This is a genomic window from Neorhizobium sp. R1-B (genome assembly GCF_004368875.1).
GTDB classification, from domain to species: domain Bacteria; phylum Pseudomonadota; class Alphaproteobacteria; order Rhizobiales; family Rhizobiaceae; genus Neorhizobium; species Neorhizobium huautlense.
This window is the reverse complement of sequence record NZ_SOEM01000001.1, coordinates 340,517-396,827: the sequence shown is the minus strand read 5'-3', so window position 1 is coordinate 396,827 and position 56,311 is coordinate 340,517. Positions and strand designations below refer to the sequence as shown.

Annotated in this window: 53 protein-coding genes, 2 tRNA genes and 1 riboswitch (1 of these 56 only partly in view); of the genes, 28 read left to right on the top strand and 27 right to left on the bottom strand. The window is 61.1% G+C overall.

The window, feature by feature from the left end; all coding sequences use genetic code 11:
• Positions 1-566, top strand: partial view of a GH25 family lysozyme gene (locus EDE05_RS01845; protein ID WP_245422747.1) — the 3' portion only. The gene continues 235 nt to the left of window position 1, outside the view; 566 of the gene's 801 nt are visible here — the last part of the coding sequence; its start codon lies off the left edge, out of view; it ends in the stop codon at positions 564-566.
• 20 nt (positions 567-586) lie between these two features.
• On the opposite strand, the gene EDE05_RS01840 is transcribed toward EDE05_RS01845, so the two are convergent.
• Together EDE05_RS01840 and EDE05_RS01835 are read right to left on the bottom strand one after the other, a co-directional pair.
• A tRNA-Thr gene (locus tag EDE05_RS01840) sits at positions 587-662 on the bottom strand.
• 124 nt (positions 663-786) lie between these two features.
• The gene (locus tag EDE05_RS01835) at positions 787-1,743 is read right to left on the bottom strand and encodes a nitronate monooxygenase family protein (RefSeq protein WP_134099612.1); all 957 of its coding nucleotides are present in this window, start codon (positions 1,741-1,743) and stop codon (positions 787-789) included.
• Positions 1,744-1,983: 240 nt separating this feature from the next.
• On the opposite strand from EDE05_RS01835, the gene EDE05_RS01830 reads away from it, so the two are divergent.
• Complete coding sequence (locus tag EDE05_RS01830; protein WP_134099609.1) at positions 1,984-3,267, top strand: hypothetical protein; 1,284 nt, start codon at positions 1,984-1,986, stop codon at positions 3,265-3,267.
• Positions 3,268-3,270: 3 nt separating this feature from the next.
• Here EDE05_RS01830 and ppk2 read toward each other — a convergent pair whose 3' ends face one another.
• Positions 3,271-4,152, bottom strand: coding sequence for a polyphosphate kinase 2 (gene ppk2, locus EDE05_RS01825; RefSeq protein WP_134099606.1), 882 nt, complete (start codon positions 4,150-4,152; stop codon positions 3,271-3,273).
• A 165-nt stretch (positions 4,153-4,317) separates the two neighbouring features.
• On the opposite strand from ppk2, the gene phoR reads away from it, so the two are divergent.
• The 7 genes from phoR to phoB all read left to right on the top strand — a co-directional run bounded on the left by phoR (position 4,318) and on the right by phoB (position 12,108).
• Entirely contained in the window at positions 4,318-5,595 is a 1,278-nt protein-coding gene (phoR, locus tag EDE05_RS01820) for a phosphate regulon sensor histidine kinase PhoR (RefSeq protein ID WP_245422733.1), read from the top strand.
• A 194-nt stretch (positions 5,596-5,789) separates the two neighbouring features.
• Complete coding sequence (locus EDE05_RS01815) at positions 5,790-6,824, top strand: substrate-binding domain-containing protein (protein WP_105370531.1); 1,035 nt, start codon at positions 5,790-5,792, stop codon at positions 6,822-6,824.
• 183 nt (positions 6,825-7,007) lie between these two features.
• Positions 7,008-8,492: a phosphate ABC transporter permease subunit PstC gene (gene pstC / locus EDE05_RS01810; protein WP_105370532.1), complete on the top strand. Its 1,485-nt coding sequence runs from the start codon at positions 7,008-7,010 to the stop codon at positions 8,490-8,492.
• Positions 8,489-9,808, top strand: a complete 1,320-nt coding sequence (gene pstA, locus EDE05_RS01805) for a phosphate ABC transporter permease PstA (protein ID WP_105370533.1) — start codon at positions 8,489-8,491, stop codon at positions 9,806-9,808. Before pstC ends, pstA begins: the two co-directional genes overlap by 4 nt.
• A gap of 15 nt (positions 9,809-9,823) precedes the next feature.
• Positions 9,824-10,639, top strand: a complete 816-nt coding sequence (pstB, locus tag EDE05_RS01800) for a phosphate ABC transporter ATP-binding protein PstB (protein ID WP_105370534.1) — start codon at positions 9,824-9,826, stop codon at positions 10,637-10,639.
• 45 nt (positions 10,640-10,684) lie between these two features.
• A complete protein-coding gene (gene phoU, locus EDE05_RS01795; protein ID WP_105370535.1) occupies positions 10,685-11,398 on the top strand; it encodes a phosphate signaling complex protein PhoU in 714 nt (237 codons plus the stop codon).
• A 26-nt stretch (positions 11,399-11,424) separates the two neighbouring features.
• Positions 11,425-12,108, top strand: a complete 684-nt coding sequence (gene phoB, locus EDE05_RS01790; RefSeq protein WP_105370536.1) for a phosphate regulon transcriptional regulator PhoB — start codon at positions 11,425-11,427, stop codon at positions 12,106-12,108.
• A gap of 26 nt (positions 12,109-12,134) precedes the next feature.
• Here phoB and EDE05_RS01785 read toward each other — a convergent pair whose 3' ends face one another.
• The 3 genes from EDE05_RS01785 to EDE05_RS01775 all read right to left on the bottom strand — a co-directional run bounded on the left by EDE05_RS01785 (position 12,135) and on the right by EDE05_RS01775 (position 14,113).
• Positions 12,135-12,791 carry a DUF6766 family protein gene (locus EDE05_RS01785; RefSeq protein WP_132408892.1) on the bottom strand — a complete coding sequence of 219 codons (657 nt, stop codon included), beginning with the start codon at positions 12,789-12,791 and terminating at the stop codon, positions 12,135-12,137.
• Positions 12,792-12,935: 144 nt separating this feature from the next.
• On the bottom strand, positions 12,936-13,373 hold the full coding sequence (locus tag EDE05_RS01780; protein WP_105370537.1) for a PACE efflux transporter: 438 nt from the start codon (positions 13,371-13,373) through the stop codon (positions 12,936-12,938).
• A gap of 206 nt (positions 13,374-13,579) precedes the next feature.
• A complete protein-coding gene (locus tag EDE05_RS01775) occupies positions 13,580-14,113 on the bottom strand; it encodes a GcrA family cell cycle regulator (protein WP_112797390.1) in 534 nt (177 codons plus the stop codon).
• 404 nt (positions 14,114-14,517) lie between these two features.
• On the opposite strand from EDE05_RS01775, the gene EDE05_RS01770 reads away from it, so the two are divergent.
• From EDE05_RS01770 to EDE05_RS01760, 3 genes are all read left to right on the top strand, one after another.
• Positions 14,518-15,714 carry an aspartate aminotransferase family protein gene (locus EDE05_RS01770; protein WP_112797388.1) on the top strand — a complete coding sequence of 399 codons (1,197 nt, stop codon included), beginning with the start codon at positions 14,518-14,520 and terminating at the stop codon, positions 15,712-15,714.
• A gap of 50 nt (positions 15,715-15,764) precedes the next feature.
• Positions 15,765-16,682 carry an ornithine carbamoyltransferase gene (gene argF / locus EDE05_RS01765; RefSeq protein WP_105370540.1) on the top strand — a complete coding sequence of 306 codons (918 nt, stop codon included), beginning with the start codon at positions 15,765-15,767 and terminating at the stop codon, positions 16,680-16,682.
• 188 nt (positions 16,683-16,870) lie between these two features.
• Positions 16,871-17,857, top strand: a complete 987-nt coding sequence (locus EDE05_RS01760; RefSeq protein WP_105370541.1) for an Hsp33 family molecular chaperone — start codon at positions 16,871-16,873, stop codon at positions 17,855-17,857.
• A 70-nt stretch (positions 17,858-17,927) separates the two neighbouring features.
• On the opposite strand, the gene EDE05_RS01755 is transcribed toward EDE05_RS01760, so the two are convergent.
• The 3 genes from EDE05_RS01755 to EDE05_RS01745 form a co-directional block, all read right to left on the bottom strand.
• A complete protein-coding gene (locus EDE05_RS01755; RefSeq protein ID WP_134099603.1) occupies positions 17,928-19,760 on the bottom strand; it encodes a methyl-accepting chemotaxis protein in 1,833 nt (610 codons plus the stop codon).
• 185 nt (positions 19,761-19,945) lie between these two features.
• Positions 19,946-20,338 (bottom strand): Co2+/Mg2+ efflux protein ApaG, encoded by a 393-nt coding sequence (gene apaG, locus EDE05_RS01750; protein ID WP_105370543.1) that lies wholly within the window; start codon positions 20,336-20,338, stop codon positions 19,946-19,948.
• Positions 20,339-20,495: 157 nt separating this feature from the next.
• Positions 20,496-21,680 (bottom strand): O-succinylhomoserine sulfhydrylase, encoded by a 1,185-nt coding sequence (locus EDE05_RS01745; RefSeq protein ID WP_105370544.1) that lies wholly within the window; start codon positions 21,678-21,680, stop codon positions 20,496-20,498.
• 43 nt (positions 21,681-21,723) lie between these two features.
• Positions 21,724-21,802: riboswitch (SAM riboswitch) on the bottom strand.
• 74 nt (positions 21,803-21,876) lie between these two features.
• On the opposite strand from EDE05_RS01745, the gene EDE05_RS01740 reads away from it, so the two are divergent.
• Complete coding sequence (locus tag EDE05_RS01740; RefSeq protein WP_165924083.1) at positions 21,877-22,971, top strand: 2'-deoxycytidine 5'-triphosphate deaminase; 1,095 nt, start codon at positions 21,877-21,879, stop codon at positions 22,969-22,971.
• A gap of 110 nt (positions 22,972-23,081) precedes the next feature.
• Positions 23,082-23,155 (top strand) — tRNA-Gly (locus EDE05_RS01735).
• 14 nt (positions 23,156-23,169) lie between these two features.
• Here the strand turns inward: EDE05_RS01735 and EDE05_RS01730 are convergent.
• The 4 genes from EDE05_RS01730 to EDE05_RS27110 all read right to left on the bottom strand — a co-directional run bounded on the left by EDE05_RS01730 (position 23,170) and on the right by EDE05_RS27110 (position 26,405).
• Complete coding sequence (locus tag EDE05_RS01730; RefSeq protein WP_105370545.1) at positions 23,170-23,439, bottom strand: hypothetical protein; 270 nt, start codon at positions 23,437-23,439, stop codon at positions 23,170-23,172.
• A 67-nt stretch (positions 23,440-23,506) separates the two neighbouring features.
• Positions 23,507-24,376: a glycosyltransferase family 2 protein gene (locus EDE05_RS01725; RefSeq protein ID WP_132408375.1), complete on the bottom strand. Its 870-nt coding sequence runs from the start codon at positions 24,374-24,376 to the stop codon at positions 23,507-23,509.
• A 103-nt stretch (positions 24,377-24,479) separates the two neighbouring features.
• The gene (locus EDE05_RS01720) at positions 24,480-26,147 is read right to left on the bottom strand and encodes a glycosyltransferase family 2 protein (RefSeq protein WP_245519840.1); all 1,668 of its coding nucleotides are present in this window, start codon (positions 26,145-26,147) and stop codon (positions 24,480-24,482) included.
• Positions 26,148-26,174: 27 nt separating this feature from the next.
• On the bottom strand, positions 26,175-26,405 hold the full coding sequence (locus tag EDE05_RS27110; RefSeq protein WP_132408433.1) for a hypothetical protein: 231 nt from the start codon (positions 26,403-26,405) through the stop codon (positions 26,175-26,177).
• Positions 26,406-26,465: 60 nt separating this feature from the next.
• Here EDE05_RS27110 and EDE05_RS01715 point away from each other — a divergent pair, with 60 nt between their 5' ends.
• Positions 26,466-27,350: a transporter substrate-binding domain-containing protein gene (locus tag EDE05_RS01715; RefSeq protein WP_132408435.1), complete on the top strand. Its 885-nt coding sequence runs from the start codon at positions 26,466-26,468 to the stop codon at positions 27,348-27,350.
• Between the two features lie 30 nt (positions 27,351-27,380).
• On the opposite strand, the gene EDE05_RS01710 is transcribed toward EDE05_RS01715, so the two are convergent.
• The 3 genes from EDE05_RS01710 to EDE05_RS01700 all read right to left on the bottom strand — a co-directional run bounded on the left by EDE05_RS01710 (position 27,381) and on the right by EDE05_RS01700 (position 29,376).
• Positions 27,381-28,046, bottom strand: a complete 666-nt coding sequence (locus EDE05_RS01710; RefSeq protein ID WP_105370548.1) for a helix-turn-helix transcriptional regulator — start codon at positions 28,044-28,046, stop codon at positions 27,381-27,383.
• A 187-nt stretch (positions 28,047-28,233) separates the two neighbouring features.
• Complete coding sequence (locus EDE05_RS01705) at positions 28,234-28,881, bottom strand: response regulator transcription factor (RefSeq protein ID WP_132408437.1); 648 nt, start codon at positions 28,879-28,881, stop codon at positions 28,234-28,236.
• 87 nt (positions 28,882-28,968) lie between these two features.
• Positions 28,969-29,376 carry a hypothetical protein gene (locus EDE05_RS01700; RefSeq protein ID WP_105370550.1) on the bottom strand — a complete coding sequence of 136 codons (408 nt, stop codon included), beginning with the start codon at positions 29,374-29,376 and terminating at the stop codon, positions 28,969-28,971.
• A gap of 76 nt (positions 29,377-29,452) precedes the next feature.
• On the opposite strand from EDE05_RS01700, the gene EDE05_RS01695 reads away from it, so the two are divergent.
• On the top strand, positions 29,453-29,803 hold the full coding sequence (locus EDE05_RS01695) for a DUF952 domain-containing protein (protein WP_207914798.1): 351 nt from the start codon (positions 29,453-29,455) through the stop codon (positions 29,801-29,803).
• Entirely contained in the window at positions 29,800-30,891 is a 1,092-nt protein-coding gene (locus EDE05_RS01690) for a quinone-dependent dihydroorotate dehydrogenase (protein ID WP_134099600.1), read from the top strand. The genes EDE05_RS01695 and EDE05_RS01690 overlap by 4 nt, the downstream gene beginning before the upstream one ends.
• On the opposite strand, the gene EDE05_RS01685 is transcribed toward EDE05_RS01690, so the two are convergent.
• Genes EDE05_RS01685 through EDE05_RS01675 form a run of 3 tightly spaced genes read right to left on the bottom strand, consistent with a single transcriptional unit; the run spans position 30,867 to position 32,976 of the window.
• Entirely contained in the window at positions 30,867-32,219 is a 1,353-nt protein-coding gene (locus tag EDE05_RS01685; RefSeq protein ID WP_105370552.1) for an MATE family efflux transporter, read from the bottom strand. The two genes, EDE05_RS01690 and EDE05_RS01685, sit on opposite strands and share 25 nt — an antisense overlap.
• Positions 32,220-32,222: 3 nt before the next feature.
• On the bottom strand, positions 32,223-32,708 hold the full coding sequence (locus EDE05_RS01680; RefSeq protein ID WP_112797363.1) for a CAP domain-containing protein: 486 nt from the start codon (positions 32,706-32,708) through the stop codon (positions 32,223-32,225).
• 1 nt (position 32,709) lies between these two features.
• Positions 32,710-32,976, bottom strand: coding sequence for a DUF6460 domain-containing protein (locus EDE05_RS01675; RefSeq protein ID WP_105370554.1), 267 nt, complete (start codon positions 32,974-32,976; stop codon positions 32,710-32,712).
• A gap of 133 nt (positions 32,977-33,109) precedes the next feature.
• Here EDE05_RS01675 and EDE05_RS01670 point away from each other — a divergent pair, with 133 nt between their 5' ends.
• The 3 genes from EDE05_RS01670 to EDE05_RS01660 all read left to right on the top strand — a co-directional run bounded on the left by EDE05_RS01670 (position 33,110) and on the right by EDE05_RS01660 (position 35,440).
• Positions 33,110-34,039, top strand: a complete 930-nt coding sequence (locus tag EDE05_RS01670; protein WP_132408443.1) for a methyltransferase domain-containing protein — start codon at positions 33,110-33,112, stop codon at positions 34,037-34,039.
• A gap of 103 nt (positions 34,040-34,142) precedes the next feature.
• Complete coding sequence (locus tag EDE05_RS01665) at positions 34,143-34,796, top strand: YitT family protein (protein WP_245505051.1); 654 nt, start codon at positions 34,143-34,145, stop codon at positions 34,794-34,796.
• Positions 34,796-35,440, top strand: coding sequence for a YitT family protein (locus EDE05_RS01660; RefSeq protein ID WP_134099597.1), 645 nt, complete (start codon positions 34,796-34,798; stop codon positions 35,438-35,440). The genes EDE05_RS01665 and EDE05_RS01660 overlap by 1 nt, the downstream gene beginning before the upstream one ends.
• A gap of 10 nt (positions 35,441-35,450) precedes the next feature.
• Here EDE05_RS01660 and EDE05_RS01655 read toward each other — a convergent pair whose 3' ends face one another.
• Together EDE05_RS01655 and EDE05_RS01650 are read right to left on the bottom strand one after the other, a co-directional pair.
• Positions 35,451-35,912, bottom strand: a complete 462-nt coding sequence (locus EDE05_RS01655; protein WP_132408449.1) for a carboxymuconolactone decarboxylase family protein — start codon at positions 35,910-35,912, stop codon at positions 35,451-35,453.
• 27 nt (positions 35,913-35,939) lie between these two features.
• Positions 35,940-36,440, bottom strand: a complete 501-nt coding sequence (locus EDE05_RS01650) for an Rrf2 family transcriptional regulator (RefSeq protein ID WP_132408451.1) — start codon at positions 36,438-36,440, stop codon at positions 35,940-35,942.
• 93 nt (positions 36,441-36,533) lie between these two features.
• On the opposite strand from EDE05_RS01650, the gene EDE05_RS01645 reads away from it, so the two are divergent.
• The gene (locus EDE05_RS01645) at positions 36,534-39,056 is read left to right on the top strand and encodes a ligase-associated DNA damage response DEXH box helicase (protein ID WP_134099594.1); all 2,523 of its coding nucleotides are present in this window, start codon (positions 36,534-36,536) and stop codon (positions 39,054-39,056) included.
• Between the two features lie 68 nt (positions 39,057-39,124).
• A complete protein-coding gene (gene pdeM / locus EDE05_RS01640) occupies positions 39,125-39,820 on the top strand; it encodes a ligase-associated DNA damage response endonuclease PdeM (protein ID WP_245505052.1) in 696 nt (231 codons plus the stop codon).
• Here pdeM and EDE05_RS01635 read toward each other — a convergent pair whose 3' ends face one another.
• From EDE05_RS01635 to EDE05_RS01625, 3 genes are all read right to left on the bottom strand, one after another.
• Positions 39,821-40,258: a universal stress protein gene (locus EDE05_RS01635; protein ID WP_105370559.1), complete on the bottom strand. Its 438-nt coding sequence runs from the start codon at positions 40,256-40,258 to the stop codon at positions 39,821-39,823.
• Between the two features lie 45 nt (positions 40,259-40,303).
• Positions 40,304-41,290, bottom strand: coding sequence for an alpha/beta fold hydrolase (locus tag EDE05_RS01630; RefSeq protein ID WP_132408455.1), 987 nt, complete (start codon positions 41,288-41,290; stop codon positions 40,304-40,306).
• A gap of 143 nt (positions 41,291-41,433) precedes the next feature.
• Positions 41,434-41,994, bottom strand: coding sequence for a dihydrofolate reductase family protein (locus EDE05_RS01625; RefSeq protein ID WP_132408457.1), 561 nt, complete (start codon positions 41,992-41,994; stop codon positions 41,434-41,436).
• Positions 41,995-42,087: 93 nt separating this feature from the next.
• On the opposite strand from EDE05_RS01625, the gene EDE05_RS01620 reads away from it, so the two are divergent.
• The gene (locus EDE05_RS01620) at positions 42,088-42,603 is read left to right on the top strand and encodes a helix-turn-helix domain-containing protein (protein WP_132408459.1); all 516 of its coding nucleotides are present in this window, start codon (positions 42,088-42,090) and stop codon (positions 42,601-42,603) included.
• Here the strand turns inward: EDE05_RS01620 and EDE05_RS01615 are convergent, their stop codons facing one another.
• The 3 genes from EDE05_RS01615 to EDE05_RS01605 form a co-directional block, all read right to left on the bottom strand.
• Entirely contained in the window at positions 42,604-43,407 is an 804-nt protein-coding gene (locus EDE05_RS01615; protein WP_105370563.1) for a TIGR02186 family protein, read from the bottom strand.
• Positions 43,407-44,333: a sulfite exporter TauE/SafE family protein gene (locus EDE05_RS01610; RefSeq protein WP_105370564.1), complete on the bottom strand. Its 927-nt coding sequence runs from the start codon at positions 44,331-44,333 to the stop codon at positions 43,407-43,409. The genes EDE05_RS01615 and EDE05_RS01610 overlap by 1 nt, the downstream gene beginning before the upstream one ends.
• Before the next feature lie 251 nt (positions 44,334-44,584).
• Complete coding sequence (locus EDE05_RS01605; RefSeq protein ID WP_132408461.1) at positions 44,585-48,445, bottom strand: SEL1-like repeat protein; 3,861 nt, start codon at positions 48,443-48,445, stop codon at positions 44,585-44,587.
• A gap of 476 nt (positions 48,446-48,921) precedes the next feature.
• Between EDE05_RS01605 and EDE05_RS01600 the strand changes: the two genes are divergently transcribed.
• From EDE05_RS01600 to EDE05_RS01580, 5 genes are all read left to right on the top strand, one after another.
• Complete coding sequence (locus tag EDE05_RS01600; RefSeq protein WP_132408463.1) at positions 48,922-50,715, top strand: acyl-CoA dehydrogenase C-terminal domain-containing protein; 1,794 nt, start codon at positions 48,922-48,924, stop codon at positions 50,713-50,715.
• Between the two features lie 197 nt (positions 50,716-50,912).
• A complete protein-coding gene (locus EDE05_RS01595; protein WP_112797329.1) occupies positions 50,913-52,121 on the top strand; it encodes an acetyl-CoA C-acetyltransferase in 1,209 nt (402 codons plus the stop codon).
• A gap of 175 nt (positions 52,122-52,296) precedes the next feature.
• Positions 52,297-54,513 (top strand): 3-hydroxyacyl-CoA dehydrogenase NAD-binding domain-containing protein, encoded by a 2,217-nt coding sequence (locus EDE05_RS01590; protein ID WP_134099591.1) that lies wholly within the window; start codon positions 52,297-52,299, stop codon positions 54,511-54,513.
• 79 nt (positions 54,514-54,592) lie between these two features.
• Positions 54,593-54,889, top strand: a complete 297-nt coding sequence (locus EDE05_RS01585; protein WP_132408467.1) for a hypothetical protein — start codon at positions 54,593-54,595, stop codon at positions 54,887-54,889.
• 116 nt (positions 54,890-55,005) lie between these two features.
• A complete protein-coding gene (locus EDE05_RS01580) occupies positions 55,006-56,310 on the top strand; it encodes a mechanosensitive ion channel domain-containing protein (RefSeq protein ID WP_112797322.1) in 1,305 nt (434 codons plus the stop codon).
• Position 56,311 lies beyond the last annotated feature (1 nt).

Here is a 56,311-nt window from a genome sequence, read left to right as displayed (position 1 = left end):
TCGCCCGCGGCGCCGGCCTCCTCTGGGGCGCCTATCATCTTGCGCGGCCGGGAAATCCGATCGACCAGGCAAATCACTTTCTGGATTATGCGGAGCCGGACGACAAGGATCTCATGGTTCTCGATCTTGAGGACCTGGACGACAAGTTCATGTCGCTCGAAGATGCCGAAATTTTTGCGCGGCATCTGAAGGCGAGAACCGGCCGCTACCCCATTCTCTATACGAACCACAGCGTCGCCCGATACATCGCGGCCCGGCGCAACGACTACAAGCTGTTGTCCCGGCTTCCGATCTGGTACGCCCGCTACAAGCCGGATGTTGCCCAGGTGTTTCCGATGGGAAGCTGGTCGAACTACTTTCTCTGGCAGTTTTCTTCTTCCTCGAACTGCTCGAAGCGGCATTGCCCGTACCGCGTCCCCGGAACCTCCACGGACATCGACGTCAATGTCGCCGGTATGGGTCTCGATGATCTGAAACGTGTCTGGGCAAAAGGCGAGCTTCTGCCGTCCAATACGCCTGATCCGGCGCTGATCGCAGAAGCGGACTTGCCCTACCGTCCATTCTGAACCGTCACATGGTGTGAAAATGGTGCCGCTTACGTGACTCGAACACGTGACCCCATCATTACGAATGATGTGCTCTACCGACTGAGCTAAAGCGGCACGGGCAGCGGACGGCTCGGCCGGGCTGCGAGTGATGCGGCTGATACAGGCAATGACCTGCAATTTCAAGCCGTGATTTGACCCGGTCTGCGATTTTCCTGTCGGCTGCGGCCGGAACCCGCGCTCAAAGCGCGAGCCGCTTCCGTGCCGCCTCGTATTCCCTCTCGAGCCGCCCGACAAGCTCGGCGACGGGAACCACTGCTTTCACCGCGCCCACGCCTTGTCCGGCACCCCAGATTTCCTTCCAGGCCTTCGGGCCGCTCACCGCCTGGTCGAAATCCATCTTGGTGGGGTCGGCGACCGGCAGAGCGTCGGGATCCATGCCCATCGCCTTGATCGAGCCTTTCAGATAGTTGCCGTGAACGCCGGTGAAGTAGTTGGAATAGACGATGTCGGCGGCGTTCGAATCGGCAATCATCTGCTTGTAGGCGTCGACCGCGCGGGCCTCCCGGGTGGCGATGAAGGGCGAACCGATATAGGCCATGTCGGCGCCCATTGCCTGTGCCGCGAGAATGCCGCCGCCCGTCGCGATCGCTCCGGCCAGCAACAAAGGCCCGTCGAACCATTCACGGATTTCCTGGACGAGCGCAAAGGGCGAAAGCGTTCCGGCATGGCCTCCGGCGCCTGCGGCAACGGCGATCAATCCATCTGCGCCTTTACGGATTGCCGAATTGGCGTGCCGGTTGTTGATGATGTCATGCAGCACGATGCCGCCGTAGGAATGCACCGCCGCATTGACCTCGGGTACAGCGCCAAGCGACGAGATGACGATCGGTACCTTGTATTTTACGCACATCATCAGGTCGTGTTCCAACCGCTTGTTGGACGTGTGCACGATCTGGTTTACGGCGAAGGGCGCAGAAGGCTTTTCAGGATTGGCGGCATCGTAGGCGGCGAGATCCTCGGTGATCATCGCGAGCCATTCGTCGAGCTGGCTTTCCGGCCGCGCATTGAGCGCCGGAAAGGCGCCGATGACACCTGCCTTGCATTGCGCCAGCGTCAGTTCCGGATGAGAGATGATGAAAAGTGGTGACGCGATCACGGGCAGGCGCAGCCTGTCCCTGAGGATTGCTGGAAGCATGCGGAAAAGAACCTCCCGATTGACGTTTACGCAAACGTAAGTCTGTCTAGCAGATCGGGTCGCGCAGGAAAAGCCGGTGGAAAAATTTCGGAACATTTGTCGCTCATTTCTTCCGGGAGCGCATGAGACATAACCTGACCTTATTTTTCAGCAGTGTGCGGCGCTTGCAGTTCCGCGTGAGAGAGGTTACCGAAACGTAAACTCCCGCGTATTGGGGAATGAGTAGAAGAAGGACCGGCAGTGAGCGGTTTGGAAACGGCCATCAGGAACGCGCTGGATCGCTCCAACAGAGCGGACCGGGAAACCAGGGTTCGAATTTATCAGTCGGCGCGGCAGGCGCTTGATGCCGGCCTTCGCAAGCAGGGCGTGACCGATCGGCTGATCATCATGCAGCAGCATGAGCTGCTGGAAGACAAGATCCATCAGATCGAGACGGAGGAAGTGCGTCGGCTGACCGAGGCAGCGCCACCGCCCGAGATCGAACTCGAGACCGAGCTTCCCTATATCCCCGCCTCCGAGCCGGTTGCGCCGCCCGTGGTTGTCGCAGCTCAGCAGCGGGCAGAGCTCGGGCCGGACGTGACGCTCGGTGGCGAAACGCGCTCTGCCGCATTCTCAACGCCCCACGCCGCTCACCACGTTGCCCCCGTCACCTCCGAGGCCTCGCCCGTGGCGCCGGTTGCCGCACCCGTTACGACATCCGCGCCGGAGACTTTCGTGGCGCGCGAAGGTGATCTTGGCCGGATTGCCGTCGATCGTGATGAACGCATTGAAGCTGGACCGCCGGTCAAGGAGTCGAAGCCGGGAAAAGCCGGGAAAAGCCGGCCCGAACCCTCCGGCACAGGGCTGGACGTGCCGCCGGAGCGGGCCGCCAAACCGCGCAAGCGCCGCGGTTTCCTGTCGCATCTTCTTACGTGGTTGATCACCCTCGGCGTTGTCGGTGGCGCCTGCTGGTGGTTCTACCAATCCGGAATGGTCCAGTCGTTCATCGAGGAGGCAATGAAGGTTGCCGATCAGTCTCTGAGCCGTCAGCAGACAGGGCAGGAGGCAGGAGGTTTCGATCCGCGCAACGGGTTTTCCGACGATTGGGTGGAAATTTTCGTTCCTTCCGACATCGCGAAGCTGAAGCCCGCCGGTCAGGCGCGCGTCGAAGCCGTGGCCGGAGCGGAGGGACAGGCGGTCCGTATCCTCTCGACGACCACTGGCGAGGGAGGCGACGTCTCAATCGAAGTGCCGGCCGAAGTGCTTCGCGAAATGGCCGGCAAAAGCTCGACCGTGGCGCTGACGTTGCAATCTGCGCAGGATCGCTCCGTGCAGCTGTCGGTACGTTGCGACTTCGGAAGCCTCGGCAACTGCAGCCGTCATCGCTTCACTGCCACCCAGGAAAAGCTGGAGGCGCTTTTCCGCGTCACATTCGAGCGCTCGTTGGCCCCGAACGCTCCCGGTCGCCTGGTCATCAATACCGGTCTCGACGGGCCTGATCTGCCGGTACTGCTTTATTCGGTCCGCATCCTGCCGGGACAATAGTTCTTATTTCAGGAATTTCGGCCCCTGGCCGAGAATCTTGTGGTCGATCTCACCAATGGCGCTCTTGTCCTTGCCCTCGTAATCGAGCGCCAGCAGCATGTGGCGAATGACATTGAGCCGGGCGCGGCGCTTGTCGTTGGCCAGCAGGATCGTCCAGGGCGTCTCCTGCGTGTGGGTCTTTTCGAGCATGATGTCACGCTTTTTGGTATAGTCGTGCCACTTGTCGAGCGCGGCGATGTCCATCGGCGAGAGCTTCCAGATCTTCAATGGATCGTGCCGGCGGTCGTGGAAGCGCTTGAGCTGCATCTCGCGGCCGATATCCAGCCAGAATTTGAAGAAGATGATGCCCTCGTCGTGGATCGTATCTTCGAACCGCGGCACTGCCTTTAGGAAATCCTCGTATTGTTGGGGCGTGCAGAAGCCCATAACCGGTTCCACTCCGGCCCGGTTGTACCAGGACCGGTCGAAGAGGACGATTTCTCCCGCCGTCGGAAAATGTGCGACGTAGCGCTGGAAATACCACTGCCCGGCCTCTGTCTCCGTCGGTTTATTTAGAGCAACGACGCGGGCCGAGCGCGGATTGAGATAGGCATGGATCGAAAAGATGGTGCCGCCTTTGCCGGCGGCGTCCCGCCCTTCGAACAATGCCATTAGCCGCTTTCCGGTGGCCTTCAGCCAGAACTGCACTTTCACGAGCTCGATCTGCAGTTGTTCAAGCTGCTTTTCGTATTTGTCCTTGTCCATCTTGTCGTCATAGGGATAGCCGCCCGAGGCTAGCGACACGTCCTCGATCCAGTCCGGCAGAACGGGATCATCTATGTCGAACCGTCTGAGCTTGCCGTCGATTTCCAGATTGACTGCCCGGTTCCCCGTCGGATCCGCCATGGTTTATCCCTCCGATGTGCTGGTTTCCCCATATGTAGAGCAGCTTCAATGTTCGGGCACCATCGGGCGGCCATCGTTTTTTGCGCCGACCGCTGCGGGCGATGTATATCTGTCATGCAAGGGGTATATGTGCGCGTGTTCAATATCAAAACAGCGAGTCGGATCGTGGAGTCGGCACAGACGAAATGGTGGGACAGGTTTGGTGAGTTCGCGGCGCGGGCACGCCGGGAACGTCCCCTGCTGCTGCTCCTGACGCTGGTCGCCGCGCTTGCCCTCGTTGCCGGAATGCAGTGGCCGGGCGTGCTTGCCGGCTGGTTGTTGCTGTTGCTGGTGGTGGTGGCCCGCAAGCCGGCCGAGGCTCCGGCAGCAGAGCGGCAGATGGTGATTGAGGTGGAACCGGCCTTCGATCCGATGCCGCAGGTGGCCGCAACCTTGGCCGCGTTGGACACGCCGGCATTGGTGCTCGGCCAGGATGCCATCATTCTTTTTCAGAACAAGGCGGCAGAAAAGGCTCTCGGAGCGCTGCCCGCCGGTTCGCATCTTTCCGCGAGACTCCGCTCGCCTGGTATTCTCGACATGGTGCGCGAAACGATCGCCACCGATGAGCCGAACCAGATCGAACATTCCGAACGGCTGCCGTCCGAGCGTGTTTACACATTGCGTATCGCTCCGATCGATTTTGGCCGGGTAGGCGATCAGCCTGATCAGGCGCCGCAGAAACTCTACCTCCTGTCGTTCAAGGACATCTCGGAATTGCGCCGGATCGACCGAATGCGCTCGGACTTCGTGGCAAATGCCAGCCATGAGCTGCGCACCCCGCTTGCTTCGCTGCGTGGCTTCATCGAAACCCTGCAGGGGCCGGCGCGATCCGACCCTGCCGCCCAGGAACGCTTCCTTGCGATCATGTTCGACCAGGCCACGCGCATGAGCCGCCTGATCGATGATCTCATGTCGCTTTCGCGCCTTGAGCTCAAATCACACATCGCACCGGATCAGACGGTCGATCTGAAGCCGCTGATCGGTCATGTCCGAGACGCACTCCTGCCTCTTGCCGAAGATCTTGGCGTGGAGATCCGCACTCATCTGCCGGAGGGCAAGGTCGAAGTGCTGGGCGACCGGGACGAACTTGTGCAGGTTTTTGAAAACCTGATCGAGAACGCCTGCAAATACGGGCAGGAGGGCGAGGTTGTCGATGTCTATGTCCGGAACGATCCCACGGAGCCCGTCGAGGTAAGCGTCGTTGACCGCGGGCCGGGCATCCCCGCCGAGCATGTCCCGCGTTTGACAGAGCGGTTTTATCGGGTCAGCGTGGCAGACAGCCGCTCCAAGAAAGGCACCGGTCTGGGGCTTGCGATCGTCAAACACATCCTCACCCGCCACCGCGCCCGGCTGATTGTGAAGTCCGAGGTTGGCAAGGGAAGCGAGTTCACCGTCAGGTTTTGACATAAAACCAGTCGCATCCAGGATACGAACGAGATTCATCGTTTAATTTCAGTTATTTAATATGTCATAAATGTTTCACCGAACTGACATAAAAGAGACGGGCAATAGCCGTTAAGACAAGCGGGCTGAACGCCGGCGAGAGCGAGAGCCGGTGACCTCCGTATTCACACAAGCCCCATAATGGGAGATTCCTCATGAACATCATGAAACTTTCTGCGGCAGCCCTGGTGGCCTCTGTTGCGTTTGCCGGCGCTGCCGCCGCACGCGACCAGGTTCAGGTTGCTGGCTCCTCGACCGTTCTTCCCTACGCAAAGATCGTCGCTGAAACCTTTGGTGAAACCTTCCCGGACTTCAAGACGCCGATCGTCGAGTCGGGCGGTTCGGGCGCCGGTCTGAAGGAATTCTGCAAGGGCGTCGGCGAGGCTACGATCGACATCGCTAATTCCTCGCGCCCGATCAACAAGAGCGAGATCGAGGCCTGCAAGGCAGCCGGTGTCGCAGATGTCCAGGAAATCCGCATCGGTTATGACGGCATCGTCTTCGCCGTCGATTCCAGCAACGGCGACGTGAAGGTCGAGCCAAAGGACCTTTACAAGGCACTTGCCGCAGAGGTCGTCGTAGACGGCAAGCTCGTTGCCAACCCTTATAAGAACTGGTCCGAAATCAACCCGACCCTGCCGAAGGGCCCGATCGCCGCCTATATCCCGGGCACGAAGCACGGTACCCGCGAAGTCTTCGAAGAAAAGATCATGGCGCACGGCTGCAAGGACGCTGGCGCTCAGGACGTCATCAAGGCCGCCATCACCGATGCCAAGCAGGCAACTGCGAAGTGCGTTGCAGTCCGCAAGGATGGCGTGGCTGTTGACATCGACGGCGACTACACCGAAACCCTGGCCCGTATCTCCGCCAACAAGACTGGCCTCGGCGTTTTTGGTCTCGCTTTCTACGAAAACAACGCCGACAAGCTAAAGGTCGCGACCGTCAATGGCATCGTTCCGTCCACGGAAACAATCTCTTCGGGCAAGTATCCGGTCTCCCGCCCGCTGTTCTTCTACGTCAAGAAGGCGCATCTCGGCGTTATCCCGGGCCTGAAGGAATATGTGGAATACTTCATCTCCGACGACATGGTCGGTCCTGAAGGCCCGCTGGCCGAATACGGTCTCGTAGCTGCTCCGGACGATCAGCGCGAACAGGTCCGCAAGGACTTTGCCGCCGGCAAGACGATGTAATACCAAAGGCCGGCGCCGCTTCGCGGTGCCGGCCACTTTTCTGTCGGAGGTTGGGTGCCCGGCCGGCAAGTGAGTTTGTTGCTGAGATTGTTGCGCTTGCGCGACCGCGAATGCGATCGGCTCCGATGAACGGAGCTGGGCGGTGATGGATTGCCGCCGAAGGCGGTACGCCGGGGGATTTTGATGAGTACATCATTGATATTGTTGATTGTGGCGATAGTCGGCCTCGCCGGTTACGGGATCGGCGCACGGCGTTCGCTGGCCATCGCCGGAGGGCTTTCTTCGAAGCTTCATTCGAGGCCCGGTTATTATGGGTCTTTCGTGGCCGTATGTGCCATCGTTCCAGCCGTTTTTATCCTTTTTGTCTGGCTGGTTGCCAGCCCGGCCGTTATCAGTTCCTCGATACGCGGGTCCTTTCCCGAAGAGGTGAAGGCGCAATCCGAAGCAGAGCAGGGACTGGCATTCGGAATGATCACGTCGATCGCCCGCGGTATGAACGTCCTGAGCCTGGAGGAGATCGACCGGATCGGCAGCAATCCTGTCGAGCTTCGCTCGGCACTCGGCGCCAAGGGTGTTCCGCTTGCTGGCGATCCGCAGCCCTATATGATCGAGGCCGCCGGAAACCTGAACACCATGACCTATGCCAGCCGGCTGGCGATGACTGCCGTCGTGGTGGTGTTTTCCGTGCTTGGTGCAGGTCTCGCCTATCGCAGGATCGCGCCGCGTTTCCGTGCCCGCAACCGGGTGGAAAAGGTGATCCTTGTCAGTCTGGTCGTTGCATCCTCCATCGCGATCCTGACAACCGTAGGTATCGTTTTGTCCATGCTGACGGAAGCGACGCGCTTCTTTACGCATGTACCGGCGTGGGAGTTCTTCTTCGGCACCGTCTGGGATCCGCGTTTCGCGGCGGCCGGCTCCGGGGGTTCGGAGGGCCAGTTCGGGCTGATCCCGCTCCTGCTCGGCACCCTCTATATCGGCTTCGTTGCTATGCTTTTTGCCGTGCCGATCGGTCTCTTCTCTGCGATCTACATGGCTGAATATGCGTCGCCGCACGTCCGGTCGACCGCCAAGCCGCTGCTGGAGGTCCTCGCCGGCATCCCGACCATCGTCTACGGCTTTTTTGCCCTGACGACGGTTGGCCCCTTTCTCAGGGACCTGTCCTCGCAGCTGAACGGGCTGGTAACCGGTGACTATTCGAACTTCATTCAGGCACAGAGCGTTCTGACCGCCGGCTTCGTCATGGGCATCATGCTGATCCCATACGTCTCGTCGCTGTCGGATGACATCATTACTGCCGTACCCCGCGCCCTGCGTGACGGGTCTCTCGGGCTCGGCGCCACCCGGTCGGAAACCATCAAACGTGTCATCCTGCCGGCGGCACTGCCCGGTATCGTCGGCGCATTGCTGATGACCGCCTCGCGTGCGGTCGGCGAAACCATGATCGTGGTTCTTGCCGCCGGCGTTGCCGCCCGCATCCAGCTCAATCCCTTCGAGCCGATGACGACGGTGACCGTCAAGATCGTAAACCAGTTGACGGGCGACCTCGAATTCACGTCGCCGCAGACGCTGGTGGCCTTCGCACTCGGTATCACGCTCTTTGCCATCACGCTTTGCCTCAACATCTATGCACTTTACATCGTGCGCAAATATCGGGAGCAGTACGAATGACCGATGTGGTTTCTCCCGTCTCAGGTATTCCCAAGACCAAGGCCGGTCGCAGGGATATCGGCATCAAGCGCCGCTACGCCGCCGAGCGTCGCTTCAGGGCCTATGGTGTCGCCGCTCTTTCCTTTGGCATCATCTTTCTGATGCTTCTCCTGTGGTCGGTGGTCTCAAAGGGCTACACTGCCTTCCAGCAGACGATGATCACCATACCGATCGAATTCTCCGAGCAGACCATCGACCCGCAGAACGAACGTGCCGCAAATCCCCAGAAGCTGATGACCGCGAACTATCCGGTCGTCGCCCGCAATGCACTTGCCAAGACGCTCGGCGTCAGCGTCGATGACCGTGTGAAGATCCGTGCTGTCGGGCAGTTGTTGTCTGACGGCGTGCGTACCCAGCTTCGCGACATGGTCGTCGCCAACCCGGCGATCATCGGAACAACTCAGAACGTCGCCTTGCTTGCTGCCGGTGATATTGATTCTGCCTTCAAGGGCCAGATCAATCTCTCCGTTGCCGAAGGGAACCGCAAGATTTCGGACCAGCAGGTGACCTGGATGAACCAGCTCGCAGAAAGCGGCGTGCTCGCCAAGCACTTCAATACGGGGATCTTCGTCAACGGCGCGTCAAGCCGGCCGGAAGCTGCAGGCGTCGGCGTCGCGCTGATAGGCTCGTTCTACATGATGCTGATCGTTCTGGTCCTGTCGCTGCCGATCGGTGTTGCTGCTTCGATATATCTTGAGGAATTTGCACCGAAGAACAAGTTCACGGACCTGATCGAGGTGAACATCAACAATCTCGCGGCGGTCCCCTCTATCGTTTACGGATTGCTGGGACTGGCTGTGTTTATCAACTTCATGGGCCTGCCCCGCTCCGCGTCTCTCGTCGGCGGCCTGGTGCTGACCCTCATGACCCTGCCGACGATCATTATCGCCACGCGAGCCGCTTTGAAGGCGGTGCCGCCGTCGATCCGGGCAGCCGCCCTTGGTCTCGGGGCGTCGAAGATGCAGACGATCTTCCACCACGTCCTCCCCCTCGCCATGCCTGGTATCCTGACCGGCACCATCATCGGACTTGCTCACGCACTCGGAGAGACGGCGCCGTTGCTCCTGATCGGCATGGTGGCATTCGTGGCCAACTATCCGGCGACGCCGCTCGATCCTTCAACGGCATTGCCGGTCCAGATCTACATGTGGGCGAATGAGGCCGAACGTGCGTTCGTCGAACGTACCTCTGGAGCGATCATCATTCTGCTCCTGTTCCTCATCGTAATGAATGTTGGCGCAATTCTCTTGCGGCGACGCTTTGAGCGGCGCTGGTAAAAGGAGTAGGACACGATGAACATGATGTCAGAAGCAGCAGTTGAAAAGGCGCTGGATCAGAAGATGAACGATTCTTCCTACAAGATGATCGGCAAGGACGTGTCGGTCTATTACGGCGAAAAGAGAGCGCTTTTCGACGTCAACCTGAACGTCCGGGAAAACACGGTGACTGCCCTCATCGGTCCTTCCGGTTGCGGCAAGTCCACTTTTCTGCGCTGCCTCAACCGCATGAACGATACGATCGAGAACTGCCGCGTCACGGGCAGGATCACACTCGATGCCGACGATATCTATGATCAGAATATCGATGTCGTTGAATTGCGCGCCCGCGTCGGCATGGTTTTCCAGAAGCCGAACCCATTTCCGAAGTCGATCTACGAAAACATTTCCTACGGCCCACGTATCCACGGTCTGGCCAGAAACAAGGCCGACATGGATCAGATCGTCGAAGCCAGCCTCCAGCGGGCCGGCCTCTGGACCGAGGTGAAGGATCGCCTGCACGAATCCGGCACCGGCCTCTCCGGTGGTCAGCAGCAGCGTCTCTGCATTGCCCGCGCGGTGGCAGTGTCGCCGGAAGTGATCCTGATGGATGAACCCTGCTCGGCGCTCGATCCTATTGCAACCGCCAAGGTCGAGGAGCTGATCCACGAACTCCGGGCCAACTATACGATCGTCATCGTGACGCATTCGATGCAGCAGGCGGCTCGCGTGTCGCAGCGCACTGCCATGTTCCATCTGGGTCAGCTTGTCGAAGAAAACGACACAGACAAGATGTTCACCAATCCGGACGACCAGCGCACTCAAGATTACATCATGGGCCGTTTCGGCTGATCTGCCGACTGCGCCGCCCGACAACCCAATATCGAGGACTAGACGATGGCATCGACCCATATCCTGTCGGCCTATGATGACGAACTGAAATATTTGAGCCGCCGTATCTCCGAGATGGGCGGTCTTGCTGAGCAGATGTGCGCGGATGCTGTGCGCGCCCTGGTGAATTCGGACTCGGCTTTGGCTCAGAAGGTCATATCGGATGATGTGATCCTCGATCATGCTGAGCGGGAGATTCAGGACAAAGCTATCGTCACGATCGCCAGACGCCAGCCCATGGCTGCCGATCTGCGCGAGATCGTCGGCACGCTGCGCATAGCAGCCGATCTCGAACGCGTCGGCGATCTGGGCAAGAACACCGCCAAGCGTGTCATCGCGGTGCAGGGCACGGGCGTGCCCCGCAAGCTTGCACGCGGCATCGAGCACCTTTCCGATCTGGCGCTGGTACAGCTCAAGGAAGTGCTGGACGTCTATGCCAGCCGCTCGGCGGAAAAGGCCGAAGCGATCCGTATCCGCGACGAAGAGATCGACGCGATGTACACCTCGCTGTTCCGGGAACTCCTCACCTATATGATGGAAGATCCGCGCAACATCACCACCTGCACGCATCTTCTCTTCTGCGCCAAGAACATCGAGCGCATCGGCGACCACGCCACCAACATCGCCGAGACGATCTACTACATGACGACGGGCGCCCAGCCGGAGGGCGAGCGCCCGAAGGACGATACATCGAATACGCTTGGCGCGATCACCGAATGACGGAATGCTGATGGAGCAGAGCTGAGATGCTGCCAAAAATTGCTGTGGTGGAAGACGAGGAAGCGCTGAGCGTGCTTCTTCGCTACAACCTGGAAGCTGAAGGGTATGAGGTCGAGACGATCCTGCGCGGCGACGAAGCTGAAATCAGGCTTCAGGAACGCACTCCGGATCTCCTGATCCTCGACTGGATGCTGCCGGGCGTCTCAGGCATCGAGCTTTGCCGCCGTTTGCGCATGCGCTCGGAGACCGAGCGCCTGCCGATCATCATGCTGACGGCCCGCGGCGAGGAAAGCGAACGCGTTCGCGGTCTCGCAACGGGTGCGGACGACTATGTGGTGAAGCCGTTTTCGACGCCGGAACTCATGGCGCGCGTCAGGGCCATGTTGCGGCGTGCCCGGCCGGAAGTCTTGTCCAGCGTGCTGCGTTGCGGCGATATCGAGCTCGATCGCGAGACCCATCGCGTGCATCGCAAGAGCCGCGAGGTTCGCCTGGGCCCGACCGAATTCCGCCTGCTGGAGTTCCTGATGGCCTCGCCAGGCCGGGTTTTTTCTCGCTCGCAGCTTCTCGACGGCGTCTGGGGTCATGATATCTATGTGGACGAACGCACGGTCGATGTGCATGTCGGTCGTCTGCGCAAGGCGCTCAACTTCTCCAACATGCAGGATGTCATCCGCACCGTTCGCGGCGCCGGTTATTCGATGGAGTCCTGACGGGCGGCGTTGCTGATCGGGCTTGTTTAACCGGTCTTGCTGATCGGGTCGGCCACGGCCTTGGATTCCGGTGACCCCTTGAAGCGCAGGAAGATCGACAGAACCACCAGCACCGCAGTCGAGAGGAATTCGGATTGCCAGTTCTGGAAGGATTCAAACCAGAATTGCGCGTCTCCCAGATATTGCCAGAAAGGCATTGTCGGCTGCCCGTGCATGGCGGCTTCCACATTGGCAGCCTCGAAGCTGTAGCGAAGATGCAGCACGAATGTGAGCAGGAACAGCAGGCCGAGCGCGATCCCGAGCGAATAGGAATAGAGGCCGCGAATGAAGGAGCCCGCCTTTACCGGCCATGGCGCCTCGGGATCGGGTAGATGCTTCCGCGGATCTTCATCCTGCGGGTTGGGTTGATCCGGATCCTTCGATTCCGCCGAGCCCTTTTGATAGAGCATCGCCGTCAGCATAACATAGGCGGACATCTGCAGAAATTCGCTCTCCCAGTTCTCGAAGATGGCGGAGAGAAAATGTCCAGAGGTGAGATAGTCGACAGCCGAGAGCGCGACCTGTCCGTGTTCGGCGAGTTCGTCGTTATGAACGCTCCACCCGGAAATAAACGTCCCGCCGATCGTGGCAAGCGCCGCCACCATCAGCACGATCGTCAGACCGTTAGCTCGCAGGAAAGACATGATCGAACCTTCAAACCGTGATCGGATATCCGCATCAACGGTTGATGACATAGAACGTTCCATGCCGGTTCTACGAGCAAAAACAGAACGTTGATCGGGGATCCTACGTGGGTTGGCCAAGGTGCCTAAGGCGTTGGGAGACCGTTATCCGGTGGTAGCTGCCTTGGACCATTCCGGCAGCGGAAACAGCCGGTCATAGGCCCAGTTGAAGACGAAGGCATAGATCACGTAGAAAACTGCGAAGGATATATCCATTGTCAGCGCCTGAATGAGACTCACGTCGAGATACCAGGCGATCAGCGGCAGCAATACGATAAGCAGGCCAAGCTCGAACAGGATCGCATGCGCTATCCGCACGACAGGGCTCTTTTGCGTGCTGCCGGTCAGCCGCCGCATCAGGTGGTCGAAACCGATATTGTAGAGGTAGTTCCATCCCGTTGCCAGCGTAGCTGAGCCAATCCCGACAATCCCGATATCTTCCACCGGCATGCCGAAAGCTATGGCGCCGAGCGGCGTGACAAGAGCGAGCCCGATCAGTTCGAAGCTGATTGCGTGGCGGATGCGGTCGCGTGTGGAACGCATGGTAACCTCCAGGGAGCCCTGAACCCAAGGTCCTTGTTCTTACCGGGTCGTCCCGATGTGATGCCCATGAGGGGGAGGTCGTCCTCGCGCACATCAAAATAGGCATCATCTAACGACGAGGCAAGCGCCGGAAGACATGGCTGCTATGCGGAATGAAGAAAGCGGGCAAAAGCCCGCTTCAATTCCCGTCTCGGAGCGTACCGGTCTTATGCCCGGGCAGCAGTCCTGCGGCGATCGTGTATCGGCTGATAGGCAAGCCGTGCGTGGTAGCTGCAATAGGGGGAGGAGTCCGGGGATTCGCAGCCGCAGAAATGGAAATCTTCCTTCAACGGGTCGCCGACCGGCCACTTGCAGGTGCGTTCCGTCAGCTCGGTCAATGCAAGGCGACGGGAGATAGGCACCACCACGTTGGAAGCCGGACGGTATTCCATCTCCTCGAAGGCTTCGACTTCGATCTCTTCCTTGACCACGGTCGCGCCGACGGCACGAGCGACTGTCCGGGTCGCGACGCGAGATGCATAATTCGGTGCCCGAGGCGCTGAAGTCGTCCGCTTGGCCGCCGCGCGGCCCGTAGCGACAGTGCCCCCAGCCTTTGCCCGGCCCGGCAGGCTGAGGCGGTGCACCTTTCCGATCACGGCATTACGGCTTACGCCTCCGAGTTGTGCGGCGATCTGGCTGGCGCTCAGACCTTCCGACCACAGTCTCTTGAGTTTCTCGACACGCTCGTCTGTCCAATTCATGCCCGTTCTCCGCCTTTGAACGTTGTCGGCATGCAGAATCCTTCCACCTTTGCCGCAGACATCATTCCGCAGCACCCACTACATATATGTTTGAGGTGACTAGTTCCGCCGCATGCAGTCTAGTAATTGATCTTTAACCTAGTGTGAGGCTGACTCCGTGGCAAGAGTCGCGGGATTCGCAGAGAATCGATTTCTTGGTTTTCCCCAACTTGCTGTCTGGAAGAGTCATTTTTGTCACATGGGCAGGCGTTGCCTGTTTTCGGTTGTAGTGCGGCAGAATGCCGAGCTTTGTTGACATCCGGGCCTTAAACATCGATAGTGCGGCTGGCCGCCCATTGGGCGGCATTTTTGATTTTTCAGGCTGGTTCGCTGGTCTTTAAGCTGCCTAGAGGAGTGATGTCGCCATGGCTGAAGCCACGCTTTTCGACACCTTTGCCCGGGCCCCGTTGCGTTTTGAGCGTGGCGAGGGTGTATGGCTCGTGACGGAAGGCGGCGAGCGATATCTCGACTTCGGCGCCGGCGTTGCCGTCAATTCGCTGGGACATGCTCATCCGCATCTCGTCGAGGCGTTGAAGGCGCAGGCAGAGAAGGTGTGGCACACGTCGAACCTCTATGAAGTGCCCGGTCAGGAAACGCTGTCTCGCCGCCTGACCGACAATTCCTTCGCGGATAAGGTGTTCTTCACGAATTCCGGAGCCGAAGCGCTGGAATGCGCAATCAAGACGGCCCGCCGCTACCAATATGTGAAGGGCCATCCCGAGAGGTTCCATATCGTCACCTTCGAGGGCGCGTTCCACGGCCGCACGCTGGCGACCATCGCCGCTGGCGGACAGGCGAAATATCTTGAAGGCTTCGGTCCGAAGGTGGAAGGTTTCGACCAGGTTCCGTTTGGCGATCTCGACGCTTTGAACGCTGTAGTTGGCGAAAAGACAGCCGCGATCCTTATCGAACCCATCCAGGGCGAGGGCGGCATTCGTCCTGTACCCAAGGAGTTCCTGCAGGCGCTGCGCAAGATCTGCGACGACAACGGCCTTCTGCTTATTTTTGACGAGGTACAGTGCGGTGTGGCCCGTACCGGCAAGCTCTTTGCCTATGAATGGTCGGGCGTGGCGCCGGATATCATGGCGCTTGCCAAAGGTATCGGCGGCGGTTTCCCGGTCGGCGCTTGCCTGGCGACGGCCGAAGCGGCGTCCGGTATGACCGCCGGCACCCACGGCACGACCTATGGCGGCAATCCGCTTGCCATGGCCGTCGGCAACGCCGTGCTGGATGTCGTCCTGGCCGAGGGTTTCCTCGATCATGTTCGCGACGTTTCGCTCGTTTTCCGTCAGGGTCTGGCAAGCCTCAAGGATCGGTTCCCCGATATTATTGAGGAAATTCGCGGCGAGGGGCTGTTGCTTGGCATCAAGGCGAAAGTCCCCGCGGGTGATCTGGTCGGCGCGATGCGTGGCGAACGCCTGCTGGGCGTTCCGGCGGGCGACAATGTCGTGCGCCTGCTGCCACCTCTGACCGTTACTGCGGAGGAGGCCCGAGAAGGACTTGCTCGCATAGAGAAGGCGGCGGAAAAGCTTTCCGCGTCGTTGATGAAAAAATCGGCCTGAGAAGGTAGAAGGGGGCGCCGTTTCTGGTTCCCTCTCGACAGGGAACCAAAATGGCATCACCGAAGCATTTTCTTGATTTTTCCGCTGTTTCCGCTGCAGACCTGCGCGTGATCCTGGAAGACGCCAAGACCCGTAAGCAGGCGACCAAGGCCGGAACGGCAGCAAAACCCCTGGCCGGCAAGATGCTGGCGATGATCTTCGAGAAACCATCTACCCGCACTCGTGTCTCATTCGACGTCGGCATGCGCCAGCTTGGCGGGGAAACCCTTTTCCTGTCGGGTACGGAAATGCAGCTTGGCAGAGCTGAAACGATCGGCGATACCGCCAAGGTTCTTTCCCGTTATGTCGATGCAATCATGATCCGCACCACCGATCATTCGCGCCTGCTGGAGCTTGCCGAACACGCAACCGTACCGGTCATCAACGGCCTCACGGATGATACGCATCCCTGCCAGATCATGGCCGACCTGATGACGTTTGAAGAACATCGCGGCCCGGTCGCGGGGAAGACCTTTGCCTGGACCGGTGACGGCAACAATGTCCTCCATTCCTTTGTCGAGGGTGCCGCACGGTTCGGTTATCGCATGAACATGGCCGTTCCCATGGGGTCCGAACCGCACGACAAGTTTTTGAACTGGGCGCGCAATAACGGCGGCGAAATCATGCTGTGCCACGATGCCGAACGGGCGGTTGCGGGTGCCGATCTCGTCGTCACCGACACGTGGGTTTCCATGAACCAGGAGCATAAGGCGCGCGGTCATAACGTCTTCCAGCCTTTCCAGGTCAATGAGGAGCTGATGAAGCGGGCGGATAAGAACGCGCTCTTCATGCACTGCCTGCCCGCCCACCGCGGCGAGGAAGTCACCGATGAAGTCATCGACGGGCCGCAGTCGGTCGTCTTCGATGAGGCGGAAAATCGCCTGCACGCCCAGAAGTCCATCCTGGCCTGGTGTTTCGGCGCCGTCTGAATGCCGTTTCAGGCCAAATCTTGATTTTCAAAAGAGCCGGGCCCATCTACCGGCTATCATTTGCGCCGTGTTGTCAGAAACCGGTGTCTCAACACACTTCGTCGATGTCTTTTCCTCCGGCCTGAGGTTCCGCTCTGGCCGGCGCTTGTGTAAAAAGTTGTAAGGGCTCGGCGCGAAGGAGCGAAGTCATGGCGGAAGCGACTGTGAACCTCAACGATCTTCATTTTGCCGGAGACGACCGGGTCGTTCCTTTTCAGGTAGAAGGGCTGGATGTGCGCGGACGGGCCGTACAGCTCGGTCCGTTGCTGAACACCATCCTCGGTCGCCACGAATATCCGGGGCCGGTTGCCCGGCTGCTGGCGGAAGCCATCGTGCTGACCGCGCTGCTTGGTACGTCCTTGAAGTTTGATGGCAAGTTCACCGTTCAGACGAAAGGCGACGGTCCGGTCGATCTGTTGGTCGCGGACTTTTCGACGCCTGATAGCCTACGCGCTTACGCCCGTTACGACGAAGAAGCGCTGGCTGATGCGGTCAAGGACGGCCGCACCTCTCCGCCGGAGCTTCTGGGGCAGGGCGTGCTAGCCTTCACCATTGACCAGGGTCGCGGCATGCAGCCCTATCAAGGCATCGTGCCCCTCGACGGCTCTTCTCTCGAAGAGATCGCCGGCGTCTATTTCCGTCAGTCGGAGCAGATCCCGACAAAGGTGCGTCTCGGCGTAGCCGAGCTCTTCGACCGGGATGCGCAGGGCAAGCCGCGCCACAACTGGCGGGCGGGTGGCCTGGTTGCGCAATTTCTGCCCCAGGCTCCGGAGCGCATGCGGCAGCCTGACTTGCACGGCGGCGACGGCGACGAACGGGACACGGATGTGGTCGACGACGCCTGGAACGAAGCTCGTTCTCTGGTGGAGACGATCGATACGGACGAACTGACCGATCCGCAGGTTGCAATCGAACGACTGCTTTTCCGTCTTTTTCATGAGCGCGGCGTTCGTGTTTACGCACCGCAGACGGTTCATGATCGCTGCAGCTGTTCGCGAGACAAGATCAAAAGCGTTTTGAACGGCTTTACGGCAGAAGAGATTGAAGCAAGCCAGGAGGACGGCCATATCGCAGTCACCTGCGAATTCTGCTCGACCACCTATCACTACGAGGTGGCGGAATTCGCCGCGGCCTGAACGGGCCGCTCGGGATTGTCGAATACGGCGGCTCTGTTTTGAACAGAGCCGCCGTATCTTTTTCGAGCATTTAAGCCGCGCGGCGTGAGCCGGAGGCAGCCGATTGGCGGTAGGTCGCCGTCGCAGAGAGACGGAACTGGCGGAGCATCTCGGTCAGGCTCTGGGCCTCGCTTGCCAGTGCTGCGCTCGCCGCCGTCGACTCTTCAACCATCGCGGCGTTCTGCTGGGTGCCCTGATCCATTGTATTGACGGCGGTGTTGATCTCCTGCAGGCCGAGCGATTGCTCGCGCGATGCCTCGGCGATCGCCTGGACGTGACGATTGATCTCCTGGACTTCGCCAACGATCTTTTGAAGCGAAGTTCCGGTCTGCGCCACCAGATCCACGCCCGACTGCACGTGCTGGCTGGACGCCGTGATTAGCGTCTTGATTTCCTTGGCAGCATTCGCGGAACGCGAGGCAAGTTCGCGAACTTCCTGGGCAACGACTGCGAAACCCTTGCCGGCATCACCCGCGCGCGCTGCTTCCACCCCTGCGTTGAGCGCCAGGAGATTGGTCTGGAAGGCGATGTCGTCGATCACGCCGATGATGTTCGCGATCTCGTTGGATGAATTTTCGATATGCCTCATTGCGTCGATGGCGTCGTTGACCACCTTGCCGGAGACTTCTGCCCCGCCCTTCGTGCGCAGCACCAGCTGGCTTGCCTCCTCAGCACGCTTGGCCGCGTCCTTCACGGTGGTGGTGATCTGCTCCAGGGCAGCGGCAGTCTCCTCGACGGAGGCGGCCTGCTGTTCTGTACGTTTTGCCAGGTCATCGGCCGCGTTGAGCAGTTCGGTGGCGCCGGCGTTGATCGCGGAGGCATTGGTGCCGACGCTGTTCATCGCCTGGTTCAGCTTTTCGACGGAATTGTTGAAGTTGCGGCGGAGATTGTCCAGCTGACCCTGGAAAGGCGTCTCGATGCGGTAGGCGAGGTCGCCGTCCGACAGCCGGTTGAGCGCCGCGCCAAGTTCATCGACCGCATGTTGCACGGAAGCTGCTTCCTTTGCCCTCTCGGCGTCGCGCTGGAGCCGTTCCGCCTCGCTCAATTGGCGCGTGGAATCCGCCTCCTTGGCAAGTTTTATACGCTCTATGGCATTGTCGCGGAAGATGGCGACGGCAGCGGCCATCTGGCCGATTTCGTCGGCGCGGCCGATGCCTTCGATCTCGCCACTCGTCTGGCCGTCCGCCAGCGTCGTCATCCGCTCGCGAAGACGCGCCATGGGCGCGGTGATCCCTGCATGCGACACGTAGAAGGCAAGCGCGATGCTCGACACCACGCCGATGCCCAACCCGATGATGCTGGTGGTGATCGTCGAGTTGACCGAGGCTGACATCTCCTCGCCGCCCGACGCCAGCAAGTCCATCATCACCGTGTTGTTGGAGCCCGTCTCGGACGACATCTGCTTCAGGAGTTCGTCGTTCTTGATGAGGATCTCCTGAACCGCGGCCTTGTCGCCGGCGGCAGACAGTTCGATTGCCTTTTCGAAATTGGATTTCACCGCCCCGACGATCGTCAGGATCTTGGCCATCGCCTCCTTCCGGCTCGGCACCATTTCGCCGACCATCTGGAAGCGCTCCATGGCGGTCTTGAAGTCGCCGTTGAGCTTGTCCTTCATCGGCTGGTAATTCGGCGCTGTTGCCGGAAGCTCCATGAGGCGACCCGCCATGGAGACGGCGGTCCAGATCCCGGCTGCGGCGCGTGCTCCGAGCACGGCCGCCTTGCTCTCGTTGGTGATGAAGCCATGATAGGTGGCATTCGCCTGGCTGAACCGCAGCGAAACATAGCCGAGGCCTGAAAGAGAGATCAGACCGAGCAGGAGCAGTACGGACAGAATCTTTGCCTTGATTCCAATTCTTGCAAGCATGGAGGTTCCTTGTCGCCCGAGGTCGTCAGTGTCGACGGACCATAGGACAATGGTTGGGGAAGGGGTGTGGAAATGCCTCGGCAGGCTGGTGACGAACGCATCATGCGAGCGGTCGGGGCCGCTTCGTACATAGTGAATAAATTGTACAACGATTAAGATACGGCTAAATTCGCCTCAACGAAGTGCTAGTTCAGCACGCGCATGAGACCCGGAGAATCCAGCGAAAAGGCGGGGATCGTCACCTTGAAGGTCTCGCCCTGATCCGTCTGCATGTCATAATGGCCAAACATCATGCCCGAGGGCGTGTCGAGCGGGCAGCCGGATGAGTACTCATACGAGTCGCCGGGTTCCAGTCGCGGCTGCTCACCTACGACGCCAGGACCTTCCACCTCGTCCACAAGGCCGTTCTGGTCGGTAATGTGCCAATAGCGATGAACGAGCTGAACCGTCAACGCCGAATGGTTTTCAATGACAATGCGGTAGCCCCAGACATAGCGGCTCTCTTCCGGGTTGGATTGCTCCTCCAGATAGTAAGGTTCGACGGCAACTTCTATGTCTCGTGTACGGGCGCGATACATGCGGCACCTGAGAATGGTTACTTACTCGATATTGTACAGAGCTGCGGAAACGTCAAGAATTCTCGCGGTTTGAACAAGCGAGTGTGAGCGTTTCTTGAGGTTAGGGATAATTTAGTTGGTAAATCCGGCAAGACCGGATTTACCATAACCAGCCGCGTCAGGCAGAAATCTTGGCAAGCGCCTGCGCGAAGTCCTCGATCAGGTCGTCGGTGTCTTCGATGCCCGCGGAGAAGCGGACGGTGCCGGCCGAAATGCCAAGTTCGGCGCGCGCTTCATCCGTCAGGTTCTTGTGGGTCGTCGTGGCCGGATGGGTGATCAGGCTCTTGGAGTCGCCCAGGTTGTTGGAAATCCTGACGATATCAAGCGCATTCTGCAGCTTGAAGGCTGCTTCTTTACCGCCTTTCAGCTCGAAGCAGACCAGCGTCGAACCGCCCGTCATCTGCCGGGCGATGATATCGGCCTGCGGATGGTCCTTGCGGCCCGGATAGATGACCCGCGCGACCTGTTTCTGTTCGGCAAGGAAATCGGCGATCCTGGACGCGCTTTCCGTCTGCTGCTTGACGCGCAGCGGCAGCGTCTCGATGCCTTTCAGCAACGTCCAGGCATTGAAGGGCGACATCGCCGGGCCTGTGTGACGGAAATAGTCATGCAGGTTTTCGTCGATCCACGCCTTGTCGGAAAGCACGACGCCCCCAAGGCAGCGCCCCTGGCCGTCGATATGCTTGGTGGCAGAATAGACGACGATATGCGCGCCGAGCTCCAGCGGCTTCTGGAAGAGCGGGGTCGCAAACACGTTGTCGACGACGACCTTGGCGCCGATCTGGTCGGCGAGCCTGGCGACGCCGGCAATGTCGACCACTTCGAGCGTCGGATTGGTCGGGCTCTCCAGGAAGAATACCTTGGTCTTCGGCGTGATGGCCTTTTCCCAGTTTTCGAGGAAGCGGCCGTCGACCAGCGTGCATTCGATGTCGTATTTCGGAGCGAGCGTCTCGACCACCCAGCGGCAGGAGCCGAAGAGGGCGCGCGCCGCGACGATATGGTCACCGGCCTTCAGCTGGCAGAGGATCGCGGCAGTGACCGCAGCCATGCCGGAGGCGGTGGCTCGTGCGTCTTCGGCGCCTTCCAGCGCGCACATGCGCTTCTCGAACATGTCGTTGGTGGGGCTGCCGTAGCGCGCATAGATGAAACCGTCGGTTTCGCCTTTGAAGCGGGCTTCGGCCGCTTCCGAGGTATCATAGACGAAACCTTGGGTCAGGAAGATCGCTTCGGAGGTTTCGCCATATTGCGAACGCAACGTGCCGCCGTGTACGAGCTGAGTTGCCGGGCGCCATTTCTTGGTCATGCGTGTCCCCATTCAGAACAAAAAAACCGGTCGCATAAGCAGACCGGTTTCGCACCCGGTCTTTTTAGCCACTTATTTAACGTGGCTGCAAGCCGACCGGCCAAATCACCACGGGATAAGAGTGGCATAGCGCCGCGTCCCGCTTGCGTCAATGGCTCGCATTTGGTTTTGTCTCGACGAAAACTCTGAGAGAGACATGATGGCTCGCGAAACAGGAATTCTGGCGGACCGCGCAATAGCGGCGCTTTTCGACAGTGGACGGTTGATCTCCGAGCGCGAGCTTGATCGGGATCAGGTTCAGCCAGCGAGCCTTGATCTGCGTCTCGGCGCAAAGGCTTTCCGGGTCCGGGCAAGCTTCATGCCGGGACCGAACAGCCTGGTCTCCGACAAGCTCGATCGCCTCAAGCTGCACGTCATCGATCTCACCGAAGGCGCGGTGCTGGAAACAGGCTGCGTGTATATCGTGCCGCTGATGGAAAGGCTCGACCTGCCGGCCAATATGTCGGCCTCGGCAAATCCGAAAAGCTCGACCGGCCGCCTCGATATCTTCACGCGCGTGATCACCGACTACGCCCAGGAATTCGACAAGATCCCGGTCGGTTACTCCGGCCCCCTCTATCTGGAAATCTCGCCCCGAACGTTTCCGATCGTCGTTCGCCGCGGCTCGCGCCTGTCTCAGATCCGCTTCCGCGTGGGCAACGCTCTTTTGAGCGAGCCGGATTTGCTGCAGCTCCACAAGAACGAGATATTGGTGGCCGCGAGCAACCCGAATGTCTCCGGGGGTGGCATCGCTCTCTCGATCGATCTCTCCGGCGACAAGGAGGGCCTGATCGGTTATCGCGGCAAGCATCACACGGCTGTTGTCGACGTCGACAAGAAGGCCCAGCACGACATCTTCGATTTCTGGGAGCCGCTCTATAGCCGCGGCCGCAACGAGCTCATTCTCGATCCGGACGAATTCTACATCCTCGTCTCGCGTGAGGCGGTTCATGTGCCGCCGCTCTATGCGGCCGAGATGACGCCCTTCGACCCGCTGGTCGGCGAATTCCGGGTCCATTATGCAGGCTTTTTCGATCCCGGATTCGGCCATGAGGCGGCGGGTGGCCGAGGGAGCCGCGCAGTGCTCGAGGTCCGCAGCCACGAGGTGCCCTTCATCCTGGAGGACGGCCAGATCGTCGGACGGCTGGTCTATGAGCACATGCAGGAAAAGCCGGAAGGGCTTTACGGAGCTGGCATGGGGTCCAACTATCAGGCACAGGGCCTGAAACTCTCAAAGCATTTTCGCGTCTGAGCGGCGGGGCGCCGCTTGACAGCCGGCCTCATCTGTTGAAAGTCTCGGGTTGTCCTGTTACGCATGCTGCCGTCTGAAACCGGGTTTCGTTTTCGGACAGCATGCGAAAAGCGGGTGTAGCTCAATGGTAGAGCAGCAGCTTCCCAAGCTGAATACGAGGGTTCGATTCCCTTCACCCGCTCCAGTTTCTCAAATCCGTCAGATCAGCTTGCCCCAAGCCGGGTCCCATTCCAGGCCCTCTGCCAGTTCCACGTAGATCGGGTGCTGCTCCGGGCCGCGGCTTTTGTTTTCCGCCATACGGAAAGCCGCTTCCGGCTCCATTTCTTCGCCGGGGAAAACCATGTCGTCTTCTGAAGGTTCGGTCACCTTGCGGATGAAGCCGCGGACCTGATCCCCTGAATGGTAGAATTTGATGATCAGAGCGCCGGGAGCCGGGTCGGTTCCGTGATAGCGGTAATAGGTATGCATCTCTCGCCTCCATCGTCAGGTTCACCTATCTGACGTGCGGAGGCTCGAAATGTTCCTCATATTGGCTTCAGAAAAGCGACCTCAGCTTCTGCAGCACATGCCGGCGGATGCGATAGTTCGTCTTCCCGCGCGCATCTCGCCAGGCCATCTTGAATATCTTCCGGCGCGTGTTCCAGGACAGCGGGGGAAGCTTGTCCACGACCCGGTAGCATCCGACCGCGTAAAGCCAGCGCTGCTGGATCTTATGGGTGATGGATTTCGCAGCATAGAGCTGTTCGGAATCCGAGCCGCGAAAGAAGATGTACATCGGCCCGTCCACCCAGACGATCAGATCGCGCATGACAAACTCGGCAACGGCGTAGGAGGCCGCGCACCACGGGCCCCCGAGGGCCGGCCATCGCTCCAGCAGGATATCCGCGCCGCCTGCCGACCGGTAGACCCCGTAAAACCATTCGGAGGGAAATCTCAAACCACGCGGCACCTTGCCTTGGGATGCGTTCTCCTGAAAGTTGAATATGTTCGGTTCCGGTTTCAGGATTTGCGTCTTGTCCGAATCGATCCGTTCCGACGACCCGACGGCTAAAAGCTTGTCCGGGTTCTGCTCCAGCGCATGGAGCAGCGCGGAGAGGTAATCGCTAGTCGACAGATCGTCACAAGCCCGCAGGCAGAAATATTCTCCCTTCTCGGCGCCGAGCTTGATGCAGAAGATGAAATTGTCGATCACGCCGAGATGGCGTTTCTGCTGGATGACCTCGAAGCGTTCGTCTTGAGCGCAAAATTCACGGGCTATTTCCAGCGTGGCGTCCGTGGATTTGTTGTCGACGATGATCGCGCGAAAATCTGAAAAGTCCTGATCTGCAATGCATTGCAGGCTTTTGCGCATCGTCTGGGCGCCGTTATAGATCGGGAAGACGACCACGAGCTTCGCTTTTTCCATGTTGTTCTTGATCCTCGGCGGCACGGCTCAGCGCTGCGCATATATCACGCCCGTTGATAAGCGCAAAAGGCAGGCGGCAGTAGGGCGGTTCACGCCGGAGACTCTATATTTTCCGGGTGCTGGGTTGGTGTGGCGTCTTGTTCCAGACGAACGGTTTCGACCGTAGTTCCAGGACCGCTTGCCATGCTGCGATCGAGGTCATCAGCCAGTAAAGCGGCACGGCGAGCCAGCGCCGGCCGATCAGCCGCTTCTCGTGTTCGATCATCGAGCTCAGCCCCAGGGCGAGGAAGACCAGATAGCTGCCGAGAATATTGATCACGTCGATCACGAACAGCGACAGCATGCCGGTGGGAATATCGTCCGTCGGCGCTTCCAGCATGGAATGGGCGCCGATGCCGGCAAAGACGATGATCAAGGGATGCAGGAGCGAGGAGAGCAGCATGCCTCCGACCATCAGCTGGAAAGTGCAGAACGCCGTCAGGCCCATCTGCCGGGCGAGACGGCGGGGATGGCGCATCAGCACCAGCCAGGTCTGCAGCCAGCCCTTGAACCATCGGCTTCGCTGAGCCATCCAGACGCGGATCGCGGTCGGGGCGTCCTCGAGCGTCTGGCGCACGATCACATCCGCGCGGTAGCCGAGGCGGTAGAGGCGTAGACCGAGATCCGCGTCCTCGGTGACGTTGAACGGATCCCATCCGCCGACGGCAAGCAGGGTTTCGGTGCGGAAGTGATTGGAGGTGCCGCCGAGCGGCAGAGGCATCCGGCTGCCGGCGAGCATCGGCAGCAGGCCGCGAAACAGGCCCGAATATTCGAGGGAAAATAGCGCGCTGATCCAGGATTCCTTGGCATTGGTGATGATCAACGGCGCCTGCAGGCAGGCAACCTCCGCAGGTGAGGTTTGAAAGCGCGCGTAAGCCTCGCGAAGTTGCTGCGGATGGGGCCGGTCTTCGGCGTCATAGATCGCCAGATATTCGCCGCGTGCCGCAGCCAGCGCGTAGGTGAGAGCCTTCGGCTTGGTGCGCGGATTGCAGGGAGGCACCTCCACGATCTCGAAACATGGGCCTAAGGCAAGCGCCTTGAGGGCTGTGATCGTCTCGTGGTCGTCCGCCTCGCAGACGAGTTTGATGTCGAGCCGCGCGGCCGGCCAGTCCAGCCGCTTGAGGCTTGAGATCAGCTGCTCTGCAACGGCGGCCTCGCGGTAGAGCGCTACCATCACCGTATAACAGGGAAGCGGCGCATCCCGCGCGGGTAGCGCCGGCAGCATGGCCGGGGCGAAATTTTGCCGGGTGAAGGCGGCAAATCGCAGGAATAGGGATGCCAGATAGATGCATGACAGCCCGATATGCAGCATAAGCAGTGTTGCGAGCGGCATGAAGATCAGCGCGGAGATAATGGCGGCAAGCCCAAGTCCCGCATAAAAACCTTGGTGGCCGGCCAAAACGATGCGGGCCGAGAAGTCGGGAAATTGGTCGAAAAGAGTGGTGACAGCTTCCTGGACGCGTCTGCGGGCACCGGCCCTCCAGACTGCGCTGCGGACCGCCGAAGGCGTGGTTATCGCAAGATCGCGACCGAGAGCGGGCATGGCCGCAAGGGCCGCGCCGAGGTCGGCGAGCCTTGAGGCTTCCGGCACCACGGCCACCTGCGGAGCGCGATGCCGGTGGGCGATGCGGATCTGGCTGGGGCGCCGCAATTGCGTGTCGAGCAGAGGTATGTCGGTTAAAAGGGACGGATCGATGGTGCCGATAAAAGGCAGGCGCAGAAAGCGCGCCATGGCTCCGTAATAGGCGTCTTCCTCGACCTAGCCGCTATGAAGCAATTCGCATTCGATGGTGGTGCCGTTTTGCCGCGCCCGCTCGGCAAGCGTTGAACGCAGGGGTTTTGAAATGCCGAGCGCCGCAAGGGCTATCAGCTCCGGGTCTTCACTCGAAACGTGGACATTTTCGGCAGCCTTGCTTGCCGGTGGAGCGTGATCTTGCCACACGCCATCTTGCACCGGCGGCGATGCCGGCGGATATTCCCCTAAACGCATGACTCTGCTACACCGCCCGCAAGCGGACGCCCCAACCTTGTCCCGATCTGGATCATAGCGATGCGTCTTCTGATTGCATGCCCGAATATTAAGGGGTTCTTCACCATTTTGCAGCTTTGCCTTGCGGCGGGCGCATTGTTCGCCTTTCTCGTGTCGAGCCATGCGGCTCGCGCGGACGATGGGCTGCCGTTGATGTTCGATGCGCGCGAGCGTCTCCCGCGGCCGGATCTTTCCAGCCTCGTCCGGCTGAGGATACTGACGACAATCGACTTTCCTCCTTTCAACTTTGCCGATCAGACAGGTCGGCTCGCCGGTTTCAATGTCGATCTAGCCCGCGAAATCTGCGGTGAGTTGAAGATCGAGGCGAAGTGCCAGATCCAGGCGCTGCCGTTCGAGGAACTGGAAAAGACGCTGGAAAGCGGGGCAGGCGAGGCGGTGATGGCCGGCGTCGCGGTTACGCCGGATCGGCGCCGGCGGTTTTCGTTTTCGAGGCCTTATCTCGGCGTGCCGGCTCGCTTTGCCCGCAACCTCGCCGCCAAGATCGACGGCGACACGGCTGCGGCGCTTGCCGGCAAGCCGGTCGGCGTGGTCGAGGGAACGGCCCATCAGGTGATGCTGAAAGCCTTCTTCCCGAAGGTCACGATCATCCCGTTCGACAGCCATGAGATGATGCTGGAGGCATTGAAGGCCGGCAAGGTGGATGCCGTGTTTTCCGATGGCCTGAGACTGCCCTTCTGGGTTGCGGGAGAAATGTCGGCAAAATGCTGCGCGCTCTTTGACGGCCCCTATCTTTCGGAAAAGTTCCTCGGCGAGGCGCTGACCGTCATGTTCCGCAAGAACGATCCCTTGCTTGTTGCGGCTTTCGACCACGCTCTCGGCGCGCTCTCCCGCAATGGACGCTTGCAGGACATCTACCTGCGGTATTTTCCGAATGGGCTTTATTGAGGGGAATTCTTTCCTAGCGGTTCGCCATGCCTATTGGCTCGCCCAGATGATGCGTGCCATCCAGTCCACTTCCGAAAGATCGAAGCTGCGGTTCGGATGCTCGGGATTGAGCGACATCAGCTCGACCGTCCGGGCCGTCTGGCGCGAGAGAACCTTGGCCATGACTTCGCCCTCGCGGGTTTTCAGGACGACGCGGTCGCCGCGCCGCACCTGTGCGCCCGGTTCCACGATGAGCACATCGCCGTCGCGATAAAGCGGCATCATCGACTCGCCCTGGACTTCAAGCGCATAGACGCCGGCCTTGCGCGAAGGGTCGATCGGGAACTCCACCACATCCCAGCCCTGGCCGGCAGGAAAGCCGCCGTCGTCGAAAAAACCACCCGCACCCGCTTGAGCAAAGCCGAGGAGCGGGATGGTGCCCCCCTGCGGCGGGAAATTGCCTTCCGGAAATGCCGAACGGCTGGAGGAGGTCGGCAGATAGCTCATGAACTGGTCTACCGTCGCCCCCGTCGCCTCCAGCACCTTGGCGATCGATTCCGTCGAAGGCCAGCGCAGGCGCCCGTCCGGCCCGAGCCGCTTCGACTTGTTGAAGGATGTCGGATCCAGGCCGGCACGCCGCGCAAGGCCCGACGGTGTCAGTTGATGGCGTTGGGCCAGCGTATCGATCGCGTTCCAGATCGTTTCATGTGACAGCATTTTGCCCGTACCCGGCGCGCGAGACAGGGCCGGACAAACCGGCGCTCGGCGGCACCCCTTCGATCAATCTCTCCACGGCCTTCAGGCTGCATGACAGCAAGCCCAGACACCCCGGATTTTAACGGAGGGCGGGCCTCGCGTAAAGAGAGGGAAGGAATAAAATCCTGCAATATGGATGAGGCTGGCGCTAGGCCACCAGGGCCATGTTGATCTTGCCGAGCTTGATCACCGCCTGCGTCCGGCTGTCGACGTTGAGCTTCAGCAGGATTGCCGAAACATGCGCCTTGATGGTCGCCTCCGAGACGCCGAGTTCGTAAGCGATCTGCTTGTTCAGCAAGCCTTCGCCGAGCATGGTCAGCACCCGGCTCTGCTGCGGCGTGAGCGTTTTCAGCCGATCCATGAGTTCGGCAAGGCCGGGATCTTCTTCAGGCTGGGTGGAATCGCCCTTTGGCGCCCAGATATCGCCCTCGAGAACCGCCTGAACGCCGGCCCGGATCTCGTCGAGGCCGGAGGATTTCGAAATGAAACCCGAGGCGCCCAGTTCCAGGGCGCGGCGTATCGTGGTGCCGTCGTCGCTCGCCGAGACGATAACGATCGGCAGGCCGGAGAATTCCGCCCGCAGCGACATCAGCCCGGAAAAACCGCTAACGCCCGGCATTGCCAGGTCGAGCAGCATCAGGTCGGCCTCGGGATTGGAATCGGCGGCACGCCGCGCGGCTTCGAAATCACCCGCCTCGATGATCAGGACTTTTTCGGCGATCCCCTGAACAGCCTGGCGCAGGGCGCCGCGAAACAGCGGATGGTCGTCAGCGATGATAATTGTAAGTGTCTGCATTCCCACGCTCCCTCCCAAGAGCATAGTTGTGCCTCTGTATCTTCGAAAGTTGTAAACCTCCGGAGCGACGGAAACAAGTGCGGGAATTCACGTACGATTTGGTTGAGGTTTGTCCGCTTCCCGCTCGTCGATGAATTCGCCGACGATCGCCATGAAACGCCGCATGAACTTCTCCATGATGGAGAGAGACTTGTCCACTTCCTCGTCGGTGGGCAGTGCCGTCGGCGGCGTCTGGCTCAGCCGCTCCTCAAGCGACGTCACCCTCTTTTCCAGTCTGTCGAGTTCCTCTTCGTAAGCTGCCCGCTCGTCCGGCTGCATGCGGCAGGTCAGCGTCCCGTTTTCCTCGCGGCAGAGCGTCATGGCGCCGGTCTGCGTATCGAGCCGAACGACGCCGCTTTCGGTCCGTTCCAGCTGAAAACGGTTCTGCTGCGGCGCCTGGGCGTAGGAGGCCGCGGGAATGACGAGTGCCACGGTGAATAGTGTCAGAACCTTCATCTTTTGGTCCTCCTCAGGTGGACAAGCGCCGGGCTTTGCGGCAAACGCACCGATTATAACAGATACTCGAGAGTTCATGATGACGGATATGGTGTATAAGATCGTGCCGGAAACGCTCTGGCGCCAGGCGAAGGGTAGCGGTGTCTTCGACGGCGCGGGTATCGATCTCCAGGACGGCTACATCCATTTGTCAACCGGGCCTCAGGCCAGAGAGACGGCCCGGCTGCATTTTGCCGGCGTTGCGGGCCTTGTCCTGGTGGCCGTCAACGCGGCGGAGCTTGGCGAGGCGCTGAAATACGAGCCCTCGCGCGGGGGTGACCTCTTCCCGCATCTTTACGGCAAGCTGCCTTTTTCGGCGGTGCTTTGGGAAATGCCGCTGCTGATCGGCGCAGACGGCGTGCATGCCTTTCCGGAGAAAATGCCATGATCGGTCCCTTTGCCGGGCTTGCCTCGCGCAGCCTTTTCGTCTTCGACCCGGAAACGGCACATGGTCTGTCGATCGCGGCATTGAAGACCGGCCTCGTACCCACCTGCCGTATCCCGAACGATCCACGTCTTGCCCAGACGATTGCCGGGATCACCTTTCCGAACCCGCTCGGCCTTGCCGCCGGTTACGACAAGAATGCCGAAGTGCCGGATGCGATGCTGAAGCTCGGTTTCGGTTTCACCGAAGTGGGCACCGTGACGCCAAAACCTCAAGCCGGCAACGACAAGCCGCGCATCTTCCGCCTGGTGGAGGACCGCGGGGTCATCAACCGGCTCGGCTTCAACAACGAGGGGCATGAGGCGGCCTTCGCCAGGCTTTCGGCACGGCACAATGCCCCGGGGATCGTTGGCGTCAATATCGGCGCCAACAAGGATACCGCCGATCGCGTGGCCGATTACGTCGCGGGCATTCGAAAGTTTTATGCGCTCGCCACCTATTTCACTGTCAACATCTCCTCCCCTAATACACCGGGCCTGCGCGACCTGCAGGCCCGCGACAGCTTGAAGGCGCTGCTGGAAGCCGTGCTTGCGGCGCGGGCGGAAGAGGGGCTGCGGTATGGACGAACCGTGCCGGTCTTTCTGAAGATCGCGCCCGATCTGACGGAGGAGGGGTTGGACGATATTGCCTCCGAAGTGACCTCCCATCCGCTGGACGGCCTGATCGTTTCCAATACCACGCTTTCCCGCGACGGGCTGAAGGATCAGATCCAGGCGAAAGAAGCGGGCGGCCTTTCCGGCGTGCCGCTCTTCAAGCGGTCGACGGTGATGCTTGCCAAGATGCGCAAACGCGTCGGCCCGGCTCTGCCGATTATTGGTGTGGGTGGGGTTTCCAGTGCGACGGACGCCTTGGAAAAAATCCGCGCCGGCGCGGACCTGGTGCAGCTTTATTCCTGCATGGTTTATGAAGGCCCCGGCCTGCCGGCAACGATCCTGAAGGGCCTCTCGTCGCTTCTCGACCGGGAAAAGCTCTCCTCGATCCGGGAAATCCGCGACACCCGTCTCGATCAGTGGGCGGCGGAAAAACTCTGACGCGCCTTGCGGGGCACCATCGCCGCGAGGAAGATGCCGCGCATCAGCAGGAAGAGGTTGAGCGACAGCCAGAGCCCGTGATTGCCGAAAAGCGGCACGAGCGCGGCGAGCGCTAAACAATATCCGGCGAAGGAGGCGAGCATCATGTTGCGCATCTCCCGTGACCATGTGGCGCCGATGAAGACGCCGTCCATCTGGAAGGCCAGCACGCCGGTCAAACCCGTCAATGCCGCCCATCCGAGATAGCTGTAGGCCGTCTGCCGCACGTCTTCGGACGTCGTCAGCATGTCGATAATCGGCTGCCCGAAGAGAATGAAGAACAGTCCGACGGCGCCCGCCATGGCGAAGGACCAGAGGCCGGTCAGCTTCAGCGCACGGTCGAAGGAAGGACGATACCGCGCCCCGACCGCCCTGCCGGCCAGCTGTTCGGCAGCCCCCGCTAGACCGTCCAGGAAGAAGGCAGACAGCATGAAGACGTTCATCAGCACGGCGTTGGCGGCGAGCGTCACGGCGCCGAAGCTGGATCCGACGCGTGTCAGCAGCGCAAATGCGCCGTTCAATATCAGTGATCGGATCAGGATATCGGCATTGAGGTGGAAGAGCTGTTTGAGCTTGGCCGCGTCGAAGATGTCCACACGGCTCGGCCGATGGACAGCAGAAAACTGCCGGCTGACGATCAGGAAGCCGATCACGACCGCCGCGGTTTCGGCAAGCGCGGTTCCCCAGGCCACTCCGGCAATACCCCAGCCGAGACCGAGGCCAAGAAAGATCGAAAGCATGATGTTCGTGCCGTTGAGAATGATTTGCAGGACAAGGCCCAGCAAGCCCTGGCCGCGCCCGAGCACATAGCCGAGGATCGCGAAATTGGCGAAGGTCGCCGGGCTGGTCAGCACGCGGATCCTGAAATATTGGCGTGTGACGTCAGCGACGGCGGGATCGCTGGTCATCAGCTCCGGCGCGAAAGCGAGGATCAGCGGAGAAAGCGCCAGCATGACGAAGCCGAGCCCGAATGCGCTGAGGAGCGCTCGCCAGAACACCGCCTGCTGTTCGCGATGGTCGCCACGGCCGAAAGCCTGAGCGACGAGACCGGTGGTGGACGTGCGCAGGAAGCTTAAGCTGCCATAGATGAGGTCGAAGAGGATTGCGCCGATCGCCAGCCCGGCGAGCGCCTCGGCCTTTCCGAACTGGCCGACGACGGCCGTATCCGTAAGCCCGAGCAGCGGGGTCGTGAGAAAGCCGAGCGTCATCGGGATCGCGATGCCGAGTACCAGCCGGTGCGTCACGTCGAACGGCTTTGCGGCCTGCCCTTCTGGTCCGCGGCCATCCATCGCCTAACCCGAAAGGACCATGGCCCAATAGGTGCGGCTGTCATCGGCGCGCGCCACGGCGACGCCGAGCCCCCTGAAGGAACCGAGCATGTTTTCGAGATGCTTGGGAGAGTCGATCCAGGCCTGCACGGCTGCGTTTACCGAATCCTGGCCGCTGGCGATGTTTTCGGCGGCGGGCAGCGCCACGTCATTGCGCTTCATGCGCGAGCCGAAGTCGTCGCCGAAGCCGATCAGGTGTTTCATCTTCTCGGCTTTTGCCATGCGGATAGCCTGCTGGGAGGCAGCCTTGCGTGCAGGCGTATCGAGGGTCAGTGCCGCCAGACCGCGGCTTTGTCTCAGCTTGTTGACCATCGGCAGCGCCGCTTCCGTTTCGTCCTCGGCGCCTGCGGTCGGGGTGAGAACAGATGTCGTGGAACAGCCGGCGAGCAGCAGGCCCATTCCTGACATCATGAGGAAACCCCGGCGGGAGGAAATATAGAGGTCGGTCATGTCAGCGGCGGTAGCTCAACAGGCGCAGGATGACGAAGATCGGAATGACGACGATGGCGCCCAGCACCAGATAGTTGCCGACCCGGCCGAGAGCCCGGAAACCGTTGTACCAGAGGTCCAGGAACCAGTAGCGGACCGTATCGACGATATTGTCCGGCGTGAAGCCAAAAAACGCCAGTACGAACCCTACGATGAGGCACACGACGATCAGCTTGATGATCGTGCGACCCGGCGTATCGCCCAGGAACCTGTTCATCCCGTCCGCCATCCTTGTCTGTCTCCGAATTGCCTGAAACGCATACCCGCGGCTCGTCTGCGCCGCAAGCGCCTTGGCCTCCTCAAATAGAACTTGAGTTTTTTTGTGGCTTCGGCAAAGAACCCGCGACCCTTGGGAGCCGATCATGTCCGCCAGCCAGTTCTCCTCCGGCGATGTGATCGCCGACCGCCGCGCCGACTATGCCCGCATGTTGGCGGAGGCGGGCGATTTCGCCGCCGCCGCGGAACTCGTGGAACAGGCCCTGGAACTCGTCCCCGGCTGGGCCGCGGGCTGGTTCCGGCTCGGCGAATATCGTGAGAAGGCCACACTTGCGACCGCCGCGGACGCATATCGGCAGGCGCTCGATCTCCAGCCAGACGACATCTTCGGCGCAAGATTGAAGCTCGCGCTGCTCGGCGCCGAGGAAATGCCGGCCCAGCCCCCGAGCCGTTATGTCGAGGGCCTGTTCGATGACTATGCCGACCGGTTTGATACGGCGCTTGTCGAGAGGCTAGAATATTCCGTGCCCGGCAAGCTCGCCGCTCTCGTCGCACCCCATGCGCCGTTCAGGAATACCGTCGATCTCGGTTGCGGCACGGGCCTTTTCGGTGCCGAAATCCGTGGCGGGACGGAGCGCCTCGAAGGCTTCGACCTCTCCGGGAACATGCTGGCCAAGGCGGAGGCAAAGGGCCTCTATGACCATCTCGGCCAATCGGATCTCAGCCTTTCCCCAGAGATGTCCGGCCTTTTTTCCGGCGTTCTTGCGAGACAGCGCGCCGATCTCGTTTCCGCCGCCGACGTGCTGATGTATCTCGGATCGCTGGAAACCGTCTTCCCACTGGTTCTTGAATTGCTCGCACCTGCGGGGCTCTTCGGTTTCTCCGTCGAGGATGCGGGCGAGGAGCGGTCTTTCGTTCTTCGGGATTCTTTGCGTTACGCCCATTCCGAAACCTATATCCGGTCTCTGCTTCATCGCTACGGCTTCGAAATTCTCGCGTTGCAAAAGACCCCCATTCGCACGGATGCCGGCAGACCGATCCAAGGTATCCTCTTTCTGTCGCGAAAGCTCGCCTGACCGAATGTTTCTTGCTTTTTTCGCAGCCACCATATCGCCGCTTGAACGGGCTTGATGACGGTTTTATTGCAGTGCAATATCGCCGAGAATGAAGGGGTCGGAATTGGCCGGGCAGCAGAAGCAGGTTCAGAGAAAAAGCCTCGGCTTTTATAGCGCCGATCCGTCGCAGCACACACTCCTTGAGGACGGTCAGGGGCTTTTGACCGGCGCCATGGTGGCTGCCCTCGGCTTCTATTTCCTGAACAAGGTCGGCCTGCTCACCGGCGGCACTGCGGGCGTTGCTTTTCTTCTGCACTACGCCTTGGGTATTTCCTTCGGCCTCCTGTTCTTTATCGTCAACCTGCCGTTTTATTATCTTTCGTTTCGCCGGCTGGGGCTCGCCTTCTCGGTAAAGACCTTCGTCGCGATCGGGCTTGTCTCCGTGATCTCCGAGGTCGAGGGCCGCTTCTTTCTGATCGATTATCTGCATCCCTTCTGGGCGGCTCTGCTCGGCGGGCTGCTTCTCGGCTATGGTCTCCTGGCGCTATACCGCCACCGGGCGAGCCTCGGTGGTGTCGGCATCCTGGCGATCTACATCCAGGACCGGTTCGGCATCCAGGCCGGGCTGATCCAGCTTGCCTTCGACCTCTGCGTCATGCTCTGTGCCTTTGCGGTGGTCAGCCCGATGACCGTGGCCTGGTCGGTGGTCGGCGCTGTCGTTCTCAACCTCTTCCTGGCGATCAACCATCGCTCGGACCGCTATATCGTGGTGCGCTGATGTCGGATGCCGCAGCCAAGAAAAGCCCGGTCGGCTTTTGGGCCTCCAGCTCGGATAAACACTCGCCGCTGGAAGACATTCAGGGCGTGGTTGCCGGCAGCATGCTGGCGGCGCTTGGCGTGACGATGCTGGCCAAGGCGGAGTTCCTGATCGGTGGAACCGCCGGCCTCGGCTTTCTGATCCGCTACTCGACGGGCTTGAGTTTCGGTCTCGTCTTCTTCGCTCTCAATCTGCCGTTTTACTGGATCGCCTACAAGCGGCTGGGTCTCTCCTTCACGGTCAAGACCTTTGCAGCCGTCGCGCTGACCTCCGTGCTCACGGATTTCCTGCCGCAACTGATCGGCTTCGACCATATCAACCCGATCGCGGCCGCTCTCTTCGGCGGACTGCTGATCGGTGCGGGCATGCTGGCGCTCTTTCGTCACCGGGCTTCGCTCGGCGGCTTCGGCATTCTGGCGCTTTATCTGCAGGACCGCTTCGGCTGGCGGGCCGGCTTCGTGCAACTCGGGCTGGATGGACTGGTGCTGGCGCTCTCCTTCTTCGTCGCCAGCCCGTTTGTCATTCTCTGCTCGATTCTCGCGGCAGTGACCCTGAACCTGACGCTCGCGATCAACCACCGCACGGATCGATATATCGTTCGCTAGCTGTCCCCGGTCACGCAGCCTTGGCCGGCTGGTCGATCGGGTGAAGCGCGCGGAAGCCGACGCAGAGCCGGTTCCAGACGTTGATCACGCCGATTGCGACGGTGATCTTCATCATTTCCTCTTCCGAGAAATGCGCCTTCAGCACCTCATAGGCGCTGTCGGGAACATGGGTGTCGGCAACCTTGGTCACCGCATCGACCCAGGTCAGCAAAGCGCGTTCCTTCTCGTCATAGATCGGGGATTCTTCCCACACGCTCATCATGTTGATCCATTGCTCGGAAAGCCCGTCATGTCGGCTTTCCTTGACATGCATATCGACGCAATAGGCGCAGTGGTTGATGATCGAGGCGCGAAGCTTGATCAGATGGATGAAGCGGCGCTCGAGGCCGGATTTCTGGACGTAGTTTTCCAGATCAAGAACGGCCTTGTAGGCATCCGGCGAGGCCTTGGCGAAGTTCAAACGAGGCTGCATCGGTATTCTCCTTGGGTTGTGGCCGTCTCAACGGGCCGCTTTGCGTTCGTGGATTTCGAGGAAGGCGCAGCCGCGGGCGGCAATGCCGCCGTCGTCAGTGGCCTTCAGGTCCGCCAGGATGTCCGCGATCGTCACCTTGGCGAGTTCGGCGCGATAGGCCTTTTCGGCCTTCAGCATGGCGGCGTTGATGCCGCAGGGCTTGGCGAAATACCGCCCCGGCAGCGGGTTAGGGCCACGCTGACGGATTTCGGCGCAGCGAAAAGCCGGCGCAGGCCCTTCCACCGCCAGTACGATATCGAGCAGCGTGATCGCCTCGGGCGTCTTCGCCAACCGATATCCGCCTTTTGGGCCGGGCACCGTGCTGACCAGCCCGGCGCCGGAAAGCGCCTGCAGATGTTTCAGAAGATAGCTGGTGGAGACGCCGTGGAACTCCGCCAGGGCTGCGGCGGAAAGCACGCCGCCTTCGGAAACGCCCGAAAGCATGGTCATGCAATGGATCGCCTGTTCGATGCCGTCGCTGAGTTTCATGATCTGCTCCATATCATGGATATTCTTTATCCATGATTATGTGCTGACGTCAAGACTCTTCTTTTTTGCCGCCTTCCGCTTATCTTCAGGCTCGTGGATATCGTTGAAACCCAATCTTCCGGCCGTGATGCCGCGCTTCTGCCCCGGCCGTTCCTGAAATGGTTCGCCGAAAAGGGCTGGCAGCCGCGTGCGCACCAGCTCGAATTGCTTTCGCGCGCCACCGCCGGCGAAAGCGTGCTGCTGATTGCACCGACGGGTGCCGGCAAGACGCTCGCCGGTTTCCTGCCGTCGCTGACCGATCTCACCCGTCGCGGTAAGATCCCACCCGGCTCGGTCTTCACCGGCATCCACACACTCTACGTCTCGCCCCTGAAAGCGCTGACGGTGGATATAGAACGCAACCTGATGAAGCCGGTGACGGAAATGGGCCTAGCCGTCACGGTCGAAAATCGCACCGGCGATACCCCGCAAGCCAAGCGCCAGCGCCAGAAGCTCAACCCGCCGGACATTTTGCTGACGACGCCAGAACAGGTGGCGCTGCTGCTTGCGAACAAGGAAGCCGAGCGTTTCTTCAAGGACCTGAAATATGTGGTCCTCGACGAGCTCCATTCGTTGGTCACGTCGAAGCGCGGCCACCTGCTGTCCCTCGGTCTCGCCCGCATCCGCCGCCATGCGCCACAGGTGCAGACCATCGGCCTTTCGGCAACCGTCTCCGACCCGATGGACCTGCAGTGCTGGCTGGTGCCACAAGGCGAACATCCCGCTTCGCCCGCCGGCCTCGTCCATGTCACCGGCGGCGCCGCACCCGACATCACGATCATGAAGACGGAGGACCGCATTCCCTGGTCCGGCCATGTTTCCACCTATGCCATGCCGGAGGTCTATGAGGAGATCAAACGTCACAACATGACGCTGATCTTCGTTAATACCCGCTTTCAGGCGGAACTCCTCTTCCAGACGCTCTGGACGATCAACGAAGACAATCTGCCGATCGCGCTTCACCACGGCTCACTCGATGTCGGCCAACGCCGCAAGGTGGAAGCTGCCATGGCGGCGAACAAACTGCGCGCCATCGTCGCCACCTCGACGCTCGACATGGGCATCGATTGGGGCGATGTCGATCTCGTCGTGCATGTCGGCGCACCGAAGGGCGCCTCGCGGCTTGCCCAGCGCATCGGCCGCTCCAATCACCGCATGGATGAGCCGTCCAAGGCGATCCTGGTGCCTGCCAACCGCTTCGAGGTGATGGAATGCCAGGCAGCGCTCGATGCCAACTATCTCGGCGCTCAGGATACGCCGCCGGTAGGCGAAGGTGCGCTCGATGTCCTCGCCCAGCATGTTCTCGGCATGGCCTGCGCCGAACCCTTCGAACCGCTCGAACTCTACGAGGAGATCATTTCAGCCTCGCCCTATGCCGACCTCTCCTGGGAAATGTTCGAACGTATCGTCGATTTTGTCGCGACCGGCGGTTATGCGCTGCGCTCCTACGAGCGCTACGCCAAGATCAGGAAGACCAAAGAGGGGCGCTGGCGCGTTTCCAATCCTCAGGTCGCGCAGCAATACCGGCTGAACCTCGGCACGATCGTCGAGGCGACAGAGCTCAACGTCCGCCTCGTCCGGCGTGGAGCCAATGGTGCACTCGGGCGCGGTGGCATGTCGCTCGGCAAGGTCGAGGAATATTTCCTTGAGCAGCTCGTGCAGGGCGATACCTTCCTCTTCGCCGGCAAGGTGCTGCGTTTCGAAGGCATCCGTGAAAACGAGTGCCTCGTCTCTAACGCCTTTTCGCTGGACCCGAAGATACCGGCCTATGCCGGCGGCAAGTTCCCGCTCTCCACCTATCTCGCCGATCAGGTGCGCGGCATGCTCGCCGACCCCGATCGCTGGCAGAAGCTTCCCGATCAGGTGCGGGACTGGCTGAATATCCAGCTGGAACGCTCGATGCTTCCAAAGAAGGACGAACTGCTGATCGAGACGTTTCCGCGGGGAAAACGCTTCTTCATGATCGCCTATTGCTTCGAAGGGCGCCTGGCGCATCAGACGCTCGGCATGCTGCTCACCCGCAGGCTCGAGCGCGCCGGGGCTAGGCCGTTGGGTTTCGTTGCGACGGATTACTCGCTGGCCGTCTGGGGCCTGAAAGACATCGGCGCGATGATCAAGGCGGACCGGTTGAGCCTGTCCGACCTCTTTGACGAAGACATGCTGGGCGACGATCTGGAGGCCTGGCTCAATGAAAGCTACATGCTGAAGCGCACATTCCGCAATTGCGCCGTGATTTCCGGTTTGATCGAGCGCCGCCATCCGGGCAAGGAAAAGACTGGACGGCAGGTCACGGTCTCGACTGATCTCATTTACGACGTTCTCAGAAGCCACGAGCCGGATCATGTGCTTCTGGAGGCTACACGACGGGATGCGGCATCCGGCCTTTTGGATTTGAGCCGGTTAGGCGATATGCTGAAGCGAATCAGGGGGCACATTACCCACCGCGATCTCGACCGTGTTTCGCCGCTTGCCGTTCCGATCATGCTGGAGATCGGCAAGGAATCAGTACCGGGCGAGGCGCATGATGCGGTGCTGGAAGAGGCCGCCGAGGAACTGATAGCGGAGGCGCTCAGCTGATGCCCGCCGCACCATGGGAAGACATTGAATTGATGCATCGCCTCGGCCTGGCCGCCCGGACATTATCGATGACAGATGCGGCCTCGGGCGCGGAAGAGATTATCGTAAATGGCGTCCTCGCCGTGTGCGATCCGCTGGGCGGCTTGTACCTGCCGGAAACCGGCACGCTCGTTGTCTCCGACCTGCATCTTGAAAAAGGGGCAGCCTTTGCCCGCCGCGGCATGATGCTTCCGCCCTACGACACGGTTGCGACCCTCAATATCCTTTCGGCCGTCATCACCCGCTACGATCCGAAGCTCGTCATCTCGCTCGGCGACAATTTTCATGACCGGAAAGGCTCGAAATACCTTGCCCCCGAGCTTCGCGCGTTGATTGCCGGCATGGCGCGCGGCCGCGACTGGATCTGGATCAACGGCAACCACGATCCGGATGGCACGGTCGATCTGCCCGGTAGCTGCGCCGATGAACTGATTTATGGCGGCCTCGTATTCCGGCACGAACCGAGTCTGATTTCCGGCAAGGGCGAAATTGCCGGTCACCTGCATCCGTCGGCCACCGTCCGCCGCCGCGAAAAATCCGTCCGCCGCCCATGCTTTGCGAGTGACGGCAGCCGCCTGCTGATGCCGGCATTCGGCGTGCTCGCCGGCGGCCTTGATCTTCGTCATCAGGCGATGCATGGCCTCTTCGACCGGGAGAAGTTGGTCGCGCACCTGCTGGGCCGCGACCGCATCTATTCGGTCCGTTATACCAATCTGACCGCCTGATCAGCGATAAACCAGCACCGGCGTCTTGGAATGCGCCAGCACCTTCATGGTTACGCTTCCGAGCATGAAGGCCTTGAAGCCGGATCGGCCGTGAGACGCCATGGCGATGATGTCGCAATGTTGTTTCTCGGCAGTCTCGACGATGGTGCCGGCCGGATCCAGGCTCGTCAGCTTGAGGGTTTCGCAAGCGACCATGCGTTGCTTGGCCGCCTGGGTGGCGTCGGCCAGGATGCCGTCGGCGGCTTTGTTGTTGCTCTGGTCATAGGCCGCATAGGCAACTTCCAGGCCCGTCGGGTTGAGGGTCATCACCTGTAGCGGCTCCATGACGACAAGCACCGTCGCTTCCGCTCCGATCTCGCGGGCGAAATCGAGAGACTTTTCGAGCGCCTGCGTCGAAAGCGCCGATCCGTCGGTGGGGATGAGAACGTGTTTGTACATCTGAGGCCTCCGTTGTTTTGGATAGTATGGACGCCCGGCGCGATTCTACATTGATATTGCGCAATTTCGGTGGGCGAGGGAGGTGGCCTCGCTGTTATCCCAAGGGTTTACTCCATCCCGCAGCCAGCAAAGCGTATCGCGCCAGAAGCCGTCTGAATGACGGGAATGAAAAAGGCTGAAATGCCCTATTTCCCGAAGGCCGTAGTGGGCGGGCGATAAGAGGACCTGGTCCACGGCCGCATTGCGATAATAGCCGAGTGTCCGCTGGATTGCCGCCGGCGTGCCGATGTCGTCGTCTTCCACCGCCACCGCAAGGATCGCGGCCTTGACCGCGTCGAACCTTTTGATCACATCGGAGCGCTCCGTTGCAGGATGGGTGAGTTCCATTCGGGCGCGGCGAAAGCTCCATTCGTTGGCGACACCCGCCGGCAGGTCCTCCAGCCAGCCGAGCCGTTTTCCCGGGAAAAAGCCAACGAGCGCCGTCAGGACTGGCATGGTCACGTGCCATTTCAGAAACAATCGTATGCGATGGCCGGCGGCATAATCGGGCCAATAGGCATATTGCGCGCCCATGGTCAGCATACGGTCGATCCGCTCCGCCTTTGGCGAAAGCCCAGGCAGGTAACCTCCTATGCTATGGCCGACCACGTGGAGCGGTTGGTCGGGGCGGGCGAGATCCATATGCCGGAGCGCCGCGTCGAAATCTTGCTCGCCCCATTCCCGCCAGCGATAGCCGCACCCCTTGAGCGTCGCCGGCCGCGAAAGTCCGATTCCCCGGTAGTCATAGGTCAGGACATCGAAACCCTCCCGGCTCAGGAAATCCGCGTAATAATGATAGTAGCGGGCAAGAACGCCGGTGGCCGGATTGATGATGATGCTCGCAACTGCCGAACCATGCGCCGGCCAGAAATGGCCGTGCAACACGACGCCATCGCGGCAGGTCAGGCTGACCGCTTCGCCGGTTGGACGCGGTTTTGATGCCGCGCCGGCATCCGCAATGTCCGCGGTTTCGGCGGATTGGCTGTCGGTCATGGTATCCTCCTCCTGAACGGAGAATATTCGCAGCTCCTTGCAGCGCAATAAGCCAAAGGGAGAAGACAGAGCAGGAAGAGAATGGGATCGACCAAGAGGAAAGGTCGGCCAATCCCTACCGGCCCCTCAGTTCCTTCGCCATCTCAAACGGCCTTCCCGACCTCATAGTTCAGGATTACGGAGCCGTTGGCTGCTATGCTGGACGAGATCAGCTTCAATCCCGTCTGTTGCCCGGTTTGCTTGAAAAGCGGATTGCCCGAACCGAGCAGGACCGGCGCGATGCAGATGCGATACTCATCCACCAGACCGTCCTTCATCAGCGATGCCACCAATTCCGCGCTTCCGAAAACGAAGATCGTTTTGCCCTCTTCGGCTTTCCGCTTTTTCAGTTCGGAGGCGGGATCGCTGACGACCCGGCTATTGTTCCACGCGGCCTCCTTCATCGTCCTGGAGACTGCCAGTTTGGCAATGTTGTTCATGTATTCCTTGACCTTGGAGTCTTCCTCGGCCGTCGGCCAGTAGGCCGCCATGCCCTCATAGGTCTTGCGGCCGAAGACCAGCAAATCGCCTTCCTCCCCGAATTGCTCCGAAAGCTTTTCGAGCTCCGGCCCCCAGGCATGGTTGTGAAAGGCTAGATCCCAAGGCTTCTCGCCTTCGAAATAACCGTCAAGCGTCATCAGGTTCCAGACCACCAGCTTTCTCATCTCATTCCTCCCAATGTTAAACCAGTTGCGATTAGCAATCGGTTGAAAGTTAGCTAAACTGATTTTATAATGCAAGTAGTTTTGGAGAAGAAAATGCAAGACACCTATCGCTCGGGTTGCCCGATCAACCTCACTCTGGAAGTCCTGGGCGACCGCTGGAGCCTGATCGTCATTCGCGACATCATGTTCGGCAATCGCCGGCACTTCCGCGAGCTGCTGCAGAATTCGGAGGAGGGAATCGCCTCCAATATCCTCGCTGACCGCCTGAAGCGGCTGGTGGAGCGGGGACTGCTCTCCCGCGAGGACGATCCGAGCCACAAGCAGAAAGGAATCTACAGTCTGACGGAAATGTCCATTCGGCTCGTGCCGATCTTTGCGGAAATGGGCACCTGGGGTCGGCATTTCATGCCGGTGTCGGAAGAGCTTTCGATCCGGGCCCAGCTTCTGGAGGAGGGTGGCCGGCCGCTTTGGGAGGACTTCATGGAGGAGCTGCGCGTGCTGCACCTGCACGCGCCCCGCGATCCCTCCAAACCCTCCGTGTTCGACCGGCTGCGGGCGGCCTATCTTGAGGTCGTCGCCCGCAACATGGCGGCTGCATCCGCCGAGTGATCAATCCTTGCGGAACATCAGGCTTGCGCCCCAGCCGGTAACGACGGCGATCAGGACGCAGAGGAAACCATAGGCGAGCGGCCGCTCGTGGGCCGCGTCGGTGATCGCCTGCTCGATGCCGGTCTTCACCACCCGGAGCGGCAGCTCGCGCTGGGCAATCAGCTGCCCGCTCTTGAACAGGTAGGCGCGCACCATATGCATTCCGTCCGGGATGTTTGCAGGCAGCTTGACCGACGCACGGAACAGGCTGGACGAGACGAACCGCACGCCGCTTGTATCCCGCTGATAGAGGCCGTTCGCGAGCTTCAGGCGCCGATAGGCGTCGCGGAATTCCCTGATCGACCCGGAATCTGCGATATAGCCGACGGGATTGAGCGGCAGGTGCGCGATGCCGACGCCGATACTGTTGAGGCTCGGCGCTTCGTCGATGCTTTCGATCTGGCGGGTGCTGGCCAGCGAATAGCTTTCCGGCACCTGTTCGAAGGTCATCGATTGGGCGTTCATCCAGATGCCGAAGATGCGTTCCTTCCGGCGTACCGTCGCATAGTCCCTCGGGCCTTCTAGCGTCACGACGACGTCATACTGGCCGATGGCCAGGAACAGCTCGTCGGCATTGGTGAGAGCGCCGAAGATCGTCAGATCGGCCCCGCGAAAATCCGAGGCGATGGCGATTTCGCTTGTCGACGCCCCGATCTCGAGCCCTTCCTTCACCGTCGACGCCTCGCCCATCGGCACCTGCGCCGCAGCCGGTGGAGCGAACGCGAGGAGAGGCACGAGAAGGAGCGTTTGAAGCAGCCGGCGCATCAGTAGGAGAGCCCCCCGACCGCGACCGAATAGATCTCCTCCGGCGTCACGATGAGGCCGATCGCAAGGCGGATGCCGACGGCGAGCACGAGCAGCGCGAGCAGCGCGCGCAGCTGCTCGCCGCGCAGCTTTTGCCCGACGCGGACGCCGTATTGGGCGCCGATGACCCCGGCGATCATCAGGATCGTCGCCAGCACGATGTCCACCGAGTAGTTGGTGGCGGCCTGCACCATGGTCGTATAGGCCGTGACGAAGATGATCTGGAAAAGCGAGGTTCCGACGACCACGCTGGTGGGGATGCGCAGCAGATAGATCATTGCCGGCACCATGATGAAACCGCCGCCGACACCCATGATCGAGGTCAGCACCCCGATACCGAAACCGAGTGCGACGACCGGAATGGCGCTCAGATAGATCTTCGATTTCTTGAACCGCATCTTGAGCGGCAGCCGGTGGACCCAGTTGTGCTGGCCGGGACGTTTGAGCGGCAGCTGCTCGTTGTTCCTGGCGCGGCGCAAGGCCCGCAGGCTTTCCTGCAGCATCAGCGCCCCGATCGTGCTGAGCAGCACGACGTAGAGGAGTGAAATGAAGAGGTCGAGCTGGCCGACCCGGCGGAGCCACGAGAAGACCCAGACGCCGGCCGTTGCGCCGGCCAGACCGCCGACCAGCAAGACGCAGCCGAGCTTCATGTCCAGCGTGCCGCGCCGGAAATGGGTGATCGCGCCGGAAATCGACGAGGCCACAACCTGGTTCGCGCCGGTCGCCACCGCCACTACAGGCGGAATGTTGTAGAAGATCAGAAGCGGTGTGATCAGGAAACCGCCGCCGACGCCGAACATGCCGGAGAGGAAGCCGACGGCTGCACCCATGCCGAGAATGATGAAGATGTTCACCGACAGCTCTGCAATCGGCAGGTAAACAGTCACGGCCGAACCCCGACAAGGTAAAAAAACGCGACACCCCCGCGGACAGATCGCGATGTGGCTATCCACCCGCTGCGGTAATGGGAAATCAATCTCACATGCCGCGTGAACGGGGCATGAAGGGCTTCATCCGTCATGCTCCCGGCCACCGGCCGAGTCAAACCGCAAGTCTCAGATAAGGCGGCAGGTTTGCCGTTTTTGCGGCGGCGTGATGAATATGCCGCTTCTCCTCAAGTCCGGTCGGGTAAGTCGAGTTACTTGTTGCGCGCCAGAAGCTCCTTGACCAGCGCGTCGTTGATCTTGCCGGTCGGCTCCTGGCCGACGGAGGTCTGGAAGGCCTTGATCGCCGAAACCGTCTTGGCGCCCATCTTGCCATCCGGAGTACCAGCGTCGAAGCCGTTTTTGCCGAGGATCGCCTGGATGTTGCGGATCGCCTTTTCCATGTCGACCGAAGCGGTGGTGAGCGGTTTGCCCGAGGCCCATTCGTCGGGCAGGTTGACCGAGTTCGCCTTGGGATCGAGCGGCTTTACCTTCCATGCATCAGCCTTGGCGCGGGCGCTTTCGAGCTGCTCCTTGCGCATGGCGTTCGCCACCTCGTCGCGTTTCTGCGCCGCATCCTTGTCACCGTCCTTTGCAGCGACGGCGAACCACTTGTAGGATTCCTCGAGATCCTGCTTCGCGCCATTACCGCGCGCATAGAGGATCGCGAGGTTGAACTGGCTGTCGGAGACGCCGAGATCGGCGGCCTTGCCGAACCACTCGACGGCGGCGGCATAGTCCGGCTGGCCCGCGGCTCCGGATGCAAAGAGGACGGCGAGATTGTGCATGGCGCTCGCATTGCCCGCCTCGGCGGCCTGCTTGTAGTAGTGCAGCGCCTTGTTGACGTCGCGGGTGACGCCAGTGCCTTTCTCGAAAAGGTTGGCAACCCGGTATTGCGCCGGGGCAAGGCCGCGGTCGGCCGCAAGCTTGTACCAGTTGGCAGCTTCCGAGAGGTCGGCCTTGACGCCGCGTCCTTCGGTGAAGCGGGCGCCGATTTCGAAGAGCGCGTTGGGATCGCCGCCCGCTGCCGCATCTGCGAGCGACTTCGGCGCGATGTCTGCCGGGACAGCGATCTGCGCCGCTTCCGCCTTCTCGGGCGGTGTGAAGCCTTCGCTTGCTTGGACCGGGCTGCCTGCCGGCTGCACGGCGGAAATCTCGCCTGCTGCCGGTTGCGGATCGGTAAGGTGGCTGCCGGCGTCGATCTGTCGTGGAGGTTCGGCGGCTTCCGGCAGCGCGGCGTCCGCCTCGGCGCCGTCGGTTGCGGGCTGGGTCTCGATCTCCGAGGTGCCGCTGCTGCCGGTCACATTGGCAGGCGCCGCAGGCTGGGCTGGTGCTTCGATCCTGGCGGCAGGTGTTTCGGGTGCTTTCGCGCCGCTGGTAAGCGTCTTGGCAAGCGGCATCGCCATCAGGGCCAGAAGCACGGCGCCCACGGCCATCAGGATCGGGCGGCGATGCCGGGAAAGCAGGCTTCCGATGCCGCCGGCGGAAGGTTGAGCGGCTTTACGCATGTCTTTGGCTGGCGAGACCGGCTTTGCCGGATCGGCTTCCTGCGCGGCTGCCTTGGCCGCGCGACGAGCGGCTGCGATGTAATCCGCTTTGGCGGCACCGCTCGCCCGGTCTCCGTCGAAGTCGCCGGCAGCCTGACTGGCTCGGACCCGTTCCAGGATCTTCTTGACGTCGGGTGCGCCGGAACCCGGCTCCAGCAGATCGTTCTCGTGGTCGGGCGGCAAAACGTTCGACGGGTCGATCGACGGCGTCGGGTCGATGACGGCACGCACGTTTTTAGGAGCCGGTTCCTTGTGGCCGGGGAGGAAGCGGCGCGAAAGTCCGGCCAACAGGCTTGGCTTTGCGGTTTTCTCCGGCGTCGCGGCTTTCGGCTCGGCGTGGTCCGAATGCAGCATCACTTCAGCTTCCTGAGTGTCGCCGATGATCGTTTCTCGGGTGCCGAACGCTGAGGCCTGTGCTCTTGCCTCCTCGATCTCCTTGTCCGCAATCTCCAACGATGCGACGGCAAGCGGCGCCGCTGCCGGCATGACCGGCGCGGCCCGAACTTCCTGCCGTGCCGGCTCGGCATATTGGTGCTGGGGTTCCGCGTGGGCTGCCGCCGCAAGCCGCTCGTCTATGCCGTCCAGCCGGTCGGCAATCTGTACCAGCGTGCCGTGCAGGGCTTCGAAGGTTTGGTGCGTTCTTTCCTCGGAGTTACGTGTCAGGTCCTCGAGGTGCCGCAGGTCGTCGGCAAGCGCGGAAAGCGCCGCCATATCGGACGCCGCGACGGGGCTGCCGGCCGCGGTATTGCGGGAATAGGACTCGATCACCGCCTCGGCCGCCTGGCGGGCAGCCTCGATGATATATTCGTCATTGGTCGCCATGTAGCCTTCGATCGCGCTCATGCGGTCGTCGAAGTCGGCAGGCAGCGCGCCGGCGGCCGCCTGCGGTTGGCTGATGAGGGCGGAAAGATGAGCGATCTGGTCTTCCAGATTGCGCAATGCGCTTTCGTCGCCGCGCGGTGCGGTCGTCGCGTCGTCGAGGCGTGCGGCTATGTCGCTCAGCCTGTCCTCAATCCGTCCGAAGGCCGTCTGGTCCAGCGCCGGCTGATTGCGCGGCTGGAAGTCCATTTCGTCGATTCGGCGGGCGAGGTATTCGAGCCGTTCGGCAAGCACGTCGTTGACCGTGCCCTGTTCCAGTCCGTCGATCTTGCGGGAAATATCGGCGAGATGATCGGAGAGATCGGATTGCTGGACGGGCCTGTGCGCCTGTTCCATGAGCAGCGAAAGCTGCTCAAGCCGCTCCTCCAGGCGCGTGCCGGCCTGTTCGTCGGAAAGCTCCTCGATGCGGACCGTCAGCGCCTCGATGCGGGCGGACAGCGCCTCGGTCGGATCGGCCCGGCGGCTGGTCGCGTGGGTCATCGTCTCGATCTGGTCGGAGAGCACATTTATCCGGCCCTCGAGCCGCTGCAGGAACGACTGGTCAATGGAAGCCGCTGCGGAAGCCCGGCCGCCGACAGCGATGGCGCGGCTGATTTCGTCGAGCCGCTGGTCGAGGCTCGCGAACTGTTCGGCAATGATCGCGTCATTGGGCTGCATGCGCGAACCGAGCTGCTCCATGGCGCTCGCCACTGCGATCAGCTTCTGTTCGAGTGCCCGGATGGCGGGGCTGTCGCTCATCTCGCCGAGCTGGCCCTTGATGTCGTCGATGCGATAAGCAAGCGCGATCAGCTCCTCGCGAAGAGCCGCTGAATCGAGGTCATGCATCCGCTCTTCAAGACCCTGCCAGTGGCTTTCCATCCGGCGGACCGAATCTTCGCGGGCAAGCCCTTCCATGACGGAGCGCAGCTCCTCGAACTCGGCGCGCAGGTCGGCGGCTTCCGGCGTTGCCTGATACCCCAGATGGTCGATGCTCTCGGCAAGCCGGGCAAGGTCGCTGCGCAGGTCGTCTGCAAACCGCTGGTCCTCGGCGATCGACCGTATCGAGCGGATCTCGCCGCGAAGCGCGTTCATTTCCCGGGCGACGCCCTCGGAGATGTCCTGTTTTAAGTCCTGGCGAAGACTGATCAATGCCTGGGCAATGTCGCGAAGGCCGTCGGCCTGTTGAGGCTGCGGCGCTTGTGGACGTGGCTGGGGTGAGGCGCGTCGGGTATCTTCGTGCAGAGCGCGCGGCTCGTGGTGACGGGCCGGTTCCGTGCGGAGCACCGGACGATCGGATGGTCTATGGGCTTCCGGCGGCCTGATCTCGTTGCGGGGGGGCTCGGCATAACGGGGCTCCTCGCGCCGCCGCTCGGGCATGGACGTACGCTCCGGCCTTGCGCCACGTCCGGCGTCGAGGATGCGCTGGCGCTCGCGGATTTCGGCGAGCGGATCGCTGGCTGGCATACGGTTCGAAGCGGCCTTGCGCGGCTCGGACGCCCGGACTTCCTGCCGTGGGCCCCGATAATCGCCGGCCTTCGGCTGAGGCCCCTCGCGGCCCTTTCCCGACATCAGTCCTTCGATACGAGCCTCCAGCCCTTCAATGGTGCGGTTCAACGCATCCAGGGAGGAGCGGTCGCCATGACGGTGAGAGGTCGATCGTGATCCGTTCATTTGCTCGCTCGTTTCGACGTTGCTCCTGCAGGCTCTCGCCAGGGCCGGTCGGAGGGCTCTCCCTCCATCAAATTCAGCCGCATGTTCGAGATCGCCTACGCAAGACTTGCCATCCGGCGAACGTGGCATCCCTTGCGGATCAATGCTCTGCGTCGCGCCAAGGTCCACTATTTCCCGAAACGTGGTAAACAAGCCGTTAATCCGGCCGAAAATTTTAACCTTTTCGGCGTCCATGGCCTCTTTTGTTGTGATGCGGTTTCGCTTGCTGGCCCTATCTTCCCGCCTCTCGCATCCAGCTTGGCGACCGCTCGAGGTATTAACCGGATGTCGGAGGAGGAGAAGAGAGGATGAGCCGCGACGAAAAAATCCCGCTGTTCACATTTGACGTTTACGCAAACGTCAATTATTCATAGTGACGGAATGCGGGCCCGCCATGAGCCGAAGGCCCGGGACGAGGATATGGAGGAAGCTCGACCATGCCAGTGTACAAGGCGCCGGTAAACGATACGCTTTTCATCTTGAACGATGTGCTGGGGCTGGAGCGCTATGGCAACCTTCCAGGTTTTGCCGATGCCACGCCTGATATGCTGGAAGCCATTATCGGCGAAGCCGCCAAAGTGGCGGAAGATGTTCTCTTTCCGCTGAACCTTTCCGGTGATCAGGAAGGCTGTACCCGCCACGACAATGGTACGGTATCCGTGCCGAAAGGTTTCAAGGAAGCCTATGACCAGTATTGCCAGGCCGGCTGGATTGGCCTTGCCGTTCCAGAGGAATTCGGCGGCCAGGGGCTTCCCTATACGCTGCATGCTGCCGTCGGCGAATATATGTCCTCCGCCAATATGTCGCTGATGATGTATCCAGGCCTCACCCAGGGCGCGATTGCAGCAATCCTCGTTCACGGTTCGGAAGAGCAGAAGCAGACCTACCTGCCGAAGATGGTCGAAGGCACCTGGTCCGGCACCATGAACCTTACCGAGCCTCATTGCGGCACCGATCTCGGCCTTCTGCGCACCAAGGCGGTTCCGCAGGCCGATGGCTCCTACAAGATTTCCGGCCAGAAGATCTTCATCTCCGCCGGTGAACACGGCATGACTGACAACATCGTGCACCTGGTTCTCGCCCGCATCGAGGGCGCGCCGGAAGGCACCAAGGGCATCTCGCTGTTCATCGTGCCGAAGTTCATGGTCAAGGAAGACGGTTCGCTCGGCAAGCGCAACGGCGTCACCTGCGGCGCGATCGAACACAAGATGGGCATCCACGGCAATTCGACCTGCGTCATGAACTATGACGAGGCGACCGGCTACCTGATCGGCGCCGAGAACAAAGGCCTTGCTGCGATGTTCGTGATGATGAACGAGGCGCGTTTGGGCGTGGGCCTGCAGGGTTTGGCGATCGCCGAAACCGCTTACCAGAACGCCGTCATGTATGCCCGCGAACGCATTCAGGGCCGCTCGCTTTCCGGTCCCAAGGCGGCGGACAAGAAAGCTGACCCGATCATTGTCCATCCCGATATCCGCCGTTCGCTGATGACGATCCGGGCATTCAACGAAGCGGGCCGCGCCTTCCTGCTGTGGACGGCGCTGAAGTCGGATATCGCGCACCGCTCGGAAGACGCGGCCGAGCGCCAGAACGCCGACGATCTCCTCGGCCTCGCGACTCCCATCCTCAAGGGCGTCATGACCGACAAGGGCTTCGACCATGCCGTCATGGCCCAGCAGGTCTTCGGTGGCCACGGCTATATCGAAGAACACGGCATGAGCCAGTATGTCCGCGATGCCCGCATCACCATGATCTACGAGGGCGCAAACGGTATCCAGGCACTCGATCTGGTCGGCCGCAAGCTGGCGCTGAATGGCGGCCGCGCCGTCATGGCGATGTTCAAGGAGATCGGCGATTTCTGCGAGGAAAATCGCGCCGACGAGCAGATGGCACCGTTCACGAAGGCGCTCAAGAAGGGCTTGAACGACCTGCAGGCCGCAACCATGTGGTTCATGCAGAATGCTATGGCCAAGCCCGACAATGCCGGCGCCGGCTCGACCGATTACATGCACCTCTTCGGCCTTGTGACGCTTGGCTATATGTGGGCGAGGATGGCGAAGACCGCGCAGGAAAAGCTTGCTGCCGGCGACGCCCGCGCAGACTACCTGAAGAACAAGCTGGTGACTGCGAAGTTCTTCATGGAAAAGATCATGCCTGAAACGGCAATGCGCAAGACCCGCATCGAGGCCGGTGCCGACAGCCTGATGGAACTGGCAGCCGAGGCGTTTTGATTAGGGTCCTTCTTCTCCCCAACGGGGAGAAGGTGGCCCAAAGGGCCGGATGAGGGGTGAGAAGCGGTCGGCGCAGCCGACGAAACGATCCAGTGAATCGTTTCGAGCGCCGAACGCCCTGAGCTTGAGCGAAGGGCCGGGCTGCCGGTCCCACAGAATTCTACGGCGCCACATGCGCCACCCAGGGAGATGACACCATGACCGAAGTCTTCATTTATGACCACGTCCGCACCCCGCGCGGCCGCGGCAAGAAGGACGGGGCGCTGCACGAAGTGCCGTCCGTCCGCCTCGCCGCCAAGGCGCTCGAAGCAATCCGAGACAGGAACGGCCTCGACACGACGACCGTCGACGACATCATCATGGGCTGCGTCGATCCGATCATGGATGCAGGCGCCGTCATCCCCAAGGCCGCAGCCTTCGAGGCCGGCTATTCGACCAGGGCGCCCGGCATGCAGATCTCCCGCTTCTGCGCCTCGGGCCTCGATGCGGTCAATTTCGCGGCCGGCAAGGTCGCGGCCGGTTCGGACGACATCGTCATCGCCGGCGGCGTCGAGTCGATGTCGCGGGTCGGCATGGGCATGTCCGGCGGCTCCTGGTACATGGATCCGTCGGTCAACTTCCCCGCCTACTTCATGCCGCAGGGCGTTTCGGCCGATCTGATCGCCACCAAATACGGCTTCAGCCGCGACGACGTCGACGCCTATGCCGTCGAAAGCCAGAAGCGCGCCGGCGCTGCCTGGGATGCCGGCTACTTCAAGAACTCGGTCATTCCGGTCAAGGACCAGAACGGTCTGACCATCCTCGACCGCGACGAGCACATGCGCCCGACCACCGACATGCAGTCGCTCGCCTCGCTCAACCCGTCCTTCCAGATGCCGGGCGAGATGGGCGGCTTCGAAGCCGTCGGCATCCAGGCCCATCCGGAGATCGAGAAGATCAACTACGTCCACCACGCCGGCAATTCGTCCGGCATCGTCGATGGCGCAGCGGCTGTCCTGATCGGCTCCAGGGCCGGCGGCGAAAGCATGAACCTGAAACCCCGCGCCCGCATCCGCCACTTCGCCAATATCGGTTCCGATCCGGCGCTGATGCTGACCGGCCCGGTCGACGTCACCGAGAAGCTTCTGAAGCGCTCCGGCATGAAGATCTCCGACATCGACCTCTTCGAGCTCAACGAAGCCTTCGCCGCCGTGGTTCTCCGCTACATGCAGGCCTTCGAGATTCCGCATGACAAGATCAACGTCAACGGCGGCGCGATCGCCATGGGCCACCCGCTCGGAGCGACCGGCGCAATGATCTTAGGCACGGTGCTGGACGAGCTGGAACGCCGCGACCTCAACACAGCGCTGGTAACCCTCTGCATCGGCGCCGGCATGGGCACGGCGACGATCATCGAAAGGGTTTGAGGGGTTAGCCCCCTCATCCGCCTGCCGGCACCTTCTCCCCGAGGGGAGAAGAGGAATTGCCGCAACGCCTCCGATCCTCCTCCCCCGCGGGGAGAGGGTGGCCGAGCGAAGCGGAGGCCGGGTGAGGGGGCGGTACGGCACGCCAAAAGATTTTCAGGGAAGAGGAAATCCCATCATGAGCACCTACAAGAACTTCACCGTAGAAACCGACGCGGACGGCATTGCACTCGTCACCTGGGACATGCCGGAAAAGTCGATGAACGTCTTCACCATGGAGGTGATGGACGAGATCGACCAGATCGTCGATGCGACCGTGGCGGATAGCGCCGTCAAGGGTGTCGTCTTCACGTCCGGAAAATCGTCCTTCTCCGGCGGCGCCGATCTCACCATGATCAAGTCGATGTTCTCGATGCTCGCCGAAGAGCAGGCGAAGGACCCGGCGACGGCCGCCCAAAAACTCTTCGATGCCGCCGGCCGCATGTCCTGGCTGTGGCGCAAGGTCGAGACCAACGGCAAGCCCTGGGTTGCCGCCATCAACGGCACCTGCATGGGCGGCGCGTTCGAACTGTCGCTCGCCTGCCATGGCCGCGTCGCCGCCAACTCCAAGTCGGTGAAGATCGCGTTGCCGGAAGTCAAGGTCGGCATCTTCCCGGGCGCCGGCGGCACCCAGCGCGTGCCGCGGCTGGCGAATGCCCAGGACGCCCTGCAGATGATGACGACAGGTTCGTCGCTGACGGCCCAGCGCGCCAAGGCCATGAACCTCGTGCACCAGGTCGTCGAGCCCGCCGAGCTCATCAATGCCGCCAAGCAGATGATCAAGGACGGCCTGAAGCCCGTCGCCCCCTGGGATGAAAAGGGCTTCAAGGTTCCCGGCGGCGGCATCTGGACGCCGGCCGCAGCCCAGCTCTGGCCAGCCGCGCCTGCGATCCTGCGGCGCGAATCCGCCGGCAACTATCCCGGCGCGCTCGCGATCCTGAAATGCGTCTATGAAGGCCTGCAGCTTCCCTTCGACACGGGCCTCAAGGTCGAGCAGCGCTATTTCACCGAGATCCTGCGCACGACGGAAGCGTTTTCGATGATCCGCTCGCTCTTCGTCTCCATGCAGGAACTCGGCAAGGGCGCCCGCCGCCCGGCCGGCCCGCCGAAGACGGAGTTCAAGAAGGTGGGCGTCGTCGGCGCCGGTTTCATGGGCGCCTCGATCGCCTATGTGACGGCGGCAGCCGGCATTCCGGTCACCCTCATCGACCAGACCCAAGAAGCCGCCGACAAGGGCAAGGCCCATTCCGAAAAGCTGGTGGCCGAACAGGTCGGTAAGGGCCGCATGACCAAGGAAGAGGGCGAAAAGCTGCTTTCGCTCATCACCCCGACGCCCGATTATGCCGCCCTTTCCGATGCCTCGCTCGTGGTCGAAGCGGTGTTCGAGGACCGCGCCGTCAAGAAGGCGGTGATCGAGCAGGTGGAAGCGGTCATTCCGGAAACCACCATTTTCGCCTCCAACACCTCGACCCTGCCGATCACTGGCCTTGCGGAAAATTCCAGGCGCCCCGACCAGTTCATCGGCGTGCATTTCTTCTCGCCGGTCGAGAAGATGATGCTGACCGAGGTCATCCTCGGCGAAAAGTCGGGCGACAAGGCGCTCGCCGCAGCGCTCGATTACGTCGCGGCCATCAAGAAGACCCCGATCGTCGTCAACGACACCCGCGGCTTTTATGTCAACCGCTGCGTCTTCCGCTACATCAACGAAGCCTATGACATGCTGATCGAAGGCGTTCCGCCTGTCATGATCGAAAACGCCGCGAAAATGGCCGGCATGCCGGTCGGCCCGCTGTCGCTGAACGACGAGGTCGCCGTCGATCTTTCCCAGAAGATCATGAAAGCCTCGATCGCCGATCTCGGCCCCAACGCCGTCAAGCCGGAGCATATGGCCCTCATCGACCAGATGGTGGACGTGCTCGACCGTCGCGGCCGCAAGAACGGCAAGGGTTTCTACGAATATCCGGCGAAGCCCGCCAAGAAATATCTCTGGCCGGAACTGAAGACGCTCTACCCGCAGAAAAAGGCCGAGGAGGTGGACGTCAACGTCCTGAAGCAGCGCCTGCTGGTGACGATCGCGCTCGAAGCCGCCCGCACGGTGGAAGAAGGCATCGTCACCGACCCGCGCGAAGCCGACGTAGGCTCCATCCTGGGCTTCGGCTTCGCCCCCTATACCGGCGGCACGCTCTCCTACATCGATGGCATGGGCGTGAAGAATTTCGTCGCGCTCTGCGAAAAACTGGCCGCGAGCTACGGCCCGCACTTCAAGCCGACGGAACTGTTGAGGGATATGGCCGCGAAGGGTGAGACGTTTTACGGGCGGTTCGACCCGTATGGGAAGGTGAGGGAGGCGGCGTGAGCTGCCTTCCCGCACTCGTCAAAGCTCACTTGGGCTAGTCCTGCCAATCTTCATCGAATTCAACAGGGTCGCTAGGAGGTTGACCGAAGAACGCTTGCCTATGGAGGTGAATATTCACACGTGCGGCGACGTATCTCGGCTTCTGGAAGACCTGCGACCTCTCAGCCTGCCGCCGCGCCAAGGCTTGCAAGGGCTTTCCCACGGGGCTCAATATCGCACCGAGCCGGGTTATCACACCAGCTTCCCACCCTGTGTCGGCCCTCGCGGGGCACGCCAGCAGGAGGTGCTGGCGGGCATGAGGCAGCTGGACGGAGAGGCGGAAGACGACGAACCGAAATATGACGGCCGCAAGGAAACGGAGAACCGATACCCATGACCGCCTAAGCCGCTGCCCGCGGCAGACCGGCTTTGGCGGCTTGCTTCGCCCTCCCTATTGAACCAAATGGCATTTCCACGGGTTGAAGGAACAAGCCAAACAAGGGCCGCGCCGCCGTGGATCTCATGCCGATGATCGAGGAGCTGGAAGCCTGGCTCAGGACCTTCGTTCTGAGCGAATGGACGCTTTATCAGCTTGGGATCATCGCGGTCGGCTTCGCTCTCTCATCCTTCCTCGCGTCGCGCACCGAACCCGTTTTCGAAGCTCGCGCCCGCCGCATCAAGGGAAATCCGGATCTCCTCAGGGTCATTATCGCCTTCATGCGGCGCCTCAGATGGCTTTACCTCGTTCTGTGGCTGTGGATTGCCCATGCGGCGCTCGCGCCGAGAACCTGGCCGTCGCAGCGCTGGCTTCTCGGTACGGTCCTCACGCTGGTAGCCGCCTGGTTTGCGGTCGCCGTCCTCACCAAGATCATCCGCAACCCGACCCTGTCGCGGCTGGTGGCGATCGTCAGCTGGACCTATGTCGCGGTTTATGCGATCGGCCTCGACGGCCCGCTGATCTCGGCCATGGACGGCGCGGCGATCACGCTTGGGGCCATGCGGCTTTCGCTGCTCGTCATCGTCAAGGCGATCGTGCTGGCCGTCGCCCTCGTCTGGCTCGCCGTGCTCTTCGGAAACGTGCTCGGCCATTGGGTGCAGCGCTCCAGCGACCTGTCGCCGTCCTTCAAGGTGCTGATCACCAAGCTGATCAAGATCAGCCTCATCGTGGTCGCCGGCGCCGTCGCGCTATCGGCCACCGGTATCGATCTGACCGCGCTCACCGTCTTCTCCGGGGCCGTCGGGGTGGGGGTGGGTTTCGGGCTTCAGAAGGTGGTATCGAACTTTATTTCCGGGATCATCATCCTCCTCGACAAGTCGATCAAGCCGGGCGACACCATCACGCTCGGCGATACCTTCGGATCGATCCGGGATTTGCGCTCCCGCTTCGTCTCGGTCATCACCCGCGACGGCAAGGAATATCTCATTCCCAACGAGGACTTCATCTCGCAGCAGGTGGTCAACTGGTCCTTCTCCAGCGATTATGTCCGCATCGATGTCGATTTCGGCACGTCCTATGACAGCGACCCCCACGAGGTGGTGCGGATCGCCATCGAAACGGCCTCCGCCGTCCCGCGCGTCGCCAACAATTACAAACCGCCCGTCTGCTGGCTGACCGCCTTCGGCGCCTCGTCGCTGGATTTTCGCCTGCGCTTCTGGATTTCCGACCCCGCCAACGGGCTTACCAATATCCGCGGAGAAGTGCTGCTGGCGCTCTGGGATGCCTTCAAGGCCTCCGGCATCGACATACCGTTCCCGCACCGGGAGATCATCATGAAGACGCCGGTGTTATTCAGGCGGGATGGCGGGAGAGAGAAATGAT

Bases quoted from the DNA above. Each gene is read 5' to 3' on its own strand.
- EDE05_RS01835 (WP_134099612.1), bottom strand. From the start codon at position 1,743: ATGCTTCCAGCAATCCTCAGGGACAGGCTGCGCCTGCCCGTGATCGCG.
- ppk2 (WP_134099606.1), bottom strand. From the start codon at position 4,152: ATGGCGGATCCGACGGGGAACCGGGCAGTCAATCTGGAAATCGACGGC.
- EDE05_RS01815 (WP_105370531.1), top strand. From the start codon at position 5,790: ATGAACATCATGAAACTTTCTGCGGCAGCCCTGGTGGCCTCTGTTGCG.
- pstC (WP_105370532.1), top strand. From the start codon at position 7,008: ATGAGTACATCATTGATATTGTTGATTGTGGCGATAGTCGGCCTCGCC.
- pstA (WP_105370533.1), top strand. From the start codon at position 8,489: ATGACCGATGTGGTTTCTCCCGTCTCAGGTATTCCCAAGACCAAGGCC.
- pstB (WP_105370534.1), top strand. From the start codon at position 9,824: ATGAACATGATGTCAGAAGCAGCAGTTGAAAAGGCGCTGGATCAGAAG.
- phoU (WP_105370535.1), top strand. From the start codon at position 10,685: ATGGCATCGACCCATATCCTGTCGGCCTATGATGACGAACTGAAATAT.
- phoB (WP_105370536.1), top strand. From the start codon at position 11,425: ATGCTGCCAAAAATTGCTGTGGTGGAAGACGAGGAAGCGCTGAGCGTG.
- EDE05_RS01785 (WP_132408892.1), bottom strand. From the start codon at position 12,791: ATGTCTTTCCTGCGAGCTAACGGTCTGACGATCGTGCTGATGGTGGCG.
- EDE05_RS01780 (WP_105370537.1), bottom strand. From the start codon at position 13,373: ATGCGTTCCACACGCGACCGCATCCGCCACGCAATCAGCTTCGAACTG.
- EDE05_RS01775 (WP_112797390.1), bottom strand. From the start codon at position 14,113: ATGAATTGGACAGACGAGCGTGTCGAGAAACTCAAGAGACTGTGGTCG.
- EDE05_RS01770 (WP_112797388.1), top strand. From the start codon at position 14,518: ATGGCTGAAGCCACGCTTTTCGACACCTTTGCCCGGGCCCCGTTGCGT.
- argF (WP_105370540.1), top strand. From the start codon at position 15,765: ATGGCATCACCGAAGCATTTTCTTGATTTTTCCGCTGTTTCCGCTGCA.
- EDE05_RS01760 (WP_105370541.1), top strand. From the start codon at position 16,871: ATGGCGGAAGCGACTGTGAACCTCAACGATCTTCATTTTGCCGGAGAC.
- EDE05_RS01755 (WP_134099603.1), bottom strand. From the start codon at position 19,760: ATGCTTGCAAGAATTGGAATCAAGGCAAAGATTCTGTCCGTACTGCTC.
- apaG (WP_105370543.1), bottom strand. From the start codon at position 20,338: ATGTATCGCGCCCGTACACGAGACATAGAAGTTGCCGTCGAACCTTAC.
- EDE05_RS01745 (WP_105370544.1), bottom strand. From the start codon at position 21,680: ATGACCAAGAAATGGCGCCCGGCAACTCAGCTCGTACACGGCGGCACG.
- EDE05_RS01740 (WP_165924083.1), top strand. From the start codon at position 21,877: ATGATGGCTCGCGAAACAGGAATTCTGGCGGACCGCGCAATAGCGGCG.
- EDE05_RS01730 (WP_105370545.1), bottom strand. From the start codon at position 23,439: ATGCATACCTATTACCGCTATCACGGAACCGACCCGGCTCCCGGCGCT.
- EDE05_RS01725 (WP_132408375.1), bottom strand. From the start codon at position 24,376: ATGGAAAAAGCGAAGCTCGTGGTCGTCTTCCCGATCTATAACGGCGCC.
- EDE05_RS01720 (WP_245519840.1), bottom strand. From the start codon at position 26,147: ATGGCGCGCTTTCTGCGCCTGCCTTTTATCGGCACCATCGATCCGTCC.
- EDE05_RS27110 (WP_132408433.1), bottom strand. From the start codon at position 26,405: ATGCGTTTAGGGGAATATCCGCCGGCATCGCCGCCGGTGCAAGATGGC.
- EDE05_RS01715 (WP_132408435.1), top strand. From the start codon at position 26,466: ATGCGTCTTCTGATTGCATGCCCGAATATTAAGGGGTTCTTCACCATT.
- EDE05_RS01710 (WP_105370548.1), bottom strand. From the start codon at position 28,046: ATGCTGTCACATGAAACGATCTGGAACGCGATCGATACGCTGGCCCAA.
- EDE05_RS01705 (WP_132408437.1), bottom strand. From the start codon at position 28,881: ATGCAGACACTTACAATTATCATCGCTGACGACCATCCGCTGTTTCGC.
- EDE05_RS01700 (WP_105370550.1), bottom strand. From the start codon at position 29,376: ATGAAGGTTCTGACACTATTCACCGTGGCACTCGTCATTCCCGCGGCC.
- EDE05_RS01695 (WP_207914798.1), top strand. From the start codon at position 29,453: ATGATGACGGATATGGTGTATAAGATCGTGCCGGAAACGCTCTGGCGC.
- EDE05_RS01690 (WP_134099600.1), top strand. From the start codon at position 29,800: ATGATCGGTCCCTTTGCCGGGCTTGCCTCGCGCAGCCTTTTCGTCTTC.
- EDE05_RS01685 (WP_105370552.1), bottom strand. From the start codon at position 32,219: ATGGATGGCCGCGGACCAGAAGGGCAGGCCGCAAAGCCGTTCGACGTG.
- EDE05_RS01680 (WP_112797363.1), bottom strand. From the start codon at position 32,708: ATGACCGACCTCTATATTTCCTCCCGCCGGGGTTTCCTCATGATGTCA.
- EDE05_RS01675 (WP_105370554.1), bottom strand. From the start codon at position 32,976: ATGGCGGACGGGATGAACAGGTTCCTGGGCGATACGCCGGGTCGCACG.
- EDE05_RS01670 (WP_132408443.1), top strand. From the start codon at position 33,110: ATGTCCGCCAGCCAGTTCTCCTCCGGCGATGTGATCGCCGACCGCCGC.
- EDE05_RS01660 (WP_134099597.1), top strand. From the start codon at position 34,796: ATGTCGGATGCCGCAGCCAAGAAAAGCCCGGTCGGCTTTTGGGCCTCC.
- EDE05_RS01655 (WP_132408449.1), bottom strand. From the start codon at position 35,912: ATGCAGCCTCGTTTGAACTTCGCCAAGGCCTCGCCGGATGCCTACAAG.
- EDE05_RS01650 (WP_132408451.1), bottom strand. From the start codon at position 36,440: ATGAAACTCAGCGACGGCATCGAACAGGCGATCCATTGCATGACCATG.
- pdeM (WP_245505052.1), top strand. From the start codon at position 39,125: ATGACAGATGCGGCCTCGGGCGCGGAAGAGATTATCGTAAATGGCGTC.
- EDE05_RS01635 (WP_105370559.1), bottom strand. From the start codon at position 40,258: ATGTACAAACACGTTCTCATCCCCACCGACGGATCGGCGCTTTCGACG.
- EDE05_RS01630 (WP_132408455.1), bottom strand. From the start codon at position 41,290: ATGACCGACAGCCAATCCGCCGAAACCGCGGACATTGCGGATGCCGGC.
- EDE05_RS01625 (WP_132408457.1), bottom strand. From the start codon at position 41,994: ATGAGAAAGCTGGTGGTCTGGAACCTGATGACGCTTGACGGTTATTTC.
- EDE05_RS01620 (WP_132408459.1), top strand. From the start codon at position 42,088: ATGCAAGACACCTATCGCTCGGGTTGCCCGATCAACCTCACTCTGGAA.
- EDE05_RS01615 (WP_105370563.1), bottom strand. From the start codon at position 43,407: ATGCGCCGGCTGCTTCAAACGCTCCTTCTCGTGCCTCTCCTCGCGTTC.
- EDE05_RS01605 (WP_132408461.1), bottom strand. From the start codon at position 48,445: ATGAACGGATCACGATCGACCTCTCACCGTCATGGCGACCGCTCCTCC.
- EDE05_RS01600 (WP_132408463.1), top strand. From the start codon at position 48,922: ATGCCAGTGTACAAGGCGCCGGTAAACGATACGCTTTTCATCTTGAAC.
- EDE05_RS01595 (WP_112797329.1), top strand. From the start codon at position 50,913: ATGACCGAAGTCTTCATTTATGACCACGTCCGCACCCCGCGCGGCCGC.
- EDE05_RS01590 (WP_134099591.1), top strand. From the start codon at position 52,297: ATGAGCACCTACAAGAACTTCACCGTAGAAACCGACGCGGACGGCATT.